Origin of the sequence: Desulfofustis glycolicus DSM 9705 (genome assembly GCF_900130015.1) — a bacterium.
Lineage (GTDB): Bacteria > Desulfobacterota > Desulfobulbia > Desulfobulbales > Desulfocapsaceae > Desulfofustis > Desulfofustis glycolicus.
The window spans coordinates 1-50,964 of record NZ_FQXS01000030.1; the positions used below are offsets into that span (position 1 = coordinate 1).

The window sequence follows — 50,964 nt, forward strand, 5'->3', positions numbered from 1 at the left end:
CACGATGATCGACTTGACGGTCGGCCTGGCCGAGTATTTCAGCTTTTATAACGGCGAACGCCCTCATCAGTCGTTGGGGCAAAAGACACCTGATGTCGTATATAAGACCGCGATGGGCGGTGGAGCAGTGATTGTGAATAAATACCCACGCGCGATTGATGGAACCCCTGTTCCGCTACGCTCCACAGGGGTTCCATCAATCGCGGAGTCAGCACCAGAAGTATCGGCAGAAGCTAAACCGGGGCAGCGCCGACCCGCTGCACGTGACGTTGAATGTCTAGCTTAAACCCAGTGGATTTCTGTCTTGACTCAGGGGTCCACTTCACATACCAAGTGACGACTTGATTTTGGCCACCAATAAAAAGATATAGATACAGTGAGATAGCAGCTCGATTTCATGTCGCTCCTTCTCAGGAGGTTTTTTGCTTTAGCGCGGAAGGTTGAGCTTCGTCAAGTCGCTTAAGTACTGCAAGCTGCAATGGTGGTGATTTCTGCTAAAACGCCGTTACCTTCATACCTGCAACCAGCTCTCCGCGGAAGCGAAAAACATCTTAAAATCATTAGACATAAGTCCTCCCAAGCAGGTTCTCCACATGGAAGAAACAGCCTGAGATTTGTAGACACACTTCTCGTTTTGACATCCCTCGCAAAGTCAGTAGTGTCTCCTGATTAAGTCGATTCACAAACTTACGGTTCCCAAACCCAAGTCTAAGGCTCTGGTCTCCTCTGGGCAACGAATCACATCCAAGGTGTCTGGTCCAAGGCCGCTGCCACCAGATCACCTAGTCTGTGGCGACGGTGTCCAGGCATCGCAAATCGGGTAACTGATTGTATGATTTGGCTGGTTACTTTCTGCAGGGTTGATATCCTCTGGTCCTTGCCAAAGAAACACTGACCTCGGTAGCTGCTCATCTGGCCCGACCGATGGTGGCGCCTGTGATCGGGGCACGCTCCGGCGCCACCATCGGTCGGGCCGGGTTGGATCCGGACCGCTGTCTTTTTCAGACATGATTTGTCCCTGAGCAGTGGATTACGAGAAAGACGGCGGATCCCCTATAATAATTCCAAAAGGTCTGCTGGCGGTTGGAATAAAGGTTGGAATTGCAGTTTAACGAGACAAAAAAACGGGTAGTCAGATGTAATCTAACTACCCGTTTTTATTTGCTTGGTGACCCCAAGGGGACTCGAACCCCTGTTCCCGGCGTGAGAGGCCGGTGTCCTAGGCCACTAGACGATGGGGCCGTCTGTGCGAGACAGAACCTATTACCTAAACGGGGGGGGAATGTCAAGTGATTGTTCGCTGTCTGCCCGCTATGATTGCTATCTGCCGAAGCGATGGGTTATTTCCCTGAGGTGGTTGGCCAGCTCGTCGGTCAGGAAGTGCGGGGCGCAGCGCCAGCGCCAGTTGCCTTCCGGTACGCCCGGGGTGTTCATCCGACAGTCGCTGCCGAAGCCGAGCAGGTCCTGCAGCGGGGTGATGGCCAGGGCGGCGGTCGATGACAGGGCGAGGTAGAGCAGGTCTTCGTGGATCGGGCTTTCGTCGTGCATCCGCCGGTTGGCGAAGCGCTTGATGGACTGGCGGTCGGCGTCGCTGAGGCGGTTGGAGAGAAACCAGCCGAGGGTGGTGTCGTTGTCGTGCGTGCCGGTGTAGACCACGCAATTAGGTGAGGTGAAATTGTACGGCAGGAAGGAGTTGTGCGGATTGGAATCGAAGGCGAATTGGAGGACCTTCATGCCGGGGAAACCGAGTTGGTCGCGCAGGGCGATAACCGCCGGGGTGATATCGCCGAGGTCTTCGGCGATGATGTTCAGCGGGCCGAGGGCTTCCTGCATGGCATCGAAAAAGCTCGCCCCCGGACCCGGCTCCCAGGTGCCGTTCAGCGCGGTCTCCTCCTCGGCAGGGACCGCCCAATAAGACTCAAATGCGCGGAAATGGTCGATACGGACGATATCGACTAGATTGAAGATGGTGCGCAGCCGTGACTGCCACCAGGCAAGCAACCGCCGGCGGACCGAGGCATCTTCGCTGTGCCAGCGATACAGCGGATTGCCCCAGCGCTGGCCGGTGGTGCTGAAATAGTCGGGCGGGACACCGGAAACGCGGGTGGGTTGCAGGGTCTTCTCGTCGAGTTCGAAGATATCCCGGTTGGCCCAGACGCCGGCACTGTCGAGACCGATATAGATCGGGATGTCGCCGATGAGGTGGATTTTCTTCTCTGTCGCCCGCTTTCTCAGTGTCTCCCATTGCGAGAAGAACAGGTATTGCTCGAAGCGGTAGTAGTCGATCCGCTGCCGGTAACGCTCGCGCGCCGCAGCTATGGCCGCCGGTTGCCGATGGGCCAGGGTTTTTGGCCATTTGAACCAGGGCGCCTGTTTATGGGCCTCCTTCAGGGCCATAAACAGGGCGTAATTATCAAGCCAGTCGCTTTGTTCAGACTGTTCGGCAAAACGGGCAAGGCGGTCTTTGCGGCGGGAGGTCAGTTGCGCGAAGGTATCTTCGAGCAGCTGTTTTTTTAAGGCATCGACGCGTGGATAATCTACCTGGTAGGGAGAAAAACCGCCGGCGGCTGGGAGCTGATTTTTTTGAATCAGTCCCTGTTCGTAGAGTGATTGTGGAGAGATCAGCAGGGGTGATCCGGCCCGGGCGGACGTGCTCATATACGGTGAGCTGTCGAAAACCAGGCTGGTCGGGCAGGTCGGCAGAATCTGCCAGTAACGCTGGCCGGCTGCGGCCAGATAATCGATAAAGGCCAGGGCGTCGGGGCCGATATCGCCGATGCCGAAAGGACTCGGCAAAGAGGTAATATGGGCCAGGACGCCGCTGGTACGCTCCTGGTGCAAAAAAGAGCTTTTCGTGTCGGGGGTGTCCGTTTTTGTCGACATGCGTGGTTCCTCGGGTATTGATACCGTACCGGCAGCTTCCCGCCGGCAGAAAAAAACAGTGGTCAGCTTGTTTCTGGCGTTATCGGTGATATAATGTCGTGACAGGATACAAATGACCGGTCGGCGAAGCAAGTACTCCCGGCAGTGAGCAGGGATGGCGGGCGACGGTTCCGAGATAGTGCCATGGTTCTTGCGTTTTGTTAATAGTAATGTATAATACGCTGTTTGTGTCGTTTTTTGAAAAAATATGCATGCGGTCTCTGAGCCGCTTGCATTTTTTTTGTTATGTCATAACGTTAGTGCAAGTCTTTGACGGTTTTTCGCACGTGCGTTTTGCAGTCGCTGCGCAGCCGACAGGGACATGAGCGGCGGGGTGTTGCGCCAGGGTCTGCATGCTGTTGCGAATCCGTCACGTTAATCTGCCATATATCGTGCTGCGGTGGTCTGTTGTGGTGCGGGTCCATGTGCGAGTTATCCTTCAAACCGAGTCATGGAGATAATTCACCGGTGCTTTCCGAACTCAAAGAAAACCTGCTTAAGGCTGGAAAAATAGAAGGTTGTATCAGTTTTGATGATCTGAACGACCTGTTGCCCGAAGATATTAAAGATCCTCGGGATATCGAGAAGATCTTCAACTTCCTCGGGGATCACAACATCGAGATTGTCACCGAGGAAAAATCGGGTGAGAAGCGGACCCTGTCCGGTGAAATCTGGGAAAAGAAAGACGATGATGACGGCGATCTGCAGGACGACGAGCCGGCACTCGGTCTTTCCGAAGACGACGAGCATGACGCGGAAGAAACGACGACCACCTACCTGCGGGAGATGGGTCGTTTCGACCTGCTGACCCCCGAGGAAGAGGCCAAGTACAGCAAGACCATCCGCCAGGGGTTCGAGTCGATTATCAAGGCCATCCGGGAAGACGGCTCGGCGACCAAGGAGATCGACTTGCTGCGTGAGCGTATCGACCTCTGGGAAAAGCGCGACCCGACGTTGAAGCCCAAGAAGCAGCAGCTCAATTTCATGCGTTACAACGTCTGCAGCGCCGCAAAAAAATATCCCGAGATCCGTGAGTTGTTCGAACTGCAGGCGAAAATGGAGGCCTACAGCCGCTCCATCGAGGTGGCCAAGGACACGATGATCCGGGCCAACCTGCGCCTGGTCGTATCCATTGCCAAACGCTATATGCACCAGGGACTGACCCTGGCCGATTTGATCCAGGAAGGTAACCTCGGTTTGATGCGGGCCGTTTTCCGCTTCGACTATACCAAGGGTAACAAGTTCTCCACCTATGCCAGCTGGTGGATTCGCCAGGCGATCACCCGGGCGATTCTCGACAAGACGAGGACCATTCGCTTGCCGGTCCACTTCCTCGAACTCCGCAGCCAGTTCTTCAAGGCCTTCTACGCGCTCTACAAGGAATTGGGACGCGAACCGACGCCGCTGGAGATCTCCAAGGCCACCAGCCTGCCGATGGACAAGATCCTCTCCATCCTCGAGGCGTCCCGCGAGCCGATTTCTCTGGAAACACCGGTCGGGGACGACGATTCGACGCTCGGCGATTTCCTGGAAAACCAGGAGTCGCAGTCACCGTACGAGGCGGTGCAAACCAGGGAGTTGGCCGGTCGGGTCAAGGAGATTCTGTCGACCCTGTCGGAGCGGGAGGAAAAGATTATCCGTCTGCGCTTTGGTATCGGTGAAAAGGCCGAGTATACCCTTGAAGAGATCGGCAAGCGTTTCAACGTGTCCCGGGAACGAATCAGGCAGATCGAGAAAAAGGCGCTCAACCGGTTGCGTCATTCAAGTCGGCGAGAGAAATTGAAGTATTTCATCGATTGATCCTCATCCCCGTCAACTTCCACTCCAAGCCGGTTACCGGTAACCGGCTTTTTTTATTGCCGTGAAAAATCGAATCGCAGAGGCCGGCCTGGCCGGTATCCATGACAAAGTGATCGCCGGGCAGCGCCTGGACGGTAAAGATGCACTGCACCTCTATCGCTGCACCGACATCCTGGCCGTCGGCTACCTGGCCAACCTGGTCCGGGAACGCATCAATGGCGACCGCACGTACTTCATCTACAACCAGCACATCAACTACTCCAACATCTGTACCAATCTCTGTTCGTTTTGCGCCTTCGGCCGGCGAAAAGGGGATGCACTGGCCTACGAGATGAGCGTTGACGAGGTCAAGGAGAAGGTACGTGCCCGGCTCGACGAGCCGATTGTAGAAATCCATATGGTCGGCGGCATCCATCCGGACCTGCCGTTCGACTATTATCTGGGACTGCTGCGCGGCATCAAAGAGGTGCGGCCCGATGTCCATATCCAGGCCTTTACCTGCGTTGAGATAGCCCACCTGGCTGAGTTGTACGGTCGATCTACCGAACAGACGTTAACGGCGTTGCGCCAGGCCGGACTCGGCTCGCTGCCCGGCGGCGGCGCCGAAGTATTCAGCCCCCGTATCCGCGAGAAGACCTGTAGGGATAAGCTGTCCGGCGAGGATTGGCTCGAGGTCGCTCAGACGGCTCATCGCCAGGGCCTCTATACCAACGCTACAATGCTGTACGGCCACCTGGAGACTATTGAGGAACGGGTCGACCACCTGCTCGCGCTGCGTGGTGCCCAGGATGATACCGGCGGCTTTCTAGCCTTTATTCCGCTCGCCTTTCACCCCCGCAACACGGCGCTCAGTACGCTGAGCGGGCCGACCGGCATCGATGATCTGAAAAACATCGCCGTCGCCCGACTGGTGCTCGATAATTTCCCGCATATCAAGGCCTATTGGGTGATGATCGGGCCGAAGCTGGCCCAGCTGGCCCTGTCGTTTGGCGCCGATGATATGGACGGGACCGTCAAGGAAGAGGTGATTACCCATATGGCCGGCGCCGAGACCGAGCAGGCCATCGGCAGCACCACTCTGATCGAACTGATCCGTGAGGCCGGACGGCTGCCGGTCGAACGCACTACGCTCTACGAGACCATCGCCGAGCACGGCGATGATGGGCATCGATGAGCTGCCGCGATATCCTGGCGGCGAGCGCTGCCGGTCAGCGCGTCACTGACGATGAGTTCCTGGTCCTTGCCGACCGGGCGGGCCTCTACGAGCTGGCCTGGTGCGCCGATGCGATCAGGCGGCGGCTGCATCCCGACAAGGTGGTCAGCTACGTGATCGACCGCAATGTCAACTATACCGACATCTGCATCTCCGCCTGTACTTTTTGCGCCTATTTCAAGGCGCCGGAGAGCGGCGACGGGATGGTGCTGGACCGCGACGAACTGCTGGCCAAAATCGAGGAGACCAAGAAGCTCGGTGGCACCCAGATTCTCCTGCAAGGTGGACTGCATCCCGATCTGCCATTCAGCTGGTACGAGGATATGGTTGCCGCGATCAAGGCCACCGGAATCCATTTGCACGGCTTTTCGCCGCCGGAGATTGTCCATTTTGCAGAGTTGTCCGGACTGTCGATCGGTGAGGTGATCGGGCGGTTGATTGCTGCCGGACTTGATTCGATTCCCGGCGGCGGCGCCGAGATCCTCAGTGATCTGGTGCGCCGGCGGATCGCGCCGCGCAAATGCAGCGCCGACCAGTGGCTGGAGGTGATGGAAGAGGGCCATCGGCAGGGGCTGCGGACGACGGCGACGATGATGTTCGGCCACATAGAGACCATGGATGAGAGGCTCGAGCATCTACGCCGGCTCCGCGAGCTGCAGGATCGGACCGGCGGGTTCACCGCCTTTATTCCCTGGCCGTTTCAGCCTGATCATACCGAGCTGGGACGGCAACAGCACTATTCGACAAGCGGCCAGGCCTATCTGCGCATGCTGGCCCTGTCCCGCATCTATCTCGATAATATCGCCAACATCCAGGCCTCCTGGGTCACCCAGGGGCCGAAGATCGCCCAGCTCTCCTTGTTCTTCGGGGCCAACGACTTCGGCAGCACGATGATCGAAGAGAACGTGGTCGCCGCCGCCGGCATCAGCTTTCGGCTCTCCGAGCAGGAGATCTGCCGGCTCGTCGACGATGCCGGTTTTGTCCCTCGCCAGCGCTACATGGACTACCGCCTCGTCGGCGAGCGGGGAGGTCGGTCATGAACCGGAACGATGCGACGGTACGGATTGGCATGGTGGCCTATATCAATACCGCGCCGATTCACACCATCTGGCGGGAGCGCCACTATCCTGCCGAGTGGCAGATGATCGAAGATCACCCGGCGGCGCTCAACGAGCAATTGGCTGCCGGCGACATCGACCTGGGCTTTTGTTCTTCGCATGAATACGGGATCAGGCCCGATCGGTATCGAATTCTCGGGGATCTCTCGATCAGCGCCAACGGGCCGGTCGGCTCCGTATTTCTCTTTTCGCGAGTCAAACCGGAAAAACTGGCCGGTGAAACAGTACTGCTGTCCGCTCAGTCTAAGACCTCTGTCTGCTTGGTGCGGATCGTGCTGGAGAAATTTTACCGGGTGCAGCCGGTTTACTGCTGCGGCGAGGTGGCCTCGGCCAGGCAGCTTGGGGCGAAAGGGATATTGGCTATCGGCGACGACGCATTGCGCTTGAAATTGGAAGGATCGTATCAATATTGTGTTGACCTTGGCGAGGCCTGGCAGCAGGAGACCGGCCTGCCGTTCGTCTTTGCCGTCTGCGCGGTGCGCGACGAGTTCTGCCGTACCCAGCCGGAACTGGTGGCTCGTGTTCACCGGGCGCTGGTGGATTGCCGGGACGAGGGGCTGCGACAACTCGACCGGATTTGCCGGCTGGCGGCGCCACGCATTCCGATGGAGGTGGATAGTTGTCACTCCTATCTGCAGGCCATTCACTATGACCTCGACGAGGCCAAGCAGCGGGCGTTGGCCACCTTTTACCGGGCCCTGGTCGATTTCGGCGAGGCTTCCGAGGCGGCCCTGCCGCTCAAAATTCACCCGCTGCATCACGATATCCGCGGAGCGTTTGATGAATAACCAAAGACTGCGGGAGCAACGGCTATGAGCGGGGTGCGAAAACTACTCGTGGCCGTGACCGGTGCCTCCGGGATGCTGTATCTCAAAGCCTTTCTCGATCAGTGTGCCAGGTTGCCGGACCTGGAGGTGCATGGCATCTGTTCTGAGGCCGGCGACAAGGTGCTGCGTCTTGAAGAAGGATTAGCGCCTTCTGAGTTGACCGCTGTCTCGCGCTGGTTTGCTATTGATGACTTTGCCGCGCCGCCGGCCTCCGGATCCAGCGATTACCAGGCGATGGTCGTGCTGCCCTGTTCGATGGGGACGCTGGCGGCTATTGCCCAGGGACTGTCTATCAACCTGATCCACCGCAGTGCCGACGTTATGCTCAAGGAACGGCGCCAGCTGGTGCTGGCGGTCCGGGAAACGCCATTGAATCGTAATCACCTGCAGAACATGCTGGCGGCCCATGATGCCGGCGCGGTGATCTGCCCGCCGATGCCCAGTTTTTATCTCAAACCGGTCGATCTTGCCGAGGCGGCGCAGTTCTATGCCTGGCGAGTGCTGGATCAGATCGGTATCGAGGTGGCCGACCGGCGACGATGGGGGAGCTGAGCGCCGTGTGGAAAAAGTTTACCATACTGCTGGAGATGATCAAGTTCAAGCTGACCGTCTTCGCACTGCCGTTTGCCTTCACCGGAGCGTTTCTCTCCGCCCGGGGACTGCCCGCGCTGTCGGTCTTTTTCTGGATCGTCGTGGCCATGGTCGGGGCCCGGACCTGCGCCATGGGGTTTAACCGGATCGTCGATCGCCGTTTCGACGCCGATAATCCGCGAACCGCCGAGCGGGCCCTGCCGGCCGGACAGGTGCGGCTCCTCGAGGCCTGGCTGCTGGTACTGGGTGCCGGCGCCCTGTTTTTCTTTGCTTGCTGGCAGCTCAATCCCCTGACCCTGCAGCTGGCGCTGCCGGCCCTTGGCCTGACACTGCTCTATTCGCTGACCAAGCGGTTTACCGCGTTCTGCCACCTGATCCTCGGAGTGGCGCTGTCGATGGCGCCGCTGGGTGGCTGGGTTGCGGTGTCCGGCTCACTGGCCGGTTATCCCTGGGTGCTGTCGCTCGGCGTCGTCTTCTGGGTGGCCGGCTTTGACACCGTTTATGCCTGCCTCGATGCCGATTTTGACCGGCGGATCGGGCTTTATTCGCTGCCGTCGCGTCTCGGCAGGCGCAACGCCTTTCGGCTGGCCGGCGTTTTCCATCTGCTGGCCTTTGTGCTTTTTGCCGTGACCGGCTGGCAGCAGCAGCTCAATGCCTGGTATTTTGTCGGCCTGGTGGTTACCGCCGGTGCCCTCTGTTACCAGCACCTGATTGTCAGTCCGTCCGACCTGTCACGCATCCACGCCTCGTTTTTCTCGATGAACGGCCTGATTTCTATCGTCATTTTCTGCGCCACCTGGCTGGCGCTGGCTACCGGCTGAAGGTGCGGGTAATGAAGACAGGGCTGAGTTGTTTTTTGATGGTCCTGTTCTTTATCGCCGGCTTTATGCCCGTCGCGGCAGCGGATCAGGACAAACAACAGAGCGCCGTGCCGGCCGACATCCCCCGCGGCGTGATTGATCCGGAGCTGCTGTCAACAGCCTATCGGGGCGATGAGAGGTTGCGCTTCGATGTCTCTTACACCGGCGGACTCAAACTCGGCGAGCTGCACATCGCCGTGACCCGGCTCGATGAGCGGCCGGACAGTTATCAGATCCATGCCCGGGTGACCACCGATGACGGCTTGTTTTCGGCGCTGTATCCGATCGAGGACGTCCACGTCACCAAGGTCTCCGGCCCGCAGCGGCTGCCCTATTATTACGAGGTCTGGCAGCAGGAGGGCTTCAGCTACGAGGCCCACCGGGTGACCAAATACGACCAGCGGCGCGGCAGGATCGCCTACTGGCACAACGAGAAGCCGGCCGAGATTTTCCAAGTCGGCAGCCATATCCAGAACGAGTTTTCCTCTTTTTTCGCCAGCCGCATCATGGATTTGACTCCCGGTCGACCCTTTGTCGTCTCGACCTTTGCCGACTACCGGCGCAACGAGGTGGTGGTCATGGTCCGGGACCGGGAACAGGTGGCGGAGAGCTTGTTTGATACCGTCGATACGGTGGTGGTCGAGCCGATCATGAAATTCAGCGGCCTTTACGACAAGCGTGGAGATACGGTAATCTGGTATACGGACGACCGGTGCCGAGTGCCGGTTCTGGTCAATTCCAAGCTGCTCATCGGTTCGCTGACCGCCCGTCTGGTCGCCTATCACAATCCGGCCTGCCCGGACTATCACGCCCGGGTGGCAAAGAAGTATCAGGATGAGTATCCGGACTATCAACCCGAAACGAAATAAAGATCTTTTGCCGTAAGGAGGAATAAGCGATGACAGATGCGGTATTGACCACGGATTTCCCCGGCCTGACTCTCGTTCATCGAGGCAAGGTGCGGGATATGTACGCAATCGACGGCCATGACGAGATGCTGCTGATGGTCGCCACCGATCGGATCTCCGCCTATGATGTGGTTATGGACGATCCGGTGCCCGGCAAGGGCAAGGTGTTGACCGAGCTTTCACTCTTCTGGTTCGACCTGCTCGGCGATATCGTTGAGAATCACCTGATCAGCGCCGACCCGGCCAGCTACCCGGAGGCCTGCCGGCCTTATGCCGAGTTATTGGCCGGCCGCTCGATGCTGGTAAAGAAGACCCGTCCGCTGCCGGTGGAGTGCATCGTGCGCGGTTATATCTCCGGATCGTTCTGGAGCGCCTACAAAAAAGACACCACGGTCTGCGGATTTGCGCTGCCGGCCGGCATGCAGGAGTCGGATCGGTTCCCGGCGCCGCTCTTTACCCCGTCGACCAAGGCCGAAATCGGCGACCACGACGAAAACATCTCTCTTGATCAGCTCAAAGACATTGTCGGGACTGCGCGTGCCGAGGAAATCGCCGATATCAGCGTCCGCCTCTATCAAAAAGCGGCTGATTACGCACTGACCAAGGGCATTATCATTGCCGATACCAAGTTCGAGCTCGGGGAGATAGACGGCCGCCTGATCCTCATCGACGAGGTACTCACTCCCGACTCGTCGAGGTTCTGGCCTCTGGACGACTATCGGCCGGGGCAGGGACAGCCGAGCTTTGACAAGCAATTCCTGCGCGATTATCTCAGCTCGCTTGACTGGGACAAGACGCCGCCGCCGCCGGCGCTGCCCCGGGAGATCGTTGACAAGACCCGGCTTCGCTACGAGGAGGCGCTGGCCAGGATAACCGGCGGCTGAATTACGGTTCGGCAGGCATTGAGGCAGGTCGGCCTGCCTCAATGCCTGCCGGTCAGGTCTCTTCGATGCAGGATCGCAGCGTTTCTTCGAGGTTCGGGGAAACGAAACGATAACCGTGTTCGGTCAAGACCTGCGGGACGACTCTGGAACTCGACAGAACCAGTTCTTCGCCCATCTGGCCGAAGACGGTTTTAGCAACGAAGGCCGGCATATTCATCACCGTCGGCCGGCCGACCACCGAGCCCAGTGTCTTCGTGAAGTCCCGGTTGGTGACCGCTTCCGGCGCCACCATGTTGACCGATCCGCTGATATCGTCGCGCTCCAGCAGGAAGAGAAACATCCGCACCACATCGTCGATACCGACCCAGCTCACGTATTGCTGGCCGTTGCCGACAACGCCGGCGATGCCCAGTTTGAACGAGGGCAGCATTGTCGACAGGGTGCCGCCATTGCCGCTGAGCACCATGCCGATGCGGCAGTTGACCACGCGAATCCCGGCCTGCCGGGCCGGCTCGGTCGCACTCTCCCAAGCGCGGCAGACCTTGGCGACGAAGTTGTCGCCGCTGGTGCTCGTCTCCCTGAGCAATGTGTTGCCGCGGTCGCCGTAGTAGCCGGTTGCCGAGGCCGAGAGCAGCACCCGTGGTTTGACCGGTAGGCCGGCGCAGAATGTGGCCAGCTCCGTTGTCCCGGCGACCCGGCTCTCCATGATGAGCTTCTTTTTCCGGACGGTCCAACGGCCGGAAGCGATATTGTCGCCGGCCAGGTTGATTACCGCGTCGAAGGTCGGCATGCCGTGCTCGTCGCCGATCCGGGCGAGGTTCCAGAAGCCCTGGTCCCCGTTATTTCGATTTCGCTGCAGGCTGAAAAACGAGTGGCCGGCGGCGAAAAGAAATTCGGCAAGAGCGCTGCCGACCAGGCCGGATGCCCCGGTAATCAGAATATTCATGTCGCTTCCCCTTGGAAAGAGCTGGCGGTATCGTTTCGCCGCAGGAGGTGGAGAGTACCGGATTTACTGCCCGTGCCGGGATGATGCAATCATTTTCTGGAGGTCTGCGACGATGTCGTCGCAGACCTGGTCCTGATCCCGGCCGTTGCTGTCGATGGTGATGTCGGCATAGCTGCTATAGAGTTCGCTGCGTTCCCGGAACAGATCGAGAAAACTCTGATCGGGGTGCTTGGCCAGCCCCCTGGTCTCGTAATCGTGAACCCGCTGGTTGAGCGTCTGCAGGCTGGCGGTGAGATAAACGATGACACCGTTTTTTTTCAGGTGTTCCATGGCCAGCGCACTGTAGGGGGCACTGCCGCCGGTGGCGATGACGTGGTGGTCGCAGGTGATGTCGAGCAGGACGCGTTGCTCGATTTCCCGGAGCACCAGGTAGCCGTCCTGGTCGACGATCTCCTGCAGCGTTCGTCCCTCAACCAATTGAATCAGAATATCGCTGTCCAGGTAGGGGCGAGCCAGGCGTTTGGCGAGTATGACGCCGACGGTGCTTTTCCCCGACCCCGGCATACCGATTAAAACCAGGTTTCTGTTATCGTCCATTCCTTCCTCGTCCGGTGTTGATTATCTGTTTCGCTCAGAATGAAACCGCTTGTCGTGAGCGGCAGCCCGACCGGTGCCGGCCGGGCTCTCTTCTCTGTGAGTCGTCTCCTTCCCGAATATCAGCGTTGTTCGTGCCGCCGCAGCTGCGTTGAGATGCATTGAACGAGTAGCAGGGAAACACAACTCATGGCGGCGCCGGCAAAGAAGACCAGCCGGTAGTCGATCAGCCAGAGCAGGCCGCCGAGGGCCGGCAGGAAAACGGCGGCGATATGGTTGATGGTGAAACCGACGGCCATACTTGGCGCGATATCCTGAGGATCGGCTATTTTCTGGAAGAAGGTGCGAATGGCGATGGCAAAGTTGAAAAAAATGTGATCGAGGATATAGAGTACTCCGATCATCAGCTTCGAATCGGTGAGGGTGTAGGCGATGAAGATGAAAATCAGGCTGAAATATTCGAGCGACAGCACGCGCCTCTCGCCGAAACGGACGATGCAAGTGCCGATCAGACGGCTGAGAAAGAAATTGATGACGTTGTTGAGCAGAAACAGAACGGCGATTTCCGACACGGTAAAAGAAAATTTCTTGACCATCAGGAAAACGGCAAAAGCGACGAAGATCTGGCGCCGGGCTCCGGCCATGAAAGTCAGGCAATAGTAGAGCCAGTAGCGGCTTCGTACTACCATTGAGCGGCGTTGCGGCGCCAGGGTCCGATCGACCGGATCCCGGGTCATGGCCCAGAAGGCGGCACCGATGATCAGCAGGCCGAAGAGTAGATAGAGGTGACGGTATTGGAGGAACGGCGCCAGTGACAGGATGATCAGGCCGGTAACGACGTTGGTTGCTGCGGTGAAGCTGCGCAATCTGCCGAAGATCAGCGGTGCGGTCAGTTTATCGAAATATTGCAGGGTCAGCGACTGGTTGGTGGTCTCGAAATAGTGGAACCCGAAGCTCATCACCAGGGTGGTCAGGATCATGCCGTAAAAACTCGGCAGCAGACCGGTGATCGATACACCGACGCCGAGCACCAGGACGGCCAGGGCCGACAGCCGGTGCTCCTTGATAATAAGCAGCAGATAGACGACGAGCAGCGACAGCAGGCCGGGGATTTCCCGGACTGACTGGATGATGCCGATGTGCTGCCCTTCCAGGTGGACGATATTGACCGCGAAGTTGTCGAACAGGGTCTGCCAGACCTGCAGTCCGGCGGTGTTGCAGATGGTCAGCACCAGCAGGAAGATGTACATGTTGTGTTGGTTCAGCCGGGCCATCGTCATCCTTGTGTCCACTGCGAGAAGAGAAGCGCTTACTAAACGGAAAAAGGTGCTGTCCGTCAAATACAAATTGAGCGGGCAGGGGGTGCTGACACCAGCCGAGCGACAGGAATAGTACCTTTTCGAAAGGAAATTATTGAGTAATTGGAAAAAGTTTACTAAAGAATTTGCTAGTGGGGATAAAGAGGCGTCGCCTGGCCGATGAAGCTTCGCTCTTTTCGGACGCGAAGTTGTCGGGCGGGCGGTGCGCCATATGAGCCTGGTTATGCCGGGAGGTTGTCCTGAGATGGAAGCGTTTTTCAACAAAATCATGGCGTTTGTCGATTCGACCGAGTTGATCGATCAGGTGAAAGATGTCGATTATGTCGGTCTCTTCACCAACCCGTGGTTTCTCGTACCGTTCATAGTGCTGGTCGGTTATCTGCTGTTTAAGCAGAAATGGCGTGATATCATTTTTCTGGTTATTTTCTTCGGTATCTGGTGGGCCAGCGGCACCGAGTACATGCAGACGCTCGTGGTCGGTGACGAGTTGCAGGTGAGCAAAGTCCTGCCGGTCCTGTTTGGCGGTGCCGCCGTACTGGGCATCATCGTTTATCTGCTGTTCGGTAGATCCGACTAGACGGGGAAGGATAAGGGGGCGCGGTCTGCTTTACGGCCAGCTGGTCGGCAGGTTTGCCCTGATTCATTGCAGCTGTCATAATCCGGTACCATATGCGTTTTCGAAACGGCATCTTTATCATCACTGAAGAAAACAATTGTCCATTCTACAACGTCGGCGAAGAGATGGAGGTGACCGAGGGGGCCTTGAAAATGCCTGCCGGGAAGACCACCTGTCTGGTCTTGGCCAAGGACATCATCGATCTGACAACAGAAGATGTCGCCTACGAGAAGCTACATCAAGGAACCAGCGAGAAGACCAAGTTCGAATGCGGCGGCTGTACCGGCATTATCCGCTTTGAGTTCAAAAAGGAGAAGGGCTTCGCAACGCTGCAGATGAATCTGCTGGCGGCGGCCGAGCGCAAAGAGAAGATCAAAGAGGTTGCGCAGTATGCGGTTACCCTGCGGGCCATTACGCTGTTCAGCGCCCTGTCCGACGACGATTTGCTCGACCTTTCGACACTGCTCGAATTCGAGGACTATGACTGGGGTTTTCCGATTGCCCAGAAAGGCGATCCCGGACTTAAACTCTATGTCATCATTTCCGGAAAAGTGGAGGTCGTCGACGATGATGGCGTGGTCCTGGCGGAAATGGGGACCGGTGACGTATTCGGCGAGATGAGCCTGCTGTCCGGCGGCCCGGTGACGACTACCATTCAGGCGGCGCAGCCGTGCAAAATAGCCACGCTCAGTCAGAAAAACTTCCGGCACGTGCTCAACCGTTATCCGGCCCTGCAGATTTTCTTCTACAAGCTGCTCGTCAGCCGAATCACCAAGATCAACGAACAGCGGGCCGAGGAGTTGTCTTCGGGGATGGTCGGCCAGCTGAGCGATATCTCGGCGGTTGAACTCTGCCAGATGATCAACAGCAACCAGAAGACCGGCCATCTAAAGATCGAAACCAATGATACGAGCGGCCGAATCCTCTTTCACGAAGGTGAAGTCGTCAAGGCCGACTTTGGCTACAACCAGGGGAAAGAGGCATTTTACGAGGTCCTTGGCTTGACCGACGGCAGGTTCAAGTTCGTCCAGGGACTCACCAGCAACGATCGCAAGCTCCCGGTGATCGGCGGGTTCATGGCCATGCTGATGGAAGGCATGAAACGTCTCGACGACCTTCGTCACTGACCTGTTCCGGTCGGCTCTCTTCCGGAAAACGAGCATCTCCGGGCCCTGCCATGAGTCGACCGGCCTGTGTGTTTAACAATCTTCGCCGATGAGCAGCCAGCGACTTCAGAAAAAACGCATTGTTACCGAGCTGTTGCGCTCATTGTCGCCGGCAGAACTGGCGGACAAACTTCGGGCACTTCCGTCGCGTGATGTTATCAATCCGCTCTTCTCCTGCCTCTGCCACCCGGATGAGTTGGTGCGCTGGCGCGCGGTCACCGGTTTCGGCATCGTGGTTCCGGCGATTACCGAGCGGGACCCGGAAGAAGGCCGGGTCATTATGCGTCGTTTTATCTGGATGCTCAACGATGAGTCGGGCGGGATCGGCTGGGGGGCACCGGAGGCGATGGCCGAGGTCATGGCTGCCAGTCAACTGCTCGCCGACGAGTACCTGCACATGTTGGTCTCCTATACCCTGGACGACGGGCCGGAGTTGCACCAGCACGGCAATTTTCTCGAACATGAAATCCTGCAGGAGGGGGTACTCTGGGGCATTTGCCGGGTCGCCCCTTTGTATCCCGAGCAGGTGCTGGCGTTGGGAGTGGCCGACAAGTGCGGCGGCTATTTCTCGTCAGAGCGGAGCGGTATCAGAGCGTTGACCTGTCGTCTCAGCGGACTGCTCGCTCTCTCCCGCTATCGCCGGCAATTGGACGAGCTGACCGCAGATTCGGCGGCTGTTCGTCTCTATGAGGACGGACTGCTGCGGGATTACCGGGTCGCTGATCTGGCCGAGCAGGCGGTGCGAGCCATCGACCGGCATCAGGATGCCAGCAAACCCGGCGGCAGCGATGCCACCGGTTCACCGCCGAGGCAGTAACCGCCGTCGGCACGGATCACGGTGCCGGTGACAAAGCCGGCCTGAACGGCGACAAAAAAGACCAGCTCGGCGATTTCCTCGGGGGTACCGGTGCGGTGCAGCAACGTATGATCGAGCAGATCCCGGCGTTGCCGCTCGGTCAAGGCCTGCCAACCCCTGGTTTCCTCACCGTGCCGGCCGCGCACCAGGCCGAGCATGACCTCGTTGACCCTGACCGCCGGCGCCGCCTCTCTGGCCCATTGCTCGGTGAACGACGCGATGCCGCGATTTGCCGCGCTGTAGCCGTCGTTGAAGAGCAGTGACGCCGGCCCGCAGCGGCCAACCAGGGCCGCAATAGAAGAAATATTCACTACCGAGCCGCAACCACAGGCGGTAAGTAGCGGCAGGGCCCGCCGAAAGAGGAACCATTTGGCCCGCAGGGTCGTTTCGAACTCCAGCTGCCATTGACCGTCGTTCTGCACTGTTTCGTAAGAGCCGTGGACGACGGGCATGCCGCCCCGTTCGATATTGTTGATCAGGTGGTGCAGTCCACCGAGATCGGCGGTCACCGAGTCTATCAACCGGGCGGTGTCGTCAGGGTCGGTCAGGTTGCAGCGGTAGCAGTGAAATCGGTAACCGGCCCCGCTAAACTCCTGCTCCATCTCTGCCGTCGATTCCGGCCAGTCGTGGTGTACCGGCAAGGCCAGGGATGCCCCGGCACCACCGAAGCGGCGGGCGATGGCCCGGCCGACCGGCCGGCTGGCGCCGGGAATAAGCACAATGCGATCACGAAGATTCATGGTGTCACCCATTTGCCGGCGGGTTGGCTGGGTTCAGCGCGTGGGAGAGCAGGGCCAGGCTGTTGCTCAAAGAAAGACCGCCAGCCGTAACGGCAACGGCGCAGCAGAGAACGCTCCTGCCAAACGGCTGGCAAATGATGTCTGAGGCCACTTGGCGGCTGTCGAGAAACCCTTCCAGGGCGCCGTGTTTCATCCAGAGCCGATAGCCGGCGTAGTGGTCTCTGCCGGCCAGCCGTTCGACCAGCGGGATAGCGATGCGCCCGTAGAGTATACCGCCTGGCGTGGCCGACGGACGACTGAAGTCGGCGAGGATCAGTGAGCCGCCGGGGCGGACCATGCGCCGGCTGTTGGCATAGACGGCCAGTGCGGCGGTCGGATGTTTTTCGTGCAGGGAAAACGAGACAATGGCGCAGTCGAAGGTGCCCGGGGCAAAGGTCGCCTGCTCGGAGTCGAGCAGGTGGTAGCTGATCGTCTCGGAACTGCTCTTCTGCGCTTGTTCCAGCATTGCCAGTGAGTTGTCGATACCGCAGAGTTCCATGCCGGGGGCATCGAGCAGGCGTAACTGGTCACCGGTACCGCAACAGACATCAATGACCCGGCGATACCCCTTGAACCGGATGTAGGCAGCAATGTCGCGGCGCACCGGCTGCAGCAGCGGAGAGACGACACGGTCATAGAGCGGGGCGATGGAACGGTAGTGATCAAGGGGCATCGATTGACTCGCGACTCAACAGAAACGATAGATGGCGACGGAATTACGAACCTGCACGGATAGTAAATGGTTGGGCGAGTCTTGCAAAGGGGAAACTGGCCGTATGACCGATAACCGCTTGTCCTTTGGTGGGAGAGACATACAGTATAGTGGGTGACACACCCGTGAATTCAACCGATACAATGTGACATGATACATCGAACGACCGTTTTCTCGATTCTCACCGGACTTCTTTCGCTCCTGCTGTTGACCGGATACGGGCGGGCCGAGATGAAACCGGCTGCATCTCCGGACTGTTTTGCGACCAGCTGGCCGCACGAGACAAGCGAGCTAGCGCCCGATCCAACGGTGCAATTCGGCAGGCTTGCCAATGGGCTGCGTTACGTCGTGCGGCAGCACGACGAGCCGCGCGATCGTACGGCGGCCTACCTCGGCGTTTTGGCCGGTTCGCTTCATGAAGAAGAGCAGGAGCGGGGTTTGGCCCATTTCCTCGAGCACATGTTGTTCAACGGAACCTCCCACTTTCCGCCGGGTACGCTGATCGATTACTTTCAATCGATCGGAATGAGCTTCGGCGGCGATACGAACGCGCTGACCGCCTACGATCGCACCGTCTATAAGATTATTCTGCCCCGGTCGAGCAGAGAAGACCTGGACCGGGGGCTGCTCGTGCTCAGTGACTTTGCCGGCGGCGCTTTGCTGACGGAGGAAGAGGTCGATCAGGAACGCGGGGTCATCATGGCGGAGATGATCGCCCGTGATTCTGCCGGTTTTCGCGCCTGGGTCGACGAATCGGAGTTCACCTTGCGCGGCACACGGCTGGAGCAGAGGATGCCGATCGGTGATCCCGCGGTGCTGCGCCAGGCCGGACCGGCAGAGTTGCGTGATTTCTACGATGCCTGGTATCGGCCGGAGAATATGATTCTGGTGCTGGTCGGCGATTTCGACCCGGAGACGGCCGAGGAACTGATCAAAACCCACTTTGGACCGTTACAGGGCCGAGGCGATCCGCCTCCCTGCCCTGATTTGGGGCGTATGCAGCATGGGGAGATGGAATCATTTTACCATGTGGAACCGGAACTGGGCTACACCGAGGTCGTACTCGAAACGGTGGCAGACAAGGAGGCGCAACCGGATTCGTTTGCGCTGCAGCGTCAGGAACTCTATCGGTTGCTGGCGACGCAGATGATCAACCATCGGCTGGCCAGACTCGTCGAAAACGCCGACTCTCCGCTTCGCTCGGCGGCCTATTCCGACACCGCGCTGCTGGATCGCTTCCGGATCAGCGGTATCAGGGCGAAGACCGACGGGCAGAACTGGCAGGACGCGTTGACCGAGATCGACCGGGTTATTCGCCAGGCGGTGACGTACGGTTTTTCCGAGCAGGAACTGGACCGGGTCAAACGGCAACTGCTCTCCGACCTGGAAAAAGCGGTCCAGACCAGCGACACGACCAGCTCGCAGATCATCGCCCGCCGTCTGCTGACCCAGCTGCAGGCCGACCGGGTGCCCCAGTCGCCGCAGCAGGAACTGGCGCTCTTCGCTCCGGTTGTCGAGCAGGCGACTGCCGACCAGCTGCTTGATGTCGTTCGTGAACGCTGGCAACAGGGCAGTACTCTGATAAAACTGATCGGCACTGCGCAACTACCCGAGGAGACCGCCGAGCAGACGCTGCTCTCCTGCTATCGCTCTCTTCAGGAGCAGGAGGTGGCGGCGCCCGTGGCCGGCCGGCAGCTCGAGTTTCCCTATCTGGTGACAGCGGCGGTCGGTCCGGAGCCGATAGCGACCGAGACCTTCCCTGATATCGATGTGCAGCGGTTTCGCTACGACAATGGCCTGGTGGTCAACGTCAAGCAGACTGACTTCGATAACGAGAGCGTTGCCCTGGCCGTCCATTTTGGTAATGGTCGCCGGAGCTTGCGCAAACCCGGTCTCGACCTGCTCGCCGGAGCCGTGGTCAACGGTTCCGGCAGCGGCCGTTACAAGGCATCCGAATTGCAGGAGGTATTGGCCGGCAGTTCGGTAAGCCATCGCTTTCGTATCGGTGAAGAATCCTTCTCCTGGGAGGGCCGGTCGTTGACCGGTGATCTTGAACTGCTGTTCCAGACCCTGCAGACCGTACTGCGTGATCCCGGGTTCCGCCGGGAAGCATACGACCGGGCGATGAAGAGCTTCGCGATGATGTACCGGCAGATACAAAACGATACCGAGGGCGGCGTACGGCTTCATCTCGAACCGTTTCTTGCCGGGGGAGCGCCGGGTTACGGTTTGCCCGGTTGGCAGGAGTTCTCCGCGTTGACCCTGGAAGATGTGACGGGCTGGCTGGCGCAGCCTTTTAACGAAGCGGTCCTGGAGATATCGGTGGTCGGCGATGTCGCTCCGGAGCAGGTACGGGCGTTGGCCGCCCGCTATTTCGGGACGGGTCACATGACGCCACTGCCGGTTGCAACGGAGCACCAGCCAACCTTTCCGGCCGGCGAGACCCGTGAAGTGGAGATGACGAGCAGCGTCGACAAGGCGGTCGTTCGGTCTGCCTGGTTGACCGATGATTTCTGGGATATTAGTCGTTCTCGGCGGCTGCATGTATTGGCGGCGGTTCTTGAGAACCGGCTGCGGGAGGCGGTCCGGGAACGTCTCGGCGCCAGTTACTCGCCGTTTGTCGCCAGCATGACCAGCCGGGCCTATGATGGGTTCGGCATGATGGTGGCCCAGGTGGTGGTTGAATCAGACCTGGTCGACACGGTGCACACGGAAATTGCGGCGACGGCGGCGTCCCTGCAGACCGAGCCGGTGAGCCCGGAGGAACTCGACCGGGCCAAACGACCGTTGGCCACCTCGCTGAGAGAATCGGTGCGGACCAATGATTACTGGCTCCATTCGGTTTTGTCGCTGTCTTCCCGGCATCCCCGTCAGCTTGACTGGCCACTGACCATGATCGAGGATTTTGCCGCGGTGACCGTCGACGAGGTGAGCGAGCTTGCCGAGGACTACCTGACCTCACAGCGACAGGCGGTCGGTATTATCCGTCCGATCGTAACCGGAGAGGAGCATCTGGCGGAAAAACAGGAAACGGCCGAACTCCCGGTCAATTGACCAGGACCCGGGCGGTGATCGGCTGTTTTCTGACGATGATGGTCGAATAATAGTGCGGCTGGCCGACGATGCGATCGAGCCTGCCGTGAATTTCCTCCGTTCCGGTACCGGCCCGCTCCACCAGCACCGCCTGCTCAATCAGTCCGCACTGCTCCAGCAGCACCGTCAGCCGAGGCAGCACCCGATGCACCTTCATCAGGACGATGGTGTCGAAGCGTTGCAGTACCTCTAGGAGGCGTTCGTCGGAGAAGGTGGCCGGAACGATGGCCACCATCTCGTCGCCGAGGCAGATCGGCGTCGCCAGCGCCGCGGAACAACTGCTCATCGCCGGGACACCGGGAATGAAGACCGTCTTCGTATCGGGTCGGATGCCGCAGAGTGTTTCGTAAAGATAGTAGCCGGTCGAATAGATTGCCGGATCGCCAAGCGTCGGGAAACAAACGCTTTTCCCGTCGTCGAGAAAGTCGAGCACGGTCTGGGCCGCATGGCGCCAGGCGACGAGCACATCTGGCTCCGGCTCCCGGCCGCTGTGGATCTTTTTCATCGGGAAATGGAGTTGGACAATTTCTTTGCCGGCAAGGCTGGTAGCCCCGCTGAGGATCGACAGGGCAGTCGAACGGCCGTTCTCGGAGCCGCAGGGAGAGACGATGACCGGACAGACCGCGGCGGTCTTGACGGCCTTGACCGTGATCAGATCCGGGTCGCCCGGGCCGGTGCCGACGATATAAAGTGTTGCAGTCATTGAATCACCATTGTTGACTTTTGTTTTATGAAAATCAGTTTTGTCCCCAGGCTGGCCGGTTCTGCCGTAGGCTGCATCGCGAAGGCCCGGAGGGCCGGAGAATCAGGCCCGTAGGGCTGCGGACAGGACGTCCGTAGCCGGCGGCCAGCCGATAAGGCCGCAGCGCAGCAGCCGGAGGTAGAATCGGCCAGCCATCCCGACCAAGAGGCCGATTGTATTTGTTCGTGGCGTCTTCCCTTCATCGAAATTCATTTTCATAGAGCAGCCGGTTGATTTGCCGGATGCCTTCGAGCAGCCTGGTGGTCGGCCGCGCCACCAGGGTTTCATCGATCAGATAGATCCGCTCCTCGCGGACCGCCTTGATTGCGCCGAAGCCCGGTTCATCGATGATTTCCTCGACGGTGATACGGTTCATTCGTCCCGATTGGGCCAAAAAAACATCGATCATTTCCGCCTTGGCCAGAATCCGTTCCTTGCTGTAATCGGCAATATTGGTGCCCCGCCGCGGAACCGCATCGTCCGCGACGTTGATGCCGCCGGCCGCAGTCAGACAGAAGATGGCGATTGATGCCGGCGAGAAGGTGCGCATCCGCCGGTGGATTGATTCGAAGTAGACCCGGGGCCGCCGCTTTTCATCAATGGCTGCGACTCGGCGTTTCATCTCTTCGAGTTCGTGCTGAAAAACGCTGATCATCCGGGTTGCCCCGCCTTCGTGGCCGCTGATACGGCCGAGGGTCCGCCAGTAATCGAACAATTCGTCCACCGTCGCCGGCTGCAGGGAGATGACGGTGATCCCGTAGCGTTCCAACTGCTCTACCAGGTTGGCGGCGCTGTGTCGGATCATCGGCCTGATCAGGATGCAGTCCGGTGCGGCGGCAATCAGTTTCTCGGCGGTATCATGGTATGAAAACCGCGCTTTGTCGAGGATGCTTGCCGGGTAGGTGTCGCTGGTTGAGATCCCGAAGAGGGCGTCGCTCGCGCCGATCTCGGCAAGGTTTTCGGTGTGGGCCGGGTAGAGCGAGATGATTCTGGTAAACGGACGATCGATGCGGTGGCGGACGCCGTCGTGGTCGATCAGTTCGAAACCGGCCGCTGCAACCGTCTGAAACATCAAGAGCAGCAGGGCTAGCGTAAGAATTCGCCCGAGAAATCCTGCAGATGGGCGCTTGGCTGGCGCAGCCCCGTGGAGGCACCGCCGCCTGCAGGATCGCCGAACCGGCGATTGATAGTGCTGGTTGAAGGAGATCATTATCGGTCAACGATAGATAAAGCTGATCTGGTTGGTTCGTGTTGCGGTCCGGTACGACTCCGCCTCGATCTCGTAGAGGTCTGCTACCAGTGCCGGCGTGACGATGTCCTCTGTCGGACCGTAACAGCGCAGGTCTCCGTCCTTGAGAACGACGACCTGATCGCAGAAGGCCAGCGCGATATTCAGGTCGTGCATTGCCGCGATGACGGTGCGTCCCTGCCGGACCAGCCGGGCCAGCAGCTTCATGATGGCCAGCGCGTGGTTGATGTCGAGATTGGCGGTTACTTCGTCGAGCAGCAGATAGTCGGTATCCTGGGCCAGCGCGCGGGCGATCATCACCCGTTGTTTTTCCCCGCCGGACAGCTGCCTGACCGATCGATCGCGGAACCGGCCGATTTCCATGGCATCCAGGGCTTGTTCCACCGCGGTATGATCGTCCCTGCTCGGCCGGGCAAAACGCGGGATATGTGGATGCCGTCCCATCAGAACGACATCGAAGACGCGGTAGTCGAAATTGAGCGAAAAGCTCTGCGGTACACTGGTCAGAAGCCGGGCTCGATCCGCTGGGGGATAGTGATCGATCTGCCGCCCGTTGAGCAAAACGGAGCCGCAGGACGGTGTCAGGTGTCCGGCGAGCAGATCGAGCAAGGTCGTCTTGCCGCTGCCGTTCGGCCCGAGCAGGCCATAGAAACACCCGGGTGCCAGATGCAGCGACAGGGCCTGCAGGCCGGCATGGGCCCGGCCGTAGGAAAACCCGGCATCGCAGAGTCGATAGCCCCGATCGTGTTCCATCAGCGCCACCTCGCCAATTGGGTGCGGCGGAAAATGTAGCAGAAAAACGGTCCGCCGATCAATGCGGTCAGCACTCCGATCGGCAGTTCCGTCGGCAGCATGACGCGGGTTACCGTATCGGCGAGCAGCAGCAGGATGGCGCCGCAGAGAAAACTGCAGGGAATGAGCAGCCGGTTGTCGGGACCGAGCGCCATCCTGACGAAGTGCGGCACGATCAGGCCGATAAAGCCGATGATTCCGGAGACGCTGACGCAGGCGGCGGTGGCCAGTGAGGCGACGACCAGCAACCGTTTGCGGACGGCCGGTGAGTCGATGCCGAGTGAGTCCGCGGTCCGGTCGCCAAAGGACATGATATCGAGTTCACGGGCGTGGCCGCCGATCAACAGGCAGCTCGGCAGAACGAGCACGAGAAGCATGGAGACATCGGCCCAGCCGGTGCCGATAAAACTGCCCATGAGCCAGAAAATAATGGCGTTAACCTGTTCGTCGGCGAGGAATTTGATCAGGCTGATACCGGCCGAAAGGATCGCTGAGACAATGATGCCGGACAGAATCAGACTGTTGGAGGAGAGGCGCGTGGACGGGCTGCTCAGGGAAAAGACGACGAAGAGGGTGAGCACCGCGCCGATAAAGGCAAACAGCGGAATGATCAGTGAGCCGGGCAGCGTCAGTCCGAACATCAGCAGCAAAATGGCCAGTGATGCGCCAAAAGCGGCGCCGGAGGAAATGCCGAGGGTGTACGGGTCGGCCAGCGGATTCTGCAGCAATGATTGAAAGACGCAGCCGGCGACGGCGAGCGAGCCGCCGACTAATGCGGCGCAGAGGATACGCGGCAGGCGCACCTCCATGATAACGAAGGGAAAGCTCGGTGTCAGATCGGCCGGCACGGCGGCGCCCAACTGCATGAGCAGCACACTGACGATATCGGCCGGATCGATCTTGATATAGCCCAGACCGGTGGCGGAGACGATCTGCACTGCCAGCAGCGCGGTCAGCAGCAGCGGCAGGATGAGCCGGACGGGTAACCGGCGGCCACTTCTCGGGCTGAGCTGGGTGTGGTCGGATGATGCTTTGGCGGTCATCGTGATGGCCGGCTCCAAAAAAAAAATCCCCGGATCAGAATAATCGATCCGGGGATGCCCTGATTTTCCACGTATCTTTGTCTGGCTTCCTGTTCCACGGGAAGCTTTCGCTTGCATCAGGCAGGTCTTCTGACTTCCGGTTCACCCTACTGGTTGCGCCTTCCCAGCCGATTCAGGCCAGTGACGTCGTGCAACGTTCGTCCCGGTTACAGCGGCGGGCCCGTCTCCGAATCGCACGGAGTTCCCTTTTAAATCGGGTCGAGCGGTTCGACCCGGTACCTGAGTCCGTCCTTCCCTTCTACCGCCTGAACCGGTGTTTGTCAACCATCGGCACGTTCACGCCGAAGCGCACGGTGCTGCCTGACCGATGTGATTCGGTCGATAGGGGAAAACGGCTCAGGTCAAGATGTTGTCAGTGCGATATAGCAGGCCGCGGCGATAATCAGGCTGACGATGCGGAACAGCTGGTTGTAGAAGATGAGTTCGACGGCCAGTTTCGGCTGAAAGATACCGGCGTAGTAGGGAAACTGGTGTCTGACGGCCCGTAGTGGGGAAGACAGGATGTTGCCGATCAGCAGCGCGAAAACGATTTCCCGGTAACTCAGGACATTGTCCTGCAGCAGCGCGCCGGCGGCAGCCAGCCCGGCTGTCAACTCAGCGGCCATATGCAGAGTGATGATACCGATGGCCTGCGGCGAGAGCCAGGGCAGAAAGTCGAGCAGAGAGGCGACACGCTGCTCGAGAAAATCGAAAAATTCGAGCCGGTTCATGACAAAGATGACAATGTAGATCGGCACGGTGAACAGGGCGATCTTTTTCATTCGTTTCTTGAATCGCCGCCAGACTTTTTGCCACCGCTGCCCCCAATCCTGATCTTTTTCCGGGGCCAGAGACAGCGTCGTCAGCTCTTTCGGGGGTGGCAGGAGCAGTCGGCCGACCCCGACAATGGTCAGGGTCCTGAGTAGGGCGGCCAGGAAGGTGATGCCGACATAGATGAAGGCGGCTCCTTTGATCAGCGGCAGGGTGATGACGATCATCGTCGGTAGATGCAGGAAATAGGTGGGCAGACTGTTGAACAGGTTGGCCAGCACCAGTTCTCTTTTGTCGATGTCGCCCCGTTCGTAGGCTTCGGCCAGCATGGTATTGGCCGCAACCCCGGAGACGAGCGCCATCGCAAAGGCCGCCCCGACGTGTTCGGTAAAATGACCCAACCGGATCAGTGGCCGGGCGACGAGGGCGATCTTGCCGGTCCAGTTCAACGACTCGAGGAGGTTGGCGGCCAGCAGCCCGATGGAAATGAACAGCAGTAACCTGAGCAGCGGCAGCACTAATTGACCCCAGAGGATGGGGAGCGAAAAAAGTGTCAGTTCCATGGCGGCGTCACATGGTGGGCGGCAGATTGAGAGACTGTCACAGCAACGTTCCGGGAAGCGGCAGCGTTTTCAGCGTATCGCTGACGGGATAATCCCCGGCGAGGGGAAAAGCTGCAGCATGCAGTGGGCATTGAGACCGTTCGGGTCGTTGAAGAGCAGCAGTTGCTCGGCGGCCGGTTCGATATCCCGTATCAGTCCGGTAAGACCGGTCAGTAGCGGAGATTGCAGTGCGGCGGCCCGGGATTCGCTGCCGATCCGGCGGAAGAGCTGTTCTCTGAGAGAGAGCGGTTCGGTAAGGGTGGTTACCGCATAGTTACCCAGGCCGGCCTTGGCGGCCGCTGCTTTGATGGCCTGGTCGAGGTCGCCGAGCTGATCGACGAGACCGATATCGCGGGCGGCGATGCCGGAATAGACCTTACCCTGGGCAAGCCCTTCGACGGTCTCCTCGGTCATGCCGCGCCCCTCGGCTACGATGGAACGAAACTTCCGATAACCGTTTTCCAGGGTCAATTCGATAGCCTCCTTGATTTCCGGAGCCAGGGGACGACTCAGGTCGAGGCCTCCGGAAAGGTTGGTGGTGCCGATGCCGTCACGGCGGATGCCGAGTCGGGCCAAACTCTCGTCAAAGGTCGGCAGGGCCATGAAGATACCGATGGAACCGGTGATGGTGCTCGGGGCCGCCCAGATTTCATCGGCGTCGGCGGCCAGCCAATAGGCACCCGATGCGGCCATACTGCCCATGGAGACAACGACCGGCTTGCCGGCCTGTTTGAGCTGCAGTAGTTCCTGCCGGATCATTTCCGAGGCAAAGGCCGAACCGCCTCCGCTGTCGATGCGCAGGACCACGCCTTTGACGGCCGGCGTTGTTCGTGCCTGCTGCAGTAATGAGGTGATCGTGTCGGCGCCGATGGTGCCGGTGCTGCTGCGACCCGGCATGATTGCCCCCTGGGCGACGATCAGGGCGATTTCCGGCTGTTCTTCGGCAGCGCCGCGATAAGACGGGTCAACCGTTTTCAGATAGGTGGTGAACGATACCATGCGGGGTGAGCCGTCGGTCGTCGAGTCGGTCAGGGTGGCCAGGTAGCTGCTTGTTTCATGACGGTGGCTGAGCCGGTCGACCAGACCGCTGTCGAGGGCGAGACGGGCCAGGTCGCCGCCGACTTCCCTGAGATTATCCGGGATGCGATTGATATAGGCGGTGATAGCCTCCGGCTGAAGGTCTCGTTGGTCGGCAACGTCGTCAAGATACTGGGCCCACAGGTCGGTCAGCCAGGCCCGTGACTGACTGCGATCTTCCGGCGACATGGAACTCCTGGTCAACGGTTCGGTGGCAGACTTGTAATCGCCCACTTGGAAGACATGAAAGCGGATATTGAGTTTGTCGAGCAGTTCCTGGAAATAAAACCGATAGACCGAGAAACCGCTCAGGTTGACGCCTCCCATCGGGTTGAGCAGAACCGTATCCGCGTGGGCGGCAAGATAGTATTGACTCTGTGTATAATAATCTTCGGCGGCGATTACCTGTTTGCCGCTTTGCCTGAAGCGGGTCAAGGCCGCACCGATTTCCTGCAATTGGTTCAGACCGGCGCCGTCAAAGGATTCCAGGTCGAGCACGAGCGCGACGATGCTGTCGTCGTCCGCGGCTTGATCGAGTACATCGAGAACATCCTGCAGCAGCGTTTCCCGTGGTTGATCGGAGAACCCGAGGAACTCGGAGAGATAGCCGTCGATGGGAGCAGCGTCCTGTTGCTGTTCGACAATGGTGCCGGAGAGGGTGAGTTTGAGGATACTGTCGAGTGGGATGACCGTCTCCGTCGAACGGAACAAGGTCACCGCGAGCAGCGCGATACCGCCGAAGAACAGTAGGTTGAAGACGATGGTCCAGAGCGTCCCGAGAATCTTCGCGAGGACCTTGAAGATGTTAAATATCGATACAAAAAAATCTTTCATGTCAGGACTCGAGTTGGTCGGTGAACCAGAGAGACGTCGTTTTGCTGCCGGAATCTCGATCAACGGCGGGACAGGTTTTAACCTGTCCCCCCCCCTCATCATCAAAACCTCCGGCAGGACCGGCCGGCCCGGGGAGTTCAGCCTGTAGAACCGATTTCCATATAAAAAAAAAGGCAATAGCGAGCGATCCGGGCAATACTGCCGGAGATAATAGCAATCATCGGGGTGCAAGTAAACCCGGTATCTTTGCCGGATCGTCAGTGACTGGGACGGGAGCTTTGGCAATGATCAGCAGCGCCGGACGGGGCGGGAAAGGGCAGGAGGAGCTGGCGGGGGCGGTCGGCCGCGGCCGTCGTCAGCTTGGCAGCGGCTATCCCGAGCAGGCGGACTTTTTTTTGTCCCGCCTCGGTCCGGGCCAGCAGCGGCAGCACGCAGTGGATAATGTCTTCGACCCGGTTAAGCGGCCGGGCAAGGGTGGTCGACCGAGTGATGGTGACGAAGTTTGCGTAGCGAACCTTCAGGGTTACCGTCTGGCAGTAAGTGGAGCGGCTGCACAGAGACCGGCTGACCCGCTCGGCCAGATGGGTGAGTATCTGCTTTATTTGAGTCCGATCCCGGGTGTCTCTGCGGAGCGTTGTTTCGGCGCCGATCGATTTTCTGATCCGTTGGGGTTGGACGATTCGCTGGTCGTGGCCCCGGACGATATGGTAGAAAAACACCCCTTGTTTGCCGAAGTGTTCCACCAGCCGTGGCAGCGACCAACTCAGCAGGTCCGCTCCACGGGTGATGCCGATCCGAGCCATTTTCTCGGCGGTTACCGTGCCGACGCCGTGGAAGGAGGCGATCGGCAGCCCGGCCAGGAAATCGGCGGCCATTTCCGGGGTGATAACGCTGATGCCGTTTGGTTTGCGCAGGTCAGAGGCGACTTTGGCTAGGAACTTGTTGAACGATACGCCGGCCGATGCGGTCAGCCCGGTCTCCTCGTGAATCTGTCGGCAGATCCGGTGGGCGAGCGCGGTGGCGGAGGGTTCACCTTGGGAATTGTCGGTTACATCGAGATACGCCTCGTCCAGCGAAAGTGGCTCGACCAGCTCGGTGTAGCTCCTGAAGATTTCCATGATCCTTGCCGATATCTCGCGATAGCGGCCGAGACGAGGGACGATGAAAATCGCGTCCGGACAGCGGGCGAAGGCGCGAGCACACGGCATTGCCGAGTGGATGCCGAAGACCCGGGCCTCGTAAGAGCAGGCGGCGACAACACCGCGGGAGTCGGGACGACCACCGACCACCACTGGTTTGCCGATCAGTTCCGGGTTGTCAAGTTGTTCGACGGAAGCATAAAAGGCGTCCATGTCGATATGGATGATCTTTCGCGCCACCGATTTTTCCCTCCGTTGCCGGGGCTCAACAAGTGCTGTTCATTATCGTCTCGATCTGCTAGAGTTTCGCCGGTGTCTCGTGGTATCGATAACGACTTGAGAATCTGCTACCGACTACTCTACCATGACCGAACAGAAAAAAAGAGAGATCATCGGCGAGATTTCACTGTTTCAGGGGTTGCCTGACGACCAGCTGGAGACTATTGCGGCGCTGGCTCGGGAAAAGCAGTATGGCCGAGGGGAGACGATATTTTTCGAAGGGGATCCGGGTAACGGGTTTTACCTGATTGCCGCCGGCCAGGTCAAGGTCTTCAAGATGAACCTGCTCGGCAAGGAACATATCCTGCACATTTTTGGTCCCGGTGAACCGATCGGCGAGGTGGCGGTGTTTCATGGCCAGCCGTTTCCGGCCAGTGCCGAGGCGTTGGTGCAGAGTACGCTGCTGTTTCTGCCGCGGCGAGAATTCGTCGAACTGATCGAGGCACACCCGTCCATCGCCTTGAATATGCTGGCGGTGTTGTCGCTGCGTCTGCGGCAATTTACCGCGCAGATCGAGAATTTGTCGCTCAAGGAAGTGCCGGCGCGGCTGGCGAGTTATCTGCTCGTTGCGGCGGAGGAGCAGCAGACCGGCAATGTGGTCAATCTCGACATTTCCAAGGGACAGCTGGCCAGCCTGCTCGGTACCATCCCGGAAACCCTGTCCCGGATCTTTGCTCGGATGAGCGATGACGGCCTGATACGCGTGGACGGCCGCGCCATCACCATCCTCGATCGCCAGGCCTTGGCAGATCGATGAAACCAACGGCGGGACAGGGATCAAGTCGGAATGGCTGGCCGGTCCTGCCTCCGGCTGCTGCGCTGCGGCCTGATCGGCTGGCCTCCGAGGCCGGCAGACAGGCCATCCATTGCCTGACCGCCGGCTGCGGACGTCCTGTCCGCAGCCCTTCGGGCCTAATTCTCCGACCCGCCGGGCCTTCGCGATGCAGCCTCCGGCAGGACCGGCCATCCCTGGGAAGCTGGTTTTTAGGAAAAAAATTCCTGTGGTTCAATAGAACAGCTGATTGATCAGGGGTTCGCTCGGTTCCTTGATGAACTCGCCGCCGCCGTCGGCGGTCTTCAGGCCGAACATGGCGAGCACGTTTTTGTCCATGTAGAGACGATAGGAACGGGCCGCGATGATCGTGGCATCATTGGGGTTGATCAGCCGAGCGGAGATATACATCGTTCGTTGCGCCATCGAGGTGGTGCCGACGAGGATGGCTTGGGCAGGCTGGGATTCTTTCAGCAGGGACAACTGCCGGGACAGGATTGTTTCACCCGATTTCGGCTGAATGACCAGGTCGGGCCGCAATTTGATTTCTTTGACCGTATAGCCAAGCTGGACCAGGCGTGCCGCCAGGTTCTCCTGAAGCACCCTGCCGAAATGGGAAGTCCGCTCCAGCTCATTGTTGTCGACGAAGGTGGTGGTCAACACCGGCAGCTGCGGTTGGCGCGGCAATAACGGCGGAAAGGCCTGGCTGATCAGGTCGTCAGCGATTTCGTTGGCAAAATCGACCAGGTCGACATCCCTACCGAGGCTGCTTTCGAGTCGTGTCTCGTTGAACGCGGCGCAGCCGCTCAGCAACAGGAGCGTCAGCAAAAAAAGGGGCAGCATCATCACACCGCGATACTCTTGCTGCCGGCTGAACGCGAAGCTCGATTGATGGGACATAACACTTCTCCTCAGTAGGGAACCCTGAAAAATTGTCATTTCGCTCAATCTCATCGTTGCTTAATCAAATTTTATCCTCGGAATATCGTGTATATGCCTGTGGTAAAATTTTCTTGCGCGCCTCGATCTTGAACGAGATTCCTAATTTTTCAAGCTTCCCAGTAGTGTGGCGGACATCTTAAATGCCGGTCGTCTCCGCCGGTGCACCGGCGGCAGTTGATTTTGGTTCGTCAAAGATTCCCACAGGTTGTTGCCTGGTGGCCGGTGGCGCAGAACCGGGGGTGCTGAGTGTGATTTGGGCCGGTGCGGTCGTTGTGTTGTAATGCCAGGAATCGGTAGTGTTGATATAGTAGATGCTGGTATCTCGATAGAGATAGGTGTTTTTGGCGATCATCGACGTGGTGATCACCACCTCGAACCGATCGAGGCTGTTATAGGCCGCGTTGAGGGCATCGATGCCGCCGGCCATGGCCATCGCCGCCAGTTCCCAGGGCGCGTTGCGCAACACAATGATACCGGCGGAAATGGACGTCAACAGTCCCGGCCGAATGGTCCGTAATCGGTGGGTATGGTGGTAGACCGGCTGCGCCTTGTAATGCACGACGATGGTGTCTTCGGTCGGTGTGCTGCTGGTCGGCACCCCGAGGGCGACCAGGTTGGTGATCAGCAGATCCCTGAAGGCCTCGTCGAAGACCGATGTCTCGGCCGCCCGACAGGGGGTGTCCTCGTCGCCGCAGGTCTGTCTGACAAAAACCGGAGTGGTGAGAAAATCGCCGAGGATCAAAGCGGTATTGATTTCGCCCGCCACGTCGGCTGCCAGGACGTCCCAGTGATGACCGGCCTGCATTTTCTGCTGGTCGGAATAGACGTAGGGGGCCGGTTCGGGAACCCTGCCGCAGCCGGCAGCCAGCAGGGCCGACAGCGCTGCGATCAGGACAAAAAGCTGTTGCTTCATACCTGCCTCATGGTGACGAGACGGACAACGCCCGGCAGGGGCCGACTCCGTCGCTGATTAATCCTGACTCGGCGAAGGCTCGGGCGGTATCCGAGCCAGCGTAACGCGAATTGCCCGTTCATGTCTTTCTATCGGCTGATTGGCGGAAAACTATAGCAATCCTGAGAAAAACGGCCGGGGTTGGCCATATTCGGCTGCATGGCGGATCCAATACTCAAGGGGAGCTTGAAAAATTCGGGATTTCGTTCCTTGAACGAAATCCCGAATTTTTCAAGCTCCCCTCACTAGCACGTTGCCTGCACCGCACTCCGCGGTTATGGTGATGGTTGGCCGGGTTGCTGTCGTGCCCGTCGCTGTGACAGCTCAAGTTCCGCTGTTGCAGCCAGGCAAGGAAATAACAGGAGCTACACGGGTTGGGCAGCATGTTGGATTTGCATCTTCATTCCAGTCATTCGGACGGCACCATGACGCCGGAGGCGTTGGTCGAGATGGCTCACGGACGAGGACTGGTACTCGTGTCGATCACCGATCACGATACCGTCAGCGGTACCGGTGAAGCCCTGGCCGCAGGGCGAAGGCACGGTGTTCGCGTGATTTCCGGTCTTGAATTGAGCGTGTCCTGGCGCGACTATCACCTGCATCTGCTCGCCTATGATTTCGACTGGCAAAACGATGCATTGCAGAGCGGCTTGAGGGTGCTCCAGGAAGCACGAGCGCAGCGCAACGGAAAAATCATCGATAAGCTTGTCTCTCTCGGTTTGCCGGTGAGTGAAGAAGCGTTGCGCACCTTTACCGGCGGCGGACAGACCGGGCGCCCGCATATCGCCCGGCTCCTGGTCGCGAAGCGGGTGGTAGGTTCGATCGACCAGGCCTTTGCCGGCTATCTGCGCAAGGGCGCCTGCGCCTATGTGTCGCGTTATGTCTTTCCGGCCGATCAGGCCTGTACCCTGATCCACGGGGCCGGAGGGATAGCGGTGTTGGCGCATCCCGGTCAGCTGGCTCTGCCGCAGGACGAGCTAGCCGGATTGCTTGGCGAACTGAAAGAGCAGGGCCTGGACGGCTTGGAGACATTTTACCCGACGCAGCGGGGAAAACAATTGCGGCAATTGCGGGCCCTGGCCGACCGTTTTCAATTGCTGGAAACAGGCGGCTCAGACTATCATGGCGACATCAGACCGGGGACGCGGATGGCCGGCGGTCCGGATTTCAGGGTGCCCGGCGAGATCCTGGCCGGACTGCAACACCGATGGGAAACCGACGAACAGCAGAGCGTGGGAAGCAAGAGCCAATGACCATGAACACGATACTCGTCGTCGACGACGAACCGAACTACCTGATCGTTCTTTCGGAGTTGTTGCGTGACGAAGGCTTTGAGGTCTATACGGCGCCGGATGGCAGGGAGGCGCTGGCCGTCGTCAGGGATGTTGATCTCGACCTGGTGGTGACCGACATGCAGATGCCCGGCATGGACGGGATGGCGCTGCTCGAAGAGATAAAAGATTTCAACAAGGATCTACCGGTGGTGATTATTACCGCCTACGCCGAAATCGACAAGGCGGTGGCGGCGATGCAGGCCGGCGCTTACAGTTATCTGGCCAAGCCATTCTCCAACGACGAACTCATCGTTACCATCAACAACGCCGTCTCCCATTACTCCCTGATTCGTGAAAATACCAGGTTGCGGCGGGAAGTGAAGCAGCGTTCGGGCTTTACCGGCATGGTCGGCAAGAATCCGCGGATGCGCCAGATCTATGAGTTGATCGAGAAGGTGGCGCCGACCCCGGCCTCGGTGTTGATCACCGGTGAAAGCGGTACTGGCAAGGAGTTGGTGGCCAAGGCGATTCATCTCAACAGTCCGCGGGAGCCGTATCCGTTCATTACCGTCAATTGCGCCGCGCTGGCTGAACATCTACTGGAGAGCGAACTGTTCGGTCACGAGAAGGGGGCGTTCAGCGGTGCTGCGGCGATGCGCAAAGGGCGGATCGAGTTGGCTGATCGGGGCACCATCTTTCTCGACGAGATCGGCGAATTTCCGCTGGCGCTGCAATCGAAATTGCTCAGGCTGCTGCAGGAAAAGCGATTCGAACGGGTCGGCGGAACGAGGACTCTGCAGGTCGATGTACGGATCATCGGGGCGACGACCAAGGATCTGAAAGAGGAGGTGCTGCAGGGACGGTTTCGCGAGGATCTGTTCTACCGACTCAACGTCATTCATCTCGCCTTGCCGCCGCTGCGGGAGCGAATGGACGACATCCCGATCCTGGTCAATGGATTTCTTGAAAAATGCGCCGCTCAGCTGGGCTACGACCGGCTGGAGGTTTCTCCGGAGGCGCTGCGGCTGTTGATGAATCTCCCCTGGGAAGGAAACGTGCGAGAACTGGAGAACACCATCGAGCGGGCGGCGATTCTCTGTGACGGTACCGTTATTAAGCCGGAAGACGTCCAGCCGGAATCGGTCTCCTTTGACAAGGACGCCCAGTGGACCCGGGAAATCGACATCCTGCAGATGATCCCCGAATCGGTTCAGCTCAACGACGTTCTCTATGCCGTTGAAGAGCAATTGCTCATGCGGGCGCTGGAAGAAACCGGCTATGTGCAGGCCAGGGCCGCCGAGCGGCTCGGCATCACCAAAAGCCTGCTGCAGTACAAGATGAAAAAATATTCCATCAAAAAGCAGAAGTGACAACTGTCGTCACACCAGGGAATACCAGCCGCGATGCGATACCGGTTGCAGACCGGGTACAGTCGTCGGGCACCGCTCAGGATGCCTGCATGCCGGCGATAAAGGTGTTTGACGACTCGATCGCCTCGCTCATCCGATCGAGCAGCACACCGATTTCCGCCTCGAGATTGGTAAATTCCCGTTGCAGCGACCCGATCGCCTGAGCGTTGAGATTATGTTTGAGAAACAGCACATTGTCTCTGAAGATGTCGAGAACCGGCGCCATGCTCCGCTCCGCCCGGGTCATCCGCGCCATCATCTCCTTGTAGCGAACTTTGGTTTCCTCGAGTTGCCGGCTGCTGTTGCGAGCCAGTTCCCTGTTCTGGTAGAGCGCGATTTCGTCCTGCCACTCGGCGAACAGGTCGTCGGCAACGGCCTCGATCCGATCGATCCGTGATGACACCGTGTCGGCGGCACTGCGGCTCGCTTCATATTCGCCGTTCAGACGATCATAGGACTTTTTCAGGTCGGTCTCCTTGAGCGCGACGACGCTGCCGAATTGCTCCAAGGCGTCTTTGAACTGCTGTTGCGCGTCCTCCTGCGCATTTCGTGCGTCTTCCACCCGGTCGACCATGATATCTCGTTTGTGGATACCGACTTTTTCCATGGCCCGATAATAGGTGCTGCTGCAGCCGGCAGCAAGCAGGAACGCGGCTAGACCGACGATATAAACGGATAGTCGTGAAGGCGAGAGCACGGTGAAACCTCTTCGGAAGTGATGTGGCGGCTCGGCCACGGGGCGGATGAGCGGGCTCCGTTCGGCGGCGGATCGCCAGGGGATACTAACGGGCGCCCCATTTCAGTTTGTTTCTGAGGATAGAAAAATAATCTCTTTTTGTCGAGGAAATCAGCCGCAGTGCATATTCCGAGGTACTGACCTCGAGCACATCGCCCGGTTTCATGTCCCAGACCCGCTGTCCGTCGATAATGACTTTTGCCCGTGACCCGAGGTCGTCGGCCAGAAATTCCGAAGTGATCGTCATCTCCGGCGGCACGATGGTCGGGCGGCTGCTCAGCATGAACGGGCAGATCGGTGTAACCAGGATGGTTTCCAGTTCCGGATGGACAAGCGGTCCCCCGGCAGACAGATTGTAGGCGGTTGATCCGGTCGGGGTGGAAAAGATCAGGCCGTCGGACTGGTAAGTGGTAATCGGGTTGCCGTCGGCCTTGGTTGCCAGGTGCAGCAGACGGTCGATGGCATTCTTGCTGATGACGATATCGTTGAGGGCATGTCGATAATCATGCTGCCGGCCGGATTCGAGCAGCCGTGCCTTGAGCATCATGCGGCGTTCCATGGCGGCAGGGCCGCTGATGATCGCCGCCAGAGCCGACTCACTTTCCTCTTGCGTCAGCTCGGTGAGAAAGCCGAGGTTGCCGAGATTGATGCCGATTACCGGAATATCGTGTCGGGCGGCGGTCTCGGCGACATGAAGCAGGGTGCCGTCACCGCCGAGAATGATCAATAGGTGAAGATCGGCCGACAACTCGTCGAGCACCGTCTCGATGCCTCGCTGCTCCAGCCAGCGGCGCAGGTGGCGGGCATAATCGGCCGCCTGCCGGTCGTCCTTCTTGGCGATGATGCCGGCCCGTTTGATCTGCAGCGTCATGCGATGCCGGCAGACCGAAGGACCACTGTGGCGCCAATCCGGGCGCGATCTTCGGGGGCGGTCGTCGAGTGGGGTGAGAGGTATCGGCACATGGTCTTTGTTCCGGCTATTCAGCAGCGGCCGAGTTGGATGGATCGCTGCACCGCGGCTTCGACGGCGTCCATGACAATGCCGTGGAAGCCGTTTTTGGCCAGGACATGGAGCCCGCTGATCGCGGTCCCTCCCGGCGAACAGACCCGGCCACGCAGCACGGCCGGATGTTCACCCGTCGCCTGTACGAGGCGGGCCGCGCCGAGTACGGTCTGGACGGCCAGTTCGGCAGCTGCCTGATGGCTGAATCCGGATTTGATCCCGCCGTCGATCAGGGCCTCGATAAAGGCGAAGACGTAAGCCGGTCCCGAGCCGCTCAGGCCGGTTACCGCGTCCATCTGCTTCTCTTCGACGATCGAAGTGCTGCCGACCGTACCGAAGAGCGATGCGGCAAAGGCGAGGTCTTCCTTGCCGACCTGATCGTTGCGGGCCAGGGCCGATGCTCCCTCCTGGACCAGGGCCGGAATGTTGGGCATGACCCGGACCACCGGCACCATCTTGCCAAGGATGGCGGCATAAAAGGAAAGGGAAAGGCCGGCGGCGATGGAGATGACGAGCTGGTCGGTCAGTACCGGTTTGAGATCATGCAGGACATCGGCCATGATCTGCGGTTTGACCGCCAGAATGACGACCTGGGCGCGCGGTACTGCCGTGGAGACGGAGACGGTGGTCGAGACCTGAAAGGCGGTTTCGAGATGGGTTCGCCTGGCAGCGCTCGGTTCGACTACCTCGAATTGTTCGGCGGTATATTCACCGGATTGCAGAAGTCCTTTCAGTAGGGCTTCGGCCATTTGACCGCCGCCGACAAATACGATCGTTTTTGCCATTGTTCTGTCCTTTCCCATGCTTTTTGAAGAATTATGCATTAGAATTATCAATCTAACATGTTGGCCGATTTTGGTCCAGACAATGTGTCTGCATCAATCGGTGTTGTTTCAGGATCAGCGCGGGGATCGATCGCCCGCCTGTACGATAAGAGGAAAGAGATGATTAACAAGGAGTTATTGGATATTCTGGCCTGTCCGCAGTGCAAGGGCCCGGTCAAGCTCCAGGCCGATGAGAGCGGCCTGGTCTGTGAGCCGTGCGGCCTGCTCTATGAAATCATCGATGACATTCCGGTCATGTTGATCGACAAAGCGAAGCGGCTTGGGGGTCATGAGCGCCCGGCGTGAGCAAACCGCCGGTGGAGGGAATCGACCGTCTCACTGATACGGGAGAGCGGAGATGAAATCATCTGAAGACCTGGAACAGATCTGGCGCCGCTTGATGGAGCAGTACGTCGTCGAGCAGGACCATAGCCGGAGCGACTATTTCGGCTTGATCAAGGAGCTGTTGGCGCTGCGTGATCGTTTCGGTGATGAGGTGTCGCCACGGATCGAATCGGTGTACCGTCTCGTTCTGGACGAAATCGTCACCAGCACGGCACCGCCGCGCTCCCCGATTTCCTTCGGCACATCCGGCTGGCGCGGCCAGCTCGGTAAGGATATTACCGTCGCTTCGGTGCGCTGCGTCACCGAGGCGATCATCGCCATGTACCGCAGGCTCGACGAGGACAACTCGTTGGCCCCGCATCTTGGCGTCGATTCCTACGCCGATGCCTGCCGGCACGGGTGCCTGGTCGGTTATGACAACCGTTTTGCCGGAGAGACGCTCGGCCGGGCGGTAGCCGATGCCCTGATGGCTCACGGCTTCAACGTCTATTTCTGCGGAGAAACGACGACCGGAGTGCTGTCGGCGACCCTACTCCGGTTGCAGGCCGCGTTCTCGGTCAACCTGACGCCGTCTCACAATCCTCTCGAATACGGCGGCTACAAATACAACGCCGCCGACGGTGGTCCGGCTGCGGCCGAGTTGACCCGGTTGATCACGAGCAATGCCCGGGAGCTGGTCTCCCGGCCGACCTCGGAGACGGCGGAAGCCTCCACGCCGCGGGGTGCGTGTCAGTCAATCGATTCTTTATCTCTGTGGCAGCAGCTGGTGGACAGCCAGGCTGCGGTACATCGTATCGAGTACCGCAAGCTGCTCGATCGCGCTGCGGCCCATGACAACCTCGTTATTGCCGTCGATGCGGTACACGGGGCGAGCCGGCTGCACATCGAGCGTCTCCTCGGTCCGGCCGCGAACCATTTGCAGCTGTTGCGCGGCACCGCCGATGTTACGTTCGGCGGGATCGCCCCGGAACCGTCATCGGCCAATCTGCAGACTGTCAATGGTGTGCTTGCGGACAACTCGGCCCGCTTGAAGATCGGTGCTATTATTGATCCGGACGGTGACCGAATCCGTTTCACCGACGGTACCACCGAGATCGGTATGAATCAGTTCGGAGCACTGGCCTACTTCTTCCTGCACGAACAGAAGGGGCTGAGCGGGATGGTGGCGAAAACGGTGGCTACCTCGAACCTGGTCAATGCGGTTGCCAGAGGACTCGGTGAGCAGGTCTTCGAGACCAGGGTCGGCTTCAAGGAGTTCAAGTCGGTGATCGGCAAGGCGCTTGTCTGTTTTGAGGAGTCCGACGGTATTTCCATCATTGGCCATACGCCGGAAAAAGATGCCTATATCGGCCTGTTGCTGGCCCTCGACATGGTACTCGAGAGCGGGCGAAATCTCGGCGAGATGCTCCGGGAACTCGAGGCGCGTTACGGGGCATTTTATCCGGACCGGGATAGTGTCGCCGTCAGCCGGAGCGGCGCTGAACTTGATCGGACCCTGGCTGAGCTCGCGAGATACCGGGTTGGCGGCAGCGTTGTTGTCGGAGATGAGGAAAAGACGATCCGGGAGGTCATCGACATCGATGGTCGAAAAATAATTTTTGAAGACGATTCCTGGTTGATGATCAGACCGTCAGGCACCGAACCGAAGGTGCGTTTTTATGTCGAATCCCGAACACCGGACGGAGCCGGTTTTCTGGTGGCGACCGCCCGGCGGATGCTCGACGAACTCGGCCTGTTGTGATACACCGCCAGGAAAATCGCCTGGTTCCGGCGGGCACCGCAGGGTGACGGTGCCGCTGTCGGTGATATGATTGACACCCGTCATGATGAATACGGGGCGTTCGGCCCCGACGAACACCAGATCCAGGAGCTACATCCATGTGGGACTATACAGATACGGTCACTGAGCACTTTCAAAACCCTCGTAATGTCGGCGAGATCGAAAACGCCGACGGTGTCGGCGACGTCGGTTCGCTGGCTTGCGGTGATGCTTTGAAGCTGACGTTGAAAATCGAAAACGATCGGATCGTCGATGCTAAATTCAAAACCTTCGGCTGTGCCAGCGCAATAGCCTCTTCATCGGCGTTGACCGAAATGATCAAGGGGATGAGTATTGCCGAGGCCGAAAAGATCACCAATGAGGACATCGCCAACTTCCTCGGCGGTCTGCCCAAGGAAAAAATGCATTGTTCGGTCATGGGGCGAGAAGCGCTCGAGGCCGCCCTGGCAGACTTTCGCGGCGTGGCTCTGCCGAAGGCTGAAGGTGAGGTGGTCTGCGAATGCTTCGGCGTCACCGACCTGGAGGTCGTACGGGCCATCAAAGAGTCGCATCTGCGCTCGGTGGAAGAGATCACCAATTTTACCAAGGCCGGCGGTGGTTGCGGTAAGTGCGAGGGGCGCCTGCAGGAGTTGCTCAACAAGACGGTCTCCGAAGGGCTCAGGGTGGTCCCATTGAAGAAGTCGCGCCAGCGCATGACCACGCTGCAGAAGATAAAAAAAATCGAGGACGTGCTTGAACGGGAAATCAGGCCGGGTCTCCGTATGGACGGCGGCGATATCGAACTGATCGATGTGGACGGCGATTTCGTGACAGTCTCCCTGCGGGGGCAATGCACGAGCTGTTTCAAGTCACAGACGACCATCAAGGAATTCGTCGAGAAGAAGCTCCGGGAACAGGTGCTTGATTCTCTGGTAGTGGAGGAGGACAAATGAAGGAGCAACAGGACCAGGTGATCTATCTCGATAACAACGCGACCACCCGGGTAGCGCCGGAAGTGCTTGATGCGATGATGCCGTACCTGACCGATCTCTACGGTAATCCGTCCAGCATGCATACGTTCGGCGGACAGGTCGGCGGGGCCTTGAAACAGGCCCGGAGCCAGGTGGCGGACTTTATCGGCTGTGATCCGGAGGAGGTCATCTTCACCAGCTGCGGCACCGAGAGTGATTCCACCGCGATCCTTTCGGCCCTGAGGGCCGCGCCGGAGAGACGACATATCGTAACGACCCGGGTCGAGCACCCGGCGGTGAAAAACCTCTGTGAGAATATCGGCTCGATGACCGGCACCAAATACCGGGTGACCATGCTCAAAGTCGACGAGGACGGCATGGTCGACATGAACGATTATCTCGAGTCGCTGACCGAGGATACCGCCGTTGTCAGCATCATGTGGGCCAACAACGAGACCGGCGTTATTCTGCCGGTAGAGGAAATGGCTCGACTGGCCAAAGAACGCGGCATCCCTTTCCATACCGATGCCGTGCAGGCCGCCGGAAAGATCCCGATCGACCTGGCGTCACTCGACATCGACTACTTGTCGATGTCCGGTCACAAGCTGCATGCCCCGAAGGGAGTCGGCATCCTCTACGTCCGCCGGGGAACGCCCTTCGCACCGTTTTTGGCGGGCGGTCACCAGGAGCATGGTCGCCGTGCCGGCACCGAAAATGTTGCCTCGATTGTCGGTCTTGGTCGGGCCTGCCAATTGGCGCAGGAAAAGATGGTGGAAGAAAACAGCCGGGTCAAGGCGCTGCGCGATAAGCTGGAGGCCGGACTGCTTGCGTCGATTCCGCGCGCGCTGCTGAACGGGCATCGGCTGCAGCGGCTGCCGAATACGACTAACATCAGTTTTGAATATGTCGAAGGAGAGTCGATCCTGCTGCATATGAATCGCCATCGGATCTGTGCGTCGTCCGGTTCCGCCTGCACTTCCGGCTCGCTCGAACCGTCCCACGTACTGCGGGCAATGGGCGTGCCGTTCACCGCCGCACACGGCTCGATCCGTTTTTCCCTGAGCGTGTATAACACGGAGCAGGAGATCGATTTCGTTCTCGAGAAAATGCCGCAGATTATTGGCCAACTCAGAGAAATGTCGCCGTTCTGGCCGGGAGAGTGACATGCTCATCGTTGAACCCAGCTATCAGATACAAGATGAACTGGATCAGGCCTCGCTCGTCGTTCGGCTGGAGGCCTGTGGCCGCATTTGCTACAAGAGTGAGGAGCTGATCAGTTCCAATTCGGCCTTGCCTTTCGTGAAAAAGATCGCTGCCCACGGGCACAATTCGGTTCTGGAGATGGCGGTCGTGACGCTGCTGCTGAACGGTGATCTGGAACCGGAGTCGCTCTATGCGTTACAGCCGAAATACCTGGTGATCGATCCCTACCAGGACGGCCTGCTGGTTACCGGTTCGGTACGTGCTTTCCGTGAATGCGCCGGCCATGCCTCGCGCAGCCGTTTGGTTGCGGCCATGGTCGGGTTTCTCGCCGGTCGTCACCCCTATCTTTTTGAAGGAGTTGCCGATTCGGCCAAAACTTCGGCTGACACCGGCGGCATCAGCGTTGAAAAAATGGCGCTGCCGGCTGTGGAGCAGCTGCCCGGACCCTTGCTGCTGCGGCACCGCTATGTTGGCGTCAAGTTTATTGTCAATCGGGCGGTGACCCATGAGCTGGTTCGCCATCGCCCCTGTTCTTTTCTGCAGGAGAGCCAGCGTTATTGCCGCTACAGCCAGGACAAGTTCGGCAATCAGGTCAGCTTCATCAAGCCGATGTTTTTCAACCAAGATTCGGCTGAATATAAACTCTGGCTGCGGGCCATGGAGCAGACGGAGCAAATCTATCTGCAGCTGTTGGCGACGAGCACGCCGCAGGCCGCCCGAACCGTCCTGCCCAACTCCTGCAAGACGGAGATCATCACCTATTGCAATCTCGCCCAGTGGCGGCATATATTCAGCTTGCGTACGATCCCGGCGGCGGAACCGTCGATGCGGGAGATCATGATTCCGTTAGCGGCGGAGTTGCAGCGTCGCTATCCTGTTTTGCAGCACGTGTAGTTCTTTTCGGGGGAGTCGGGTGTGCCGGGCAACGGCCCGTTCGGATGAGTGCGCCGACGAGCTGCCGTCCCGGCCGCTGAGGATAACCCCTTGACATGGCAGGCTGAACGGATATAAGGTTCATCTGTCAGGCCGTTCCTGAGGTGCGTCATCAACTCTAACTACATGGTGAAAGGGAGGTAATCAATGGTGCTTGATCCGACAAAACACGCAGATTGGGAAATCGCGCAGGAAGCGGAAACCAGAATGAAGACGGTGTACCAGATCGGGGAGGAACTTGGCCTGGAAAAAGAGGAATTGCTGCCGTACGGACACTATGTTGCAAAGCTCGATTATCGCAGGATTCTCGATCGGCTCGGCGACAAATCTGACGGCAAGTATGTCGACGTGACCGCCATCACCCCGACCCCGCTCGGCGAAGGGAAATCGACCTCGGCCATGGGATTGGTCCAAGGGCTCGGCAAGCGCAACAAATCGGTCATTGGCGCCATTCGTCAGCCGTCGGGTGGTCCGACCATGAATATCAAGGGCTCTGCTGCCGGTGGCGGGCTTGCCCAGTGTATCCCGCTCAATGAGTTTTCTCTCGGGTTGACCGGGGATATCAATGCCATCATGAACGCCCACAATCTCGGGATGGTGGCTCTGACCTCCCGGATGCAGCATGAGGCCAACTATACTGACGAACAATTGGCCCAGCGCAACCTGAAGCGACTCGACATCCACCCGAAAAAAGTCGAGTTTCGCTGGATTATCGATTTCTGCGCGCAGGCGCTGCGTAACATCACCATCGGTATCGGCGGCAAGGCCGACGGATTTACGATGCAGTCCAGTTTCGGTATTGCCGTTTCTTCCGAAATCATGGCAATTCTCGCGGTGGCGACCGACCTGGCGGATATGCGCCGGCGGATCAGCAAGATCGTCGTCGCTTATGACAAGCAGGATCGCCCCATTACCACCGCCGATCTCGAAGTAGACGGCGCGATGACCGCCTGGATGGTCCAGGCCATCAACCCGAACCTGATGCAGACCCTGGAAGGGCAGCCGGTTCTCGTTCATGCCGGGCCGTTTGCCAATATCGCCATCGGCCAGTCGTCGGTCATTGCCGACCGAGTTGGCCTGAAACTGGCCGACTACAACGTGACCGAGTCCGGTTTCGGCGCCGATATCGGTTTCGAGAAATTCTGGAATCTCAAATGTCGCTATTCCGGCAACAAGCCCAATTGCGCAGTGATCGTCGCCACCATCAGGGCGCTCAAGTGTCACGGCGGCGCACCGATCCCGGTCCCCGGCAAGCCGATGCCGGCGGAATACAAAAACGAAAATGTCGGCTGGGTCGAGGCGGGTACGCAGAACCTGCTCCACCATATTGAAACGGTCAAGAAGGCCGGTATCAATCCGGTGGTCTGTATCAATGCCTTTTATACCGATACCGACAACGAGATCAAGGCGGTACGCCGACTCTGTGAAGCGGCCGGCGCTCGAGTGGCTCTGTCGCGGCACTGGGAAAAGGGCGGCGACGGAGCCGTCGAGTTTGCCGACGCGGTCATCGATGCCTGTGAAGAGCCCAACGACTTCAAGTTTCTCTATGACCTGGATACGCCGCTGGATAAACGCATCGAACTGATTGCCAAAGAGGTCTACGGTGCCGACGGAGTGACCTACTCGGCTGACGCGGCGGCGAAATTGAAACGTCTGTCCGCCGATCCCGACATGGCTACCATGGGTACCTGCATGGTCAAGACCCATCTGTCCCTGTCCCATGATCCGAAGGTGAAAGGCGTGCCGAAAGGGTGGACGCTGCCGGTCGGTGATATCCTAACGTATAAAGGAGCGGGTTTCGTCGTCCCGGTAGCCGGCACGATCAGTCTGATGCCTGGAACCGGATCCGATCCGGCTTATCGCCGGGTCGATGTTGACCTTGAATCGGGGCGGGTTACCGGCGTCTTCTAGGACGCAGAAAATGATATATTTGGCCGTGCAGGTGTTGTATACTCGGAATGAGTCTTGTTATTGATCCAATTTCAACGGATATAACGTTTTATGGCAACATCTGCATCGAGCACAACCCGTAAATCCTCAATAAAAAAGACGGTCAAGGATCAGTCGGGTGCCGGAAAAATAAAGCTTGGCGAGCTGATGAGCAAGTCAGGCTATATCACCGCCACCCAGTTTGAGACCGCCAAACGTGAAGTCCAGAAGAACGGCGCCCGGATGGGCGCCGTTCTTCGTCAGCTCGAATATATCGACGAAGACACTGTTTTTAATTTTCTCAGCCGGCACCATAACTATCCGGCTGCGGTTATTAGAAATGAGCCGCCCAGTCCGGAAGCGATCAAGCTGATCCCCTACGACCTTGCCAAAAAATATATGGCCTTCCCGCTGCGTATGGCGGGCAACACCCTGCAGGTCACCATGGCTGAACCGTCCGATGCATCGGCGGTCGAAGAATTGCAGGATGAGTTGGGTAAAGAACTTTCCGTGTGCGTTTCAACGGAGAGAGATATCGTCGAGGCCTACAGGAAATATTACGAGATCGATGATGAGGAGGCGAAAAGCTTCTTCGTCGGCGAGGAAGCGCACGACGAGATCTCTATTACCGAAGTCGACGACTTCGGTGCCATCGTTGCCGAGGCCGCCGACACGTTCGAGATTGAGACCGGTGACGACGACGCCGGGCTCGATCAATTCGCTGCGTCCGATGCGCCGATCATCAAGCTGGTTAACGGTATTCTGGTCAAGGCGGTTCAGGAGGGCGTCTCCGATATCCATATCGAGCCGTACGAGCGCAGTATGCAGGTCCGGTATCGCAAGGACGGTTCCCTCTATAAATCGATGAACCTGCCGCTGACCATTAAAAATGCGATGGTCGCCCGGGTCAAGATTCTTTCGGGACTTGATATTACCGAGAGGCGTATTCCCCAGGATGGGCGCATCAAGATGCGCATGGGCAAGAACCGGTCGGTGGATTTTCGTGTCTCGTCGCTACCAACATTGTTTGGTGAATCGGTGGTTCTGCGTATCCTCGATAAGAGTTCGCTCAATGTCGACCTGACCCAGCTTGGTTTCGAAAAGAAGACCTTTGAGATGCTCAAGCGCTGTCTATCCCGGCCGCAGGGATTGCTGCTGGTAACCGGGCCGACCGGTTCGGGCAAGACGGTAACGCTCTATTCGGCATTGAACTCGCTGAACAGTGAGGATATCAAAATTCTGACGGCCGAGGATCCAGTCGAGTTCAACTTTAAAGGCATCAACCAGGTCAACGTCCATCAGGAAGTGGGAATGACCTTTCCCGCCGCGCTGAAGGCATTCCTGCGTCAGGACCCCGATATCATCATGGTCGGTGAGATCCGCGATTACGAAACAGCTGAAATCGCCATCAAAGCGGCGATGACCGGCCATCTGGTCTTCTCGACGCTGCATACCAACGACAGTGCCGCCACCATCGGGCGTCTCGTCGATATCGGGGTGCCGCCGTACATGATCGCTTCTTCGGTTACCATGGTCCTGTCGCAGCGGCTTGGCCGGCGTCTGTGTCAGAAGTGTAAAAAAGTGGTGGAGCATGACCCCGGCGAGTTGATTCGGGCCGGTTTTCGCGAGGAGGATCTTGAAGGCCTGACGGTGTACGGCCCTGCCGGTTGCCCCGATTGCAACGGACTCGGATACCGGGGACGGGTCGGTTTCTTCGAATTGATGGAGGTAACCGAGGATGTCGCCAAGGCCATCAGCGCCGAGGTCCCCGAAGATCAGCTGCGCAAAATCGCAGTCCAGGAAGGAATGACTCCGTTGCGCCAGGCGGCGCTCCACAAAGTGCAACAGGGGATCACCAGTATCGAAGAGGCGCTGCGGCGCACGGTTGCCCACGAGGAGAGTCTCCCCGCCTATCTGGTCAATCCCGATGTTGAAGAGTACGAAGACGGTGATGTCATTATCCGTGAGGGCAACAGGGATATCGATTTTTTCAAGTTGATCAGGGGGGCACTGACCGTCGTCAAGGGTGGCAAGAAGATAGCCGAGTTGACCGAGCCTGGGGAATATTTCGGCGAAATGGCCACCATCTCCGGCGAGCAGCGTACCGCATCGATTATCTCCCAGGGACGCAGCACGGTAAAACGGTTTCCGGGAGATAAACTGGACGAAATCATACATAAATATCCCGATGTGTCGTCGCACCTTTTTGCCACGATGACCAGCCGGCTTCTCAAATCAAATCAGATTATCGTCAAACTGGCAGGAGGCGGTCAACGAAAACCTCCTCCGGGACCTCCGCAACGGCCGAACGGTCATTGACTTGCTGATCAGTATCGCTTGTTGTGCCACTGGCGTGGCACAGTCCTGCCAAAACCTCATTATCGTCGCCAAACGGCGGACCCATGGAGAAACTGCATATTGCATTGTTTCGTGACGGGCGTCCGGGACACATGAAACAATCCAGGGGCATCGCCAACGCTTTGCACCGTTATGCCGAGATCTCCGTCGATGAGATTGATGTCGTCCGCCGATCATTGCTTGGTGACGCAGTTGCTCTCGTCGGCTATTTTCTTTGTCGGCCCAGTCCCCACCAGACGGCGGCAGGGTATGACCTGGTGCTCGGCGCAGGTTCGCGGACCCATCTGCCGATGTTGAACTGGGCGAGAACCTATCGGGCTCGAGCCGTAGTCTGTATGACTCCGCCGTGGCCGTTGCGAAGTCGGTTCAACCTGTGTTGTTCGCCGATCCATGATCGCGTGCGACCGGCCGACAATCTGTTTCTAACGATCGGTCCTCCAAACACGGCAACGGCGGGAGACAAGCAGTGTCGCGATACCGGACTATTCTGCATCGGAGGTGCCGATAGCGCTTCCCACATTTGGGATGAGCAGCGGATCATTACGGATCTTACCTGCATTATTGAAAAATCAGCAATGCGGTCTTGGGTCATGACGAGTTCGCCCCGGACCCCCGCGAGCACCGAGTCGCGTTGCGCCAAACTGGCGGCAGAATTTCCGCACGTCACATTCGTTCCGTTTGCGCAAACCGAACCGGGATGGATTGAACAACAGTATCAGCAGCATGGCACCGTCTGGATCACCGCTGATTCCATTTCCATGGTTTATGAGGCCCTGTCGGCCGGCTGTCGGGTGGGAATTGTGCCGGTTCGCTGGAAAAAGAAAGACGGCAAGTTCGCCTATAGTGAGCGGTATCTGGTAGACAAAAAACTGGTGGTCTCTTTGGCGAGCTGGCTCGCCAATCCCGACCAATGGCAAGAACATGAACCGCTCAACGAAGCGGATCGCTGCGCGAGGGAAATTGTCAAGCGATGGTGGCCAAGCAGCTTACGGTAGTTCAAGTCGTTCCGGAGATGGATGAAGGCGGCGTTGAAGGAGAAACCCTTGATTTCGCCATCTATCTGGCCAGAGAAGGGCACCGATCGGTGGTGATCTCGGGAGGCGGGCGCTTGGTCCGGCAACTCGAGCAAAATGGGGTAAACCACGTCTATTGGAAGGATATCGGTACCAAGAGTGCTCGCTGCCTGAAATATATCTCCCGACTGCGTGCCTTTCTTATTGATCAACGGGTTGATGTCCTCCACCTCAGATCTCGGTTGCCGGCCTGGATCGGCTATTTTGCCTGGAGAGGCATGAACCGTTCGACTCGCCCGGCGTTGGTCACCAGCTTTCACGGTTTCTATTCGGTGAATGCCTATTCGACCATCATGACCAGAGGCGAACGGGTCATTGCGGTTTCCGACACGATCAGAGAACACATCCTGAGCAACTATCAGCTTGACCCGCAACGGATCGAATTGATTTACGGCGGCTATGATCCGGCCGTGTTTGATCCGGACAGTGTTTCGGCGCAGCGGGTGGCGGTGCTGAAAAAGAGTTGGGGCATCGAACGGCAGACCGGCCCGGTGATCATGTTGCCGGGCCGGATTACCAGTTGGAAAGGACAGGATGTCTTTGTCGAGGCACTTGCCAAAATTAAAGAACTTCCTTTTTGTGCCTTGTGTGTCGGCGATACCGATGAAAACCAGTCGTTCACCAAACGGCTGAGGGACTCGATCGAAAGTCACGGGCTTGAAGACAAGGTCAGATTGGTCGGGCATTGCGACGACATGCCTGCAGCACTGCTTGTCTCCGATCTGGTCGTGTCTGCTTCGTCTAGCCAGCCCGAGGCTTTTGGCAAAGTAGCCATCGAGGCCATGGCCATGGGCCGGCCGGTTATTGCCACCAGACATGGCGGCAGTCTGGAGACGGTGCGGGAAAATGAGACCGGGTGGTTTGTCGAACCGGCCGATGCCGACGATTTGGCAACCTGTCTTCGCCGGGTGTTGACGGCTCAAGAGATGCTTGCCGAGACCGGGGCCAGGGGACAGCACTGGGTGCAGAACCATTTTACCGCCCGCTGCATGTGTGAGAGGACCATCGACTGTTATCGCCGGTTGCTGGAGGAGAAGCGCAAACGGCGCACCGGCGAGATCCTGTCCGTCGTGCAGATGTTGCCCGAGCTGGACAGTGGCGGGGTGGAGCGGGGGACGCTGGAAATCGGCCGTTATCTTGCCGGTCGGCAGCATCGATCTTTCGTTATCTCCGGCGGGGGACGGCTGGTGGAGCAGCTGGAGGCCGAAGGGAGTCGCCATGTCGATTGGCAGGTGGGAGCGAAAAGCCCGCTGACGTTGAAATATGTTCTGCCGCTGCGTCGACTGCTGAAAAACGAGCAGATTGACATCCTGCACCTGCGCTCCAGGATGCCCGCCTGGGTCGGCTACATTGCCTGGAAATCGCTGCCTAAAAAATATCGTCCGACGCTGGTGACCACCTTTCACGGGTTTTACTCGGTCAATCGCTACAGCGCTATTATGACCAAGGGCGAGGGTATCATCGCAATTTCCAAAAGTATCGAACGACACATCAGGGAGGCCTACGGAGTCCGCCACGGCATCAAATTGATCTTTCGCGGTGTCGACAAGGAGATTTTCGATTCTGCCGCCATTGATCCATCCAGGGTCGAACAGCTGCGAACCGCCTGGAACATCGACAGCAGCAGACCGTTGATCATCCTGCCGGGCCGTCTGACCAGGCTGAAGGGACAGGACGTTTTCATCCGGGCCTTGGCCCAGATGAGGAATACCGGCTACCAGGCACTGCTAATCGGTGACATCAAAGACAATCCGAAATTCACCGAGGAATTGATTGCGCTGATCGGTGAGTATCAACTCGCCGATCGCTTATCATTGGCCGGTTATTGTGACGACATGCCGGCGGCGCTGATGCTCGCCGATATCGTTGTTTCGGCTTCCTCGAACGAGCCGGAAGCCTTCGGTCGCACGACCATTGAGGCCATGGCAATGGGCAAGGCCGTCGTAGCGACCGCCCATGGCGGCAGTCTGGAGACCGTTACGCCAGGTCATACCGGCTGGCTGGTCAGGCCGGGAGATGCCGCAGACTTGGCCCGGGCCCTTGACGAGGCACTGCAAGCCGCCGAGCGACGGGCCGCATTCGGACGAGCCGGACGCGAGCTGGTCAACCGCACTTTCACCATGAAAAAGATGTGCGAAGAAACCGAAGCCCTCTACCGAGAACTCGTCGATGCCAAACGACGAGTTCATGCCGATCGGACAGAGGTGCAGGAGGCCGAGTTCAACTGATGGTGGGACAGGTTTTAACTTGTCCCACCGACTTGCTACGGCAGATTAGGGATTAACTGAAGGAATTGTGATTTAAACTGGTAGTTCAAAATTGCATGGTTTTTATGTCTGGTTGTTTTGCTTCGTATTCGATTATCAAGATTTACAGGAACTATACGTAACATATCCTGTTTTTTCTATTGATATAGATGTGTTAGTTGCTCATATATTGTGCTCTTTTGGTCCTCGCGTCAAGGTCTTTCTGACCAGAGGCCCATCAGGAACTAGTTCCTGATGGGCGGAACCTCTGCGGCCAGAGTATCGTCGTTTTGTGTCTCCAGCCGTTCCATAACCCGGTAGTAATCATGCTGGGTTTTTAGGTTAGACAGTCGGCTGTAGCGCATGGTCAGTTCTATTTCTGAGTGGCCCAGCAACTCCTGGATCGTAACGATATCAGCGCCGCCATTGAGCAGTTGCGTTGCCATTGTATGGCGAAGGCGGTG

Annotated in this window: 43 protein-coding genes, 1 tRNA gene, 1 pseudogene and 1 riboswitch; of the genes and pseudogenes, 25 read left to right on the forward strand and 20 right to left on the reverse strand. The window is 58.5% G+C overall.

Annotated elements, in window-relative coordinates:
• A pseudogene (locus BUC26_RS24225) lies at window positions 1-145 on the forward strand (integrase core domain-containing protein); the annotation flags it as partial.
• A 1,021-nt stretch (window positions 146-1,166) separates the two neighbouring features.
• Here the strand turns inward: BUC26_RS24225 and BUC26_RS18530 are convergent.
• Both BUC26_RS18530 and malQ read right to left on the reverse strand, forming a co-directional pair.
• Window positions 1,167-1,242: transfer RNA gene (locus BUC26_RS18530), tRNA-Glu, on the reverse strand.
• Between the two features lie 78 nt (window positions 1,243-1,320).
• Entirely contained in the window at window positions 1,321-2,883 is a 1,563-nt protein-coding gene (gene malQ / locus BUC26_RS18535; protein WP_073378470.1) for a 4-alpha-glucanotransferase, read from the reverse strand.
• Window positions 2,884-3,345: 462 nt separating this feature from the next.
• On the opposite strand from malQ, the gene BUC26_RS18540 reads away from it, so the two are divergent.
• The 8 genes from BUC26_RS18540 to BUC26_RS18575 are packed head-to-tail and all read left to right on the forward strand — an operon-like array spanning window position 3,346 to window position 11,123.
• A complete protein-coding gene (locus tag BUC26_RS18540) occupies window positions 3,346-4,722 on the forward strand; it encodes a sigma-70 family RNA polymerase sigma factor (RefSeq protein ID WP_244155902.1) in 1,377 nt (458 codons plus the stop codon).
• 55 nt (window positions 4,723-4,777) lie between these two features.
• On the forward strand, window positions 4,778-5,896 hold the full coding sequence (gene mqnE, locus BUC26_RS18545; protein WP_073378474.1) for an aminofutalosine synthase MqnE: 1,119 nt from the start codon (window positions 4,778-4,780) through the stop codon (window positions 5,894-5,896).
• Window positions 5,893-6,975 (forward strand): cyclic dehypoxanthinyl futalosine synthase, encoded by a 1,083-nt coding sequence (gene mqnC / locus BUC26_RS18550; protein ID WP_073378476.1) that lies wholly within the window; start codon window positions 5,893-5,895, stop codon window positions 6,973-6,975. The genes mqnE and mqnC overlap by 4 nt, the downstream gene beginning before the upstream one ends.
• Window positions 6,972-7,841, forward strand: a complete 870-nt coding sequence (locus tag BUC26_RS18555; protein ID WP_073378478.1) for a menaquinone biosynthetic enzyme MqnA/MqnD family protein — start codon at window positions 6,972-6,974, stop codon at window positions 7,839-7,841. Before mqnC ends, BUC26_RS18555 begins: the two co-directional genes overlap by 4 nt.
• Window positions 7,842-7,865: 24 nt before the next feature.
• Window positions 7,866-8,432 carry a UbiX family flavin prenyltransferase gene (locus tag BUC26_RS18560; protein WP_208609835.1) on the forward strand — a complete coding sequence of 189 codons (567 nt, stop codon included), beginning with the start codon at window positions 7,866-7,868 and terminating at the stop codon, window positions 8,430-8,432.
• 5 nt (window positions 8,433-8,437) lie between these two features.
• Window positions 8,438-9,292, forward strand: a complete 855-nt coding sequence (locus BUC26_RS18565) for a UbiA-like polyprenyltransferase (protein WP_073378540.1) — start codon at window positions 8,438-8,440, stop codon at window positions 9,290-9,292.
• A gap of 11 nt (window positions 9,293-9,303) precedes the next feature.
• Window positions 9,304-10,200: a DUF3108 domain-containing protein gene (locus tag BUC26_RS18570; RefSeq protein ID WP_073378479.1), complete on the forward strand. Its 897-nt coding sequence runs from the start codon at window positions 9,304-9,306 to the stop codon at window positions 10,198-10,200.
• Between the two features lie 29 nt (window positions 10,201-10,229).
• Window positions 10,230-11,123, forward strand: coding sequence for a phosphoribosylaminoimidazolesuccinocarboxamide synthase (locus BUC26_RS18575; protein ID WP_073378481.1), 894 nt, complete (start codon window positions 10,230-10,232; stop codon window positions 11,121-11,123).
• A gap of 52 nt (window positions 11,124-11,175) precedes the next feature.
• On the opposite strand, the gene BUC26_RS18580 is transcribed toward BUC26_RS18575, so the two are convergent.
• The 3 genes from BUC26_RS18580 to BUC26_RS18590 form a co-directional block, all read right to left on the reverse strand.
• On the reverse strand, window positions 11,176-12,069 hold the full coding sequence (locus BUC26_RS18580; protein ID WP_073378482.1) for a TIGR01777 family oxidoreductase: 894 nt from the start codon (window positions 12,067-12,069) through the stop codon (window positions 11,176-11,178).
• A 63-nt stretch (window positions 12,070-12,132) separates the two neighbouring features.
• Window positions 12,133-12,666, reverse strand: coding sequence for a shikimate kinase (locus BUC26_RS18585; protein WP_073378484.1), 534 nt, complete (start codon window positions 12,664-12,666; stop codon window positions 12,133-12,135).
• Between the two features lie 119 nt (window positions 12,667-12,785).
• Entirely contained in the window at window positions 12,786-13,937 is a 1,152-nt protein-coding gene (locus tag BUC26_RS18590; protein ID WP_073378486.1) for an MFS transporter, read from the reverse strand.
• Window positions 13,938-14,226: 289 nt separating this feature from the next.
• Between BUC26_RS18590 and BUC26_RS18595 the strand changes: the two genes are divergently transcribed.
• From BUC26_RS18595 to BUC26_RS18605, 3 genes are all read left to right on the forward strand, one after another.
• The gene (locus BUC26_RS18595) at window positions 14,227-14,559 is read left to right on the forward strand and encodes a hypothetical protein (RefSeq protein WP_073378488.1); all 333 of its coding nucleotides are present in this window, start codon (window positions 14,227-14,229) and stop codon (window positions 14,557-14,559) included.
• Between the two features lie 92 nt (window positions 14,560-14,651).
• A complete protein-coding gene (locus tag BUC26_RS18600) occupies window positions 14,652-15,725 on the forward strand; it encodes a DUF4388 domain-containing protein (RefSeq protein WP_073378490.1) in 1,074 nt (357 codons plus the stop codon).
• An 88-nt stretch (window positions 15,726-15,813) separates the two neighbouring features.
• Entirely contained in the window at window positions 15,814-16,581 is a 768-nt protein-coding gene (locus BUC26_RS18605) for a DVU0298 family protein (RefSeq protein WP_073378492.1), read from the forward strand.
• Here BUC26_RS18605 and BUC26_RS18610 read toward each other — a convergent pair.
• Entirely contained in the window at window positions 16,524-17,360 is an 837-nt protein-coding gene (locus BUC26_RS18610; RefSeq protein WP_073378542.1) for an SDR family NAD(P)-dependent oxidoreductase, read from the reverse strand. The genes BUC26_RS18605 and BUC26_RS18610 overlap by 58 nt on opposite strands.
• A gap of 4 nt (window positions 17,361-17,364) precedes the next feature.
• Window positions 17,365-18,072, reverse strand: a complete 708-nt coding sequence (locus BUC26_RS18615; protein WP_073378494.1) for a class I SAM-dependent methyltransferase — start codon at window positions 18,070-18,072, stop codon at window positions 17,365-17,367.
• Window positions 18,073-18,261: 189 nt separating this feature from the next.
• On the opposite strand from BUC26_RS18615, the gene BUC26_RS18620 reads away from it, so the two are divergent.
• The gene (locus tag BUC26_RS18620; RefSeq protein WP_073378496.1) at window positions 18,262-21,165 is read left to right on the forward strand and encodes a M16 family metallopeptidase; all 2,904 of its coding nucleotides are present in this window, start codon (window positions 18,262-18,264) and stop codon (window positions 21,163-21,165) included.
• On the opposite strand, the gene cobI is transcribed toward BUC26_RS18620, so the two are convergent.
• The 7 genes from cobI to dinB all read right to left on the reverse strand — a co-directional run bounded on the left by cobI (window position 21,158) and on the right by dinB (window position 29,732).
• A complete protein-coding gene (gene cobI / locus BUC26_RS18625; protein WP_073378498.1) occupies window positions 21,158-21,907 on the reverse strand; it encodes a precorrin-2 C(20)-methyltransferase in 750 nt (249 codons plus the stop codon). The two genes, BUC26_RS18620 and cobI, sit on opposite strands and share 8 nt — an antisense overlap.
• 238 nt (window positions 21,908-22,145) lie before the next feature.
• Entirely contained in the window at window positions 22,146-23,018 is an 873-nt protein-coding gene (locus BUC26_RS18630; RefSeq protein WP_073378500.1) for an ABC transporter substrate-binding protein, read from the reverse strand.
• A 144-nt stretch (window positions 23,019-23,162) separates the two neighbouring features.
• Complete coding sequence (locus tag BUC26_RS18635; RefSeq protein WP_073378502.1) at window positions 23,163-23,948, reverse strand: ABC transporter ATP-binding protein; 786 nt, start codon at window positions 23,946-23,948, stop codon at window positions 23,163-23,165.
• Window positions 23,948-25,030: a FecCD family ABC transporter permease gene (locus BUC26_RS18640; protein ID WP_084540766.1), complete on the reverse strand. Its 1,083-nt coding sequence runs from the start codon at window positions 25,028-25,030 to the stop codon at window positions 23,948-23,950. Before BUC26_RS18640 ends, BUC26_RS18635 begins: the two co-directional genes overlap by 1 nt.
• 102 nt (window positions 25,031-25,132) lie before the next feature.
• Window positions 25,133-25,328, reverse strand: a riboswitch (cobalamin riboswitch).
• A 103-nt stretch (window positions 25,329-25,431) separates the two neighbouring features.
• A complete protein-coding gene (locus BUC26_RS18645) occupies window positions 25,432-26,403 on the reverse strand; it encodes a hypothetical protein (protein ID WP_073378504.1) in 972 nt (323 codons plus the stop codon).
• Window positions 26,404-26,472: 69 nt separating this feature from the next.
• On the reverse strand, window positions 26,473-28,353 hold the full coding sequence (gene sppA, locus BUC26_RS18650; protein ID WP_073378506.1) for a signal peptide peptidase SppA: 1,881 nt from the start codon (window positions 28,351-28,353) through the stop codon (window positions 26,473-26,475).
• Between the two features lie 257 nt (window positions 28,354-28,610).
• Window positions 28,611-29,732, reverse strand: a complete 1,122-nt coding sequence (gene dinB, locus BUC26_RS18655; RefSeq protein ID WP_244155903.1) for a DNA polymerase IV — start codon at window positions 29,730-29,732, stop codon at window positions 28,611-28,613.
• A 124-nt stretch (window positions 29,733-29,856) separates the two neighbouring features.
• On the opposite strand from dinB, the gene BUC26_RS18660 reads away from it, so the two are divergent.
• On the forward strand, window positions 29,857-30,528 hold the full coding sequence (locus tag BUC26_RS18660; RefSeq protein WP_073378508.1) for a Crp/Fnr family transcriptional regulator: 672 nt from the start codon (window positions 29,857-29,859) through the stop codon (window positions 30,526-30,528).
• 249 nt (window positions 30,529-30,777) lie between these two features.
• Here BUC26_RS18660 and BUC26_RS18665 read toward each other — a convergent pair whose 3' ends face one another.
• Window positions 30,778-31,443 carry a FlgO family outer membrane protein gene (locus BUC26_RS18665; RefSeq protein ID WP_073378510.1) on the reverse strand — a complete coding sequence of 222 codons (666 nt, stop codon included), beginning with the start codon at window positions 31,441-31,443 and terminating at the stop codon, window positions 30,778-30,780.
• Window positions 31,444-31,621: 178 nt separating this feature from the next.
• Window positions 31,622-32,398 (reverse strand): hypothetical protein, encoded by a 777-nt coding sequence (locus BUC26_RS18670; protein ID WP_073378512.1) that lies wholly within the window; start codon window positions 32,396-32,398, stop codon window positions 31,622-31,624.
• Window positions 32,399-32,820: 422 nt separating this feature from the next.
• Between BUC26_RS18670 and BUC26_RS18675 the strand changes: the two genes are divergently transcribed.
• Both BUC26_RS18675 and BUC26_RS18680 read left to right on the forward strand, forming a co-directional pair.
• A complete protein-coding gene (locus BUC26_RS18675) occupies window positions 32,821-33,690 on the forward strand; it encodes a PHP domain-containing protein (RefSeq protein ID WP_073378515.1) in 870 nt (289 codons plus the stop codon).
• A gap of 2 nt (window positions 33,691-33,692) precedes the next feature.
• Window positions 33,693-35,081 carry a sigma-54-dependent transcriptional regulator gene (locus BUC26_RS18680; RefSeq protein WP_073378548.1) on the forward strand — a complete coding sequence of 463 codons (1,389 nt, stop codon included), beginning with the start codon at window positions 33,693-33,695 and terminating at the stop codon, window positions 35,079-35,081.
• A 76-nt stretch (window positions 35,082-35,157) separates the two neighbouring features.
• Here the strand turns inward: BUC26_RS18680 and BUC26_RS18685 are convergent, their stop codons facing one another.
• The 3 genes from BUC26_RS18685 to proC form a co-directional block, all read right to left on the reverse strand.
• The gene (locus tag BUC26_RS18685) at window positions 35,158-35,817 is read right to left on the reverse strand and encodes a DUF2959 domain-containing protein (protein ID WP_073378550.1); all 660 of its coding nucleotides are present in this window, start codon (window positions 35,815-35,817) and stop codon (window positions 35,158-35,160) included.
• Between the two features lie 85 nt (window positions 35,818-35,902).
• The gene (locus BUC26_RS18690; RefSeq protein WP_073378517.1) at window positions 35,903-36,727 is read right to left on the reverse strand and encodes an NAD(+)/NADH kinase; all 825 of its coding nucleotides are present in this window, start codon (window positions 36,725-36,727) and stop codon (window positions 35,903-35,905) included.
• Window positions 36,728-36,837: 110 nt separating this feature from the next.
• On the reverse strand, window positions 36,838-37,644 hold the full coding sequence (proC, locus tag BUC26_RS18695) for a pyrroline-5-carboxylate reductase (protein WP_244155904.1): 807 nt from the start codon (window positions 37,642-37,644) through the stop codon (window positions 36,838-36,840).
• A gap of 159 nt (window positions 37,645-37,803) precedes the next feature.
• Between proC and BUC26_RS18700 the strand changes: the two genes are divergently transcribed.
• The 9 genes from BUC26_RS18700 to BUC26_RS24230 all read left to right on the forward strand — a co-directional run bounded on the left by BUC26_RS18700 (window position 37,804) and on the right by BUC26_RS24230 (window position 50,482).
• The gene (locus BUC26_RS18700; protein WP_073378521.1) at window positions 37,804-37,989 is read left to right on the forward strand and encodes a Trm112 family protein; all 186 of its coding nucleotides are present in this window, start codon (window positions 37,804-37,806) and stop codon (window positions 37,987-37,989) included.
• 52 nt (window positions 37,990-38,041) lie between these two features.
• Window positions 38,042-39,769: a phosphohexomutase domain-containing protein gene (locus BUC26_RS18705; RefSeq protein WP_073378523.1), complete on the forward strand. Its 1,728-nt coding sequence runs from the start codon at window positions 38,042-38,044 to the stop codon at window positions 39,767-39,769.
• Between the two features lie 137 nt (window positions 39,770-39,906).
• Window positions 39,907-40,740: a Fe-S cluster assembly protein NifU gene (gene nifU / locus BUC26_RS18710; protein ID WP_073378525.1), complete on the forward strand. Its 834-nt coding sequence runs from the start codon at window positions 39,907-39,909 to the stop codon at window positions 40,738-40,740.
• Window positions 40,737-41,921, forward strand: a complete 1,185-nt coding sequence (gene nifS / locus BUC26_RS18715) for a cysteine desulfurase NifS (protein WP_073378527.1) — start codon at window positions 40,737-40,739, stop codon at window positions 41,919-41,921. Before nifU ends, nifS begins: the two co-directional genes overlap by 4 nt.
• Before the next feature lies 1 nt (window position 41,922).
• A complete protein-coding gene (locus tag BUC26_RS18720; RefSeq protein WP_073378529.1) occupies window positions 41,923-42,855 on the forward strand; it encodes an FAD-dependent thymidylate synthase in 933 nt (310 codons plus the stop codon).
• Window positions 42,856-43,041: 186 nt separating this feature from the next.
• Window positions 43,042-44,805 (forward strand): formate--tetrahydrofolate ligase, encoded by a 1,764-nt coding sequence (locus BUC26_RS18725; protein ID WP_073378531.1) that lies wholly within the window; start codon window positions 43,042-43,044, stop codon window positions 44,803-44,805.
• Window positions 44,806-44,895: 90 nt separating this feature from the next.
• On the forward strand, window positions 44,896-47,142 hold the full coding sequence (gene pilB, locus BUC26_RS18730) for a type IV-A pilus assembly ATPase PilB (RefSeq protein ID WP_073378533.1): 2,247 nt from the start codon (window positions 44,896-44,898) through the stop codon (window positions 47,140-47,142).
• An 83-nt stretch (window positions 47,143-47,225) separates the two neighbouring features.
• Entirely contained in the window at window positions 47,226-48,176 is a 951-nt protein-coding gene (locus BUC26_RS18735) for an ELM1/GtrOC1 family putative glycosyltransferase (protein WP_073378535.1), read from the forward strand.
• The gene (locus BUC26_RS24230) at window positions 48,152-50,482 is read left to right on the forward strand and encodes a glycosyltransferase family 4 protein (RefSeq protein ID WP_244155905.1); all 2,331 of its coding nucleotides are present in this window, start codon (window positions 48,152-48,154) and stop codon (window positions 50,480-50,482) included. The genes BUC26_RS18735 and BUC26_RS24230 overlap by 25 nt, the downstream gene beginning before the upstream one ends.
• A 263-nt stretch (window positions 50,483-50,745) precedes the next feature.
• Here the strand turns inward: BUC26_RS24230 and BUC26_RS18755 are convergent.
• The coding region (locus tag BUC26_RS18755; RefSeq protein ID WP_153307093.1) for a tyrosine-type recombinase/integrase at window positions 50,746-50,964 on the reverse strand (219 nt) is incomplete at its 5' end.

Bases quoted from the DNA above. Each gene is read 5' to 3' on its own strand.
- BUC26_RS24230 (WP_244155905.1), top strand. From the start codon at position 48,152: ATGGTGGCCAAGCAGCTTACGGTAGTTCAAGTCGTTCCGGAGATGGAT.
- cobI (WP_073378498.1), bottom strand. From the start codon at position 21,907: ATGACTGCAACACTTTATATCGTCGGCACCGGCCCGGGCGACCCGGAT.
- BUC26_RS18630 (WP_073378500.1), bottom strand. From the start codon at position 23,018: ATGTTTCAGACGGTTGCAGCGGCCGGTTTCGAACTGATCGACCACGAC.
- BUC26_RS18615 (WP_073378494.1), bottom strand. From the start codon at position 18,072: ATGCCCCTTGATCACTACCGTTCCATCGCCCCGCTCTATGACCGTGTC.
- BUC26_RS18600 (WP_073378490.1), top strand. From the start codon at position 14,652: ATGCGTTTTCGAAACGGCATCTTTATCATCACTGAAGAAAACAATTGT.
- BUC26_RS18680 (WP_073378548.1), top strand. From the start codon at position 33,693: ATGAACACGATACTCGTCGTCGACGACGAACCGAACTACCTGATCGTT.
- BUC26_RS18675 (WP_073378515.1), top strand. From the start codon at position 32,821: ATGTTGGATTTGCATCTTCATTCCAGTCATTCGGACGGCACCATGACG.
- BUC26_RS18700 (WP_073378521.1), top strand. From the start codon at position 37,804: ATGATTAACAAGGAGTTATTGGATATTCTGGCCTGTCCGCAGTGCAAG.
- BUC26_RS18560 (WP_208609835.1), top strand. From the start codon at position 7,866: ATGAGCGGGGTGCGAAAACTACTCGTGGCCGTGACCGGTGCCTCCGGG.
- BUC26_RS18610 (WP_073378542.1), bottom strand. From the start codon at position 17,360: ATGAATCTTCGTGATCGCATTGTGCTTATTCCCGGCGCCAGCCGGCCG.
- BUC26_RS18690 (WP_073378517.1), bottom strand. From the start codon at position 36,727: ATGACGCTGCAGATCAAACGGGCCGGCATCATCGCCAAGAAGGACGAC.
- BUC26_RS18595 (WP_073378488.1), top strand. From the start codon at position 14,227: ATGGAAGCGTTTTTCAACAAAATCATGGCGTTTGTCGATTCGACCGAG.
- sppA (WP_073378506.1), bottom strand. From the start codon at position 28,353: ATGAAAGATTTTTTTGTATCGATATTTAACATCTTCAAGGTCCTCGCG.
- nifS (WP_073378527.1), top strand. From the start codon at position 40,737: ATGAAGGAGCAACAGGACCAGGTGATCTATCTCGATAACAACGCGACC.
- mqnC (WP_073378476.1), top strand. From the start codon at position 5,893: ATGAGCTGCCGCGATATCCTGGCGGCGAGCGCTGCCGGTCAGCGCGTC.
- BUC26_RS18670 (WP_073378512.1), bottom strand. From the start codon at position 32,398: ATGAAGCAACAGCTTTTTGTCCTGATCGCAGCGCTGTCGGCCCTGCTG.
- pilB (WP_073378533.1), top strand. From the start codon at position 44,896: ATGGCAACATCTGCATCGAGCACAACCCGTAAATCCTCAATAAAAAAG.
- BUC26_RS18735 (WP_073378535.1), top strand. From the start codon at position 47,226: ATGGAGAAACTGCATATTGCATTGTTTCGTGACGGGCGTCCGGGACAC.
- BUC26_RS18570 (WP_073378479.1), top strand. From the start codon at position 9,304: ATGAAGACAGGGCTGAGTTGTTTTTTGATGGTCCTGTTCTTTATCGCC.
- BUC26_RS18580 (WP_073378482.1), bottom strand. From the start codon at position 12,069: ATGAATATTCTGATTACCGGGGCATCCGGCCTGGTCGGCAGCGCTCTT.
- BUC26_RS18725 (WP_073378531.1), top strand. From the start codon at position 43,042: ATGGTGCTTGATCCGACAAAACACGCAGATTGGGAAATCGCGCAGGAA.
- BUC26_RS18720 (WP_073378529.1), top strand. From the start codon at position 41,923: ATGCTCATCGTTGAACCCAGCTATCAGATACAAGATGAACTGGATCAG.
- BUC26_RS18555 (WP_073378478.1), top strand. From the start codon at position 6,972: ATGAACCGGAACGATGCGACGGTACGGATTGGCATGGTGGCCTATATC.
- BUC26_RS18640 (WP_084540766.1), bottom strand. From the start codon at position 25,030: ATGACCGCCAAAGCATCATCCGACCACACCCAGCTCAGCCCGAGAAGT.
- BUC26_RS18660 (WP_073378508.1), top strand. From the start codon at position 29,857: ATGACCGAACAGAAAAAAAGAGAGATCATCGGCGAGATTTCACTGTTT.
- BUC26_RS18645 (WP_073378504.1), bottom strand. From the start codon at position 26,403: ATGGAACTGACACTTTTTTCGCTCCCCATCCTCTGGGGTCAATTAGTG.
- BUC26_RS18635 (WP_073378502.1), bottom strand. From the start codon at position 23,948: ATGGAACACGATCGGGGCTATCGACTCTGCGATGCCGGGTTTTCCTAC.
- BUC26_RS18705 (WP_073378523.1), top strand. From the start codon at position 38,042: ATGAAATCATCTGAAGACCTGGAACAGATCTGGCGCCGCTTGATGGAG.
- BUC26_RS18665 (WP_073378510.1), bottom strand. From the start codon at position 31,443: ATGTCCCATCAATCGAGCTTCGCGTTCAGCCGGCAGCAAGAGTATCGC.
- BUC26_RS18590 (WP_073378486.1), bottom strand. From the start codon at position 13,937: ATGGCCCGGCTGAACCAACACAACATGTACATCTTCCTGCTGGTGCTG.
- BUC26_RS18540 (WP_244155902.1), top strand. From the start codon at position 3,346: ATGTGCGAGTTATCCTTCAAACCGAGTCATGGAGATAATTCACCGGTG.
- BUC26_RS18605 (WP_073378492.1), top strand. From the start codon at position 15,814: ATGAGCAGCCAGCGACTTCAGAAAAAACGCATTGTTACCGAGCTGTTG.
- BUC26_RS18620 (WP_073378496.1), top strand. From the start codon at position 18,262: ATGATACATCGAACGACCGTTTTCTCGATTCTCACCGGACTTCTTTCG.
- nifU (WP_073378525.1), top strand. From the start codon at position 39,907: ATGTGGGACTATACAGATACGGTCACTGAGCACTTTCAAAACCCTCGT.
- BUC26_RS18585 (WP_073378484.1), bottom strand. From the start codon at position 12,666: ATGGACGATAACAGAAACCTGGTTTTAATCGGTATGCCGGGGTCGGGG.
- malQ (WP_073378470.1), bottom strand. From the start codon at position 2,883: ATGTCGACAAAAACGGACACCCCCGACACGAAAAGCTCTTTTTTGCAC.
- BUC26_RS18575 (WP_073378481.1), top strand. From the start codon at position 10,230: ATGACAGATGCGGTATTGACCACGGATTTCCCCGGCCTGACTCTCGTT.
- proC (WP_244155904.1), bottom strand. From the start codon at position 37,644: ATGGCAAAAACGATCGTATTTGTCGGCGGCGGTCAAATGGCCGAAGCC.